The sequence below is a fragment of the Streptomyces sp. HSS9-12 genome (assembly GCF_054963655.1).
Map to the genome: position 1 here is coordinate 1 of NZ_JBUEGC010000025.1, position 57671 is coordinate 57671.

The following is a 57671-nucleotide window of genomic DNA, read 5'->3' on the forward strand; positions in this document are numbered from 1 at the left end:
TGACTAGTGCCGCGTCAGCCGGGGTTTGCCCGGTAGCGAGGTGACCTGGTGCGGTCAGCTGCAAGGCGCCGGATCGGCCTCGTAGTGTGGGCCTACTCGGTCGATCGGGCAATGCAGCAGATGGCCGTGCCAGGGCGGCGAGCGGGCCAAACCCTGGCTGACGCGGCACTAGAGAACCCGGGCCGGCCTCGGCGCTCGCCGGGGCCGGCCTATGGCCGGCCGCTCTCGGCCCGGCGCCTGGCGCGCCGGGCCTCCCGCGCGTACGGCAGATACCGCAGCCGCTCCGGCAGCAGGGGCACCACAACCCCTACGACCTGTCCGAAGCGCCGCAGCCGGCGCTCCTGCCGGTCGGTCCAGTCCAGCCCGATCGCCTCGCGCGCGTCCGGCGGTATCAGCCCGATGGTGAGGAAGCGCCTGAAGCGCGCCAGCGGAGGCAGCAGCAGCGGCCAGGCGGCCCGTATCAGAAGGCGCACCAGCCGCGGGCCCCGGTCGGGCGGCGGTATCGGCCGGTCGATGGCGACCAGCTCTCGCGCCACCACCGTCGCCTCCAACTCCTCGCGCAGCACGCGGCGGTAGTACGGCCAGAAGTCCTCGATCGTCTGCGGCATGTCGCGGTCGCGGATGCCCAGGATCCGGCCGAGCTGCAACAGCTCGGCGTACAACTGCTGCTCCTCCGCATCGGTGAACGGGCTGCCCAGACGGCGCTGGATGTGCCGGTACATCGGGAAGCTGGTCGCGTGTACCCAGGAGTAGGTGGCGGGGTCGAGCGCGTGGTAGCGGCGGCCGTGGGCGTCGGTGCCCTGGATGGTCCGGTGGAGTTTCCGCAGTCTGCGGCCCTCCTCGACGGCGGCCTCGCCGCCGTACACCCACAGCTGCACCGAGGCGAGCGAGCGCCGGCCCCGGCCCCACGGGTCCGTACGGAAGACCGAGTGCTGATCCACGCCCGCGCCCACGGCGGGGTGCGCGACCTGCATCACCATCGCCGAGGGCAGCCCGAGGACGCTCCGGACCTCCCCCGCGATCTCCCATAGGATTCCACCGCCGGGCAGCGGCTCCGGGACCGCGGACTCCCGGCGCGTACGGACGTCGTGCACGGTGGTCACGCTTCCATCATCGTTCCGTTTCCCCCCGACGGTCCCAGCGCTCTTCGCGACCTCACCCGCCGGCGGCCTGGGGACCTGGGACCGCTGGTTGGCGGGCCGGGGCGCGCTGCAGAGCACGTCGTCGGAGCGGCCTCTGCGCCATGCCCTCACAGGCCCAACTGCCCTGTAGATCGGGCGAGTTTATCCAGACGAACCCCGGGACACCTCGCTGTCTTTCCGCAATCATGGACGGGCGGAACCCACATCTGTGCTGACCTTCGACAACGGGGAGAACCGGTGGACAAGATCGCCGCAGCCATACGCCGCAATCGCAGGAGCCTGCTCCTCATCGCTCTCGGCTCCCTGTGCCTGCTGCTGCACGGTGTGGTCTTCGCCCAGCTCGACACCAGCATGCCCATGCCCGACTTCAAGGACCCGCTGAACTTCGACCTCAGCCACATGCAGGAGCAGACCGACACCTGGACCCGGATCATGGGGGTCTCGACCGTGCTGCCCATGCTCGGGCAGGCGCTCCTCATCGCCGGCTTGCTCGGCTGGGTGCTCCAGCAGTCCCATAGCGGCGACCGCGACTGAACGGGGCGGTGCGCCCGTGGATCTGTTCTTCGGCTGGCTCGGCGTCGTCCTCTCCGTGATCGGTATCGCCGTCGGCGCCCGCGTCGCGTTCGTCATCCACCGACGGGAGACGACCAAGCGCCTCGGCTACCGTGTGGTGACCCATACCCCCCTGGTTTCGCAAGGTGCCGGCTCGCTGGAACTGCTGACCATCCGCTACGACGATCGCCGCCTGGACGACCCCCGGCTCGTCGTTCTTCAGATCAGCAACCCGGGCAGTGCGGCCGTTCAGCCGGGGGACTTCCAGAACAACCTGCGGGTGTTCCTGGAGGGTGGTGCCCACGTCGTGTCCGTGGTGGGCGCCACGGTCGGGCCGGGGTCGGGCGCCAACCCGCCCTCCATCATCTTGGCAGAGGGCGGCGAGCTGGAGGTCTCTCCGCTACTGCTCAATCCCGGCGACTTCATCGAGCTGCAGGTACTGCTGGATGGCCCCTTCAGCGGGGTACGCGTCGTGGGACATCTGGCAGACGTCAGATCGATCGAGGATCTGAGCGGCCGCGAACTGCCCGACCGCGCCCGCATCGTCCTCTCTCCCTACGGGATCCTGTTGGGAGTGCTGCTGCTGGCCATTCTGGGCACCGCCATCTGGCTGATGACCTCCCTCTTCCCGGACCGGGAACGCAACCCTGCCCCACCGCGCCAGAAGTTCTCCGTAGCGCTGGGCGACACCATCGGGCAGGACACCCCCAAGAAGGGGGCGGGAACCATCGAGGAACCGGGGGCGATCGACAGCTACACCTTCTCCGCGAAGACGGCTCAGCGCATCTACATCCAGCGGCTGGACTGCGACAACTCCTACAGCGTGCAATTGCAGTTGTCGCGCCCCGGCGGCAAGCCAGTGCCCAACTTCGACGGATACTCGTTGAGCTGTAGCTCCGGCACCAATGCGGTGACTCTGCCAGAGACCGGTCAGTACACCTTGCGGATCGGCGGAGGGTCCGTCGGTGGCTCGCCCGGAACCTACGGTTTCAAGCTGTGGGCTTCGCCAATCGAGCGCCACGAAACCCCGATGCGAAGCCCGGTCAAGGGAAAGATCGAAGCACCGCGCAGCCAGGACTTGTACACCTTCCACGCGGACCGGGGAGAGGTGATCCGCTTCGACGTGGAAACCCAGAGCAGACTGGGCCTCAGGTGGAGCCTGCGCGGTCCGAAAGACTCGGTCGTCGATGACGAGATGCTCTTCGGGTCCACCATCGGCCCATTCAGGTTCGAGGCCGAAGGCGAGTACACCTTGACCATCTCCGGCGACCAAGACGACACCGGGTCCTATGTGCTGTCTCCGCATCGCAAACCGTCTGGCTGAGTGCGCATACCGCCTGGCCAAGTGCGCGCCCCTCCCGGCCCGGCGGCTACTGCCGTCCGGCAGCCGTCGGCCCCCGGCCCCGTGGTCCGTGGGCGGCTCGCGACGCAGAGGTCTTCCCTGCGCAGGCGCACGTAGTTGCGGCCGCTGAGCCGGCTCTGGGTGACTGCTCGCGGCGGCAACCAGCCGGGAGGCGGCCGTCGCGGCCCCCACCGCACCTTCCCCGGCGCGTACGCCCTCACGCAGTTGAACGCAAGGTTTCAACAGGACTGGTGAGACAGCAATACTGTTGCACCGGACCGATAAACAGGGAGAGAGCGAGGCCGGGGCCGATGGCACAGCAGACGACACCGGAGGCAGAGTCTTCCGCCCAGGAGGACATCAGTCTCACCGTCGACGAGCTGGCGGCGCGCGCGGGGGTCACGGTCCGTACGATCCGCTTCTACAGCACTCGCGGCCTCCTGCCCCCGCCCGCGATAGGCCCGCGCCGCGTCGGCCGGTACGGCCATGGGCACCTCTCCCGCCTCGCGCTGATCGAGGAGCTGCAGCACCAGGGCATGACGCTGGCCGCCATCGAGCGCTATGTGCAGCAACTGCCGCCGGACATGAGCCCGTACGACCTCGCCATTCACCGCGCGCTGGTCGCCTCCTGGGTGCCCGACGCCCCGGAGGAGGCGACCCGCGAGCAGCTTGAGCGGCGGATGGGGCGCGCACTGACGGACACCGACATCGACCGGCTCGCGGCGATGAGCGCCCTGGAACGGACCGACGACGACGGCGTCTTCCGGATCGACCCGGGCCAGCTGCACCTGGCGGTGCGGCTGCTGGACGTACCGCTGTCCCTGGAGTCGATTCTGGCGGCGCGCACGGCCGTCATAGAGCACGCCCGGTCCGCGGCGCGCGAGCTGAGCCGGCTCTTCCGCGCCGAGGTGTGGGTGCCGGAAGGCGAAGCGAAGCCGGACGCGGAGCGGGTGGCCCGGGTCAAGTCGCTGTCGGCGCATATGCAGCCGCTGGTTGTACAGGCGCTGGTGACGGCCTTTCAGCGGTCGATGAAGGAGGAGGTACGGGGCTTCTGGCGCGAGGAGGGCTGACGGCGGCGCCTGCCTCCACACCGTACGACGCGCAGTTCGCCTGGCCGCAGGGCGTCACACGGGGCGTCGCGCGCTGCCGCCGCTCGCACCTGACTCGCTCCGGAAGACGTTTTCCCCCGCGATGCGGCTGGCCTGAGGAGCTTGCTCGAGTCCGTGGGCCAGCGGGCGCGGCCGGATGACGGATCCGGCCGCGCCCTGGCAGTCCGTACTGAGGTCAGGCGTCAGTGAAGGTCTCGCCCTTCTCGGCCTTCTCCAGCAGCAGCGGCGGGGGCGTGAAGCGGTCGCCGTACGCCGCCTGCAGCTCGCGCGCGCGGGCCACGAAGCCGGGCAGACCGCCCTCGTAGCCATTGATGTACTGCAGCACACCGCCGGTCCAGCCGGGGAACCCGATGCCGAGGATGGAGCCGATGTTCGCGTCGGCGACGGAGGTCAGGACGCCCTCCTCCAGGCAGCGGACCGTGTCCAGAGCCTCGGAGAAGAGCATCCGCTCCTTCATGTCCTCGAACGGGATCGAGACATCCTTCTTCGTGAAGTGCTCCCGCAGGCCCGGCCACAGGCCTGCCCGCTTGCCGTCCACGTACTCGTAGAAGCCCGCGCCGCCGCTGCGCCCCGTACGTCCGAACTCGTCGATCATCCGGTCGATGACCGCGTCGGCCGGGTGGGCCTCCCAAGTACCACCGGCCTCCTCGACCGCGCGCCTGGACTCGTTGCGGATCTTGCGCGGCAGGGTGAGGGTCAGCTCGTCCATCAGGGACAGCACCTTGGCCGGGTAGCCGGCCTGGGCCGCCGCCTGCTCGACGGAGGCCGGGTCGGCGCCCTCCCCCACCATCGCCACACCCTCGTTGATGAAGTGCCCGATGACGCGGGAGGTGAAGAAGCCGCGGGAGTCGTTGACCACGATCGGGGTCTTCTTGATCTGCCGGACCAGGTCGAAGGCCCGCGCCAGCGCCTCGTCACCGGTCTTCTCGCCCTTGATGATCTCGACGAGCGGCATCTTGTCGACGGGTGAGAAGAAGTGCAGGCCGATGAAGTCCCGCGGCCGCTCAACTCCTTCTGCGAGGTGCGTGATGGGGAGCGTGGAGGTGTTGGAACACAGCAGCGCATCGGGCGCGACAATGCCCTCGATCTCCTTGAACACCTTGTGCTTGAGCGCCGGGTCCTCGAAGACCGCCTCGATGACGGCGTCGCAGCCCGCCAGGTCCTGCGGGTCGGCGGTCGGGGTGATACGGCCCAGCAGCTCATCCCGCTTGGCCTCGGTCGTACGGCCCTTGGCGATGGCCTTGTCCAGCAGCCCCGCCGAGTACCCCTTGCCCTTCTCCGCCGCCGCGAGCGAGACGTCCTTGAGTACGACGTCGATCCCCGCCTTGGCGCAGGAGTAGGCGATGCCGGCGCCCATCATGCCCGCGCCGAGCACGGCCACCTTGCGGACCTGGCGCGGCTCGATGCCCTCCGGCCGGCTTCGGCCCGCGTTGACGGCCTGGAGGTCGAAGAAGAACGCCTGGATCATATTCTTGGAGATCTGGCCGGTGACCAGCTCCACGAAGTACCGGGCCTCGATGATCTGCGCGCTCTCGAAGTCGACCTGGGAGCCCTCGACGGCCGCCGCGAGAATATTGCGCGGAGCCGGGTACGGGGCGCCCTGCAGCTGCTTCTTCAGATTCGCCGGGAAGGCGGGGAGGTTGGCGGCGAACTTGGGATGCGACGGAGTACCGCCGGGGATCTTGTAGCCCTTGACGTCCCAGGGCTGCTGCGACTCCGGGTGGGCGTCGATGAAGGCACGGGCCTTGCTCAGCATGTCCTCGGGCGTGTCCGCGACCTCGTGGACCAGGCCGGCCTCCAGCGCGCGCCGCGGGTTGTACTGGGTGCCCTGGAGCAGCACCTTCAGCAGCGCGTCGGCGACGCCGAGCAGCCGGACCGTACGGGTCACACCGCCGCCGGCCGGGAGGAGACCGAGGGTGACCTCCGGCAGGCCGATCTTCGAGCCGGGCGCGTCGAGTGCCACGCGGTGGTGGCAGGCGAGCGCGATCTCGTAACCACCGCCGAGAGCCGCCCCGTTGATGGCGGCGACGAGGGGCTTGCCGAGGGTCTCGATGCGGCGCAGGTCGCGCTTGATGCCGTTGCCGATCTCGAAGGCCTGCTGGGCCTGGTCGGGGGTGATGGCGATCAGGTCCCGCAGATCGCCGCCTGCGAAGAAGGTCTTCTTGGCGGAGGTGACGATGATGCCGCGGACGCTGTCCTTCTCGGCCTCCAGGCGGTCGGCGACAGCCTCCAGGGAGGCCTTGAAGGCCTGGTTCATGGTGTTGGCGGACTGGTTCGGATCGTCCAGGACGAGGGTGACGACGCCGGTCTCGTCCTGCTCCCAGCGGATGGTGGTGGGCTCGCTCATCAGGCTTTCTCCGTAAGGGGGGTGGGGCGGGACGGTCAGAGACGTTCGACGACGGTGGCGATGCCCATGCCGCCGCCCACGCACAGCGTGGCCAGGCCGTACCGCTGGTCGCGCCGCTCCAGCTCGTCGATGAGTGTGCCGAGGATCATCGCGCCGGTGGCGCCCAGCGGGTGGCCCATGGCGATCGCGCCACCGTTGACGTTCACCTTGTCCAGGCTCAGGCCCATCTCGCGGACGAAGCGCAGTACGACGGCCGCGAAGGCCTCGTTGATCTCGACGAGATCGATGTCGTCGATCGTCAGCCCCGCCTTGGCCAGCGCCTTGCGGGAGGCGGGTGCCGGGCCGGTGAGCATGATGGTCGGGTCGGCGCCGGAGACGGCGGCCGAGACGATCCGGGCGCGGGGGGTGAGCCCGTAGCGCTCGCCGGCCTCGCGGCTGCCGATGGCCACGAGGGCCGCGCCGTCCACGATGCCGGAGGAGTTGCCCGCGTGGTGGACGTGGTCGATGTGCTCCACCCAGTGGTACTTCTGCAGGGCCACGGCGTCGAACCCGCCTGCCTCGCCGATCATGGCGAAGGACGGCTTGAGCGCCGCCAGGCTCTCGACCGTCGTGCCGGGCCGGATGTGCTCGTCGTGGTCCAGGACGACCAGGCCGCTGCGGTCGGTTACGGGCACCACCGAGCGGTTGAAGCGGCCGTCCTTCCATGCCTCGGCGGCCCGCTCCTGCGACTGGGCGGCATACGCGTCCACATCCGTACGCGAGAAGCCCTCGACGGTGGCGATGAGGTCGGCGCCGATGCCCTGGGGAACGAAGCCGGTCTCGAAGCTGGTCATCGGGTCCATGGCCCAGGCGCCGCCGTCCGAGCCGATCGGGACCCGGGACATGGATTCGACGCCGCCCGCGAGGATCAGGTCCTCCCAGCCGGACCGTACCTTGGCGGCCGCCAGGTTGACGGCCTCCAGGCCGGAGGCACAGAACCGGTTCTCCTGGACGCCCGCCACCGTGTCCGGCAGTCCGGCCGCGATGGCCGCCACCTTGGCGATGTCGGAGCCCTGGTCGCCGAGCGGGCTGACGACGCCGAGCACGACGTCGTCGATGGCCGCCGGGTCCAGATCGGGGAAGCGGCGGCGGATTTCGTGGATGAGCCCGACGATCAGGTCGATGGGCTTGGTGCCGTGCAGCGCTCCATTGGCCTTGCCGCGCCCGCGCGGGGTGCGGATGGCGTCGTACACGTACGCTTCGGTGGTCAAGGTCTGCAGCCTTTCGAGCTTTTGCGGGTGAGGGCGGGTCAGGCGAGCAGGGAGCGGCCGATGATCTCTTTCATGATCTCGGTGGTGCCGCCGTAGATGGTCTGGATACGGCCATCGGTGAAGGCCTTGGCGACCGGGTACTCGGTCATATAGCCGTAGCCGCCGTGGAGTTGCAGACAGCGGTCGGCGGCGCGCTTTTGCAGCTCGGTCGCCCACCACTTGGCCATCGAGGCGTGTACGGCGTCGAGTTCACCGTTCGCGTGGTCGACTATGCAGCGGTCGAGGAAGGTACGGGTCACCGCGCATTCGGTGGCCATCTCGGCTATCTCGAAGCGGATGTGCTGGAGCTTGGACAGCGGCCGTCCGAAGGCCTCGCGCTCCTTGACGTACTGGGTGGTGATCTCCAGCAGATGCTCGGCCCCGGCGATCGCGGCGACCGCGATGCTCATGCGCTCCTGTACGAGGTTGGTCATGAGGTGGACGAACGCGCCATTCAGCTCACCGAGCAGGTTTTCCTTCGGGACCTTGACGTCGCGGAAGAACAGCTCGGCGGTGTCCTGGGCCTTCTGGCCGATCTTGTCGAGGTTGCGGCCGCGTTCGAAGCCGGCCATGCCGCGCTCGACGACGAGCAGGCTCAGCCCGTGCGCCCCGCCCTCGGGGGTCGTCTTCGCCACCACGATCACCAGGTCGGCCAGGATGCCGTTGGAGATGAAGGTCTTGGAGCCGTTGAGCTGCCAGTGGTCGCCCTGGTCGGTGGCGGTGGTGCGGATGCCCTGCAGATCCGATCCCGCGCCGGGCTCGGTCATGGCGATGGCGGTGACGGTCTCGCCCGTACAGAAGCCGGGCAGCCAGCGCCGCTTCTGCTCGTCGGTGGCCAGTCCTGTCAGATACGGGCCGATGATGTCGTTGTGCAGACCCAGCGCGAGGCCGGGGGTGCCGGCCCGGGTGAACTCCTCGGCGAGCACCGCGCTGTAGCGGAAATCGTCGTTCCCGCCGCCTCCGTACTCCTCCGGGACCGCGAAGCCGAGGAGCCCCTGGCGCCCGGCGGCCAGCCAGGCGTCGCGGGAGACGACGCCGTCCCGCTCCCACTGCTCGTAGTGCGGCAACACCTCCTTGGTGAGGAAGGTGCGGACCGTCTCGCGGAACGCGTCGTGGTCCTCGGTGAAGATCTGGCGCTTCATCTCAGTCGTTGCCTTCCTCGGCGAGGGCAGGGACGTCCCAGTCGCGGGCCACCTCGGCGGTGTCCGCACCGGGCCGGACGGGTGGCCGCCGCACGGCGCCTGGGGTGCGGGAGAAGCGCGGGGCGGGCGCGGGCTGGGTGATGCCGCCGTGGTCGGTGAAGGTGCCGCGGGCGGCGAGGTGCGGGTGGGCCGGGGCCTCGCGCAGGGACAGTACGGGGGCGACGCACGCGTCCGATTTCTCGAAGACCGCGGTCCACTCCTCGCGCGTACGGGTCCGGAAGCGGTCGGCGATGGCGGCGCGCAGCTCGCCCCAGCGGGCGGAGTCGGCGCGGTCCGGCACCTCGTCCTCGATGCCGAGCAGCTTGATGAATTCGTCGTAGAAGCGCTGCTCCAGCGCTCCGACCGCCATATGGCCGCCGTCGGCGGTCTCGTAGATGCCGTAGAAGGGGGTGCCGCCGTCGAGGAGGTTGGCTCCGCGCCGGTCCTGCCAGCCGCCGGCCGCCAGCATGCCGTGGATCATCGCGGTCAGGTGCGCGGTGCCGTCCACGATCGCGGCGTCTACCACCTGGCCTGAGCCGGTCGCGCGGGCGTGCTGCAGCGCGGCGAGGACGCCGATGACGAGGTAGAGGGAGCCGCCGGCGTAGTCGCCGAGGAGGTTCGCGGGGATGGCGGGCGGCTCGTCTGGGCGGCCGATCATGCCCAGCGCTCCGGTGATGGCGATATAGCCGATGTCGTGTCCGGCGCGGTCGGCCAGCGGGCCGTCCTGGCCCCAGCCGGTCATCCGGCCGTAGACGAGCTTGGGGTTACGGGCCAGGCACTCCTCCGGGCCCACGCCCAGCCGCTCCGCCACGCCGGGGCGGTAGCCCTCGATGAGCACGTCCGCGCGCTGCGCCAGGTCGAGCACCGCGGCGGGGCCCTGCGGGCTCTTGAGGTCCAGCAGCACCGAGCGCTTGTTGCGGTTGGTGATGTCGAAGTCGGGGTTGATGTTCAGCCCGTGGCCACCGGGGCGGTCGACCCGTACGACGTCGGCGCCGAGGTCGGCGAGCAGCATGGCGGCGAACGGACCGGGGCCGATACCGGCCAGCTCCACGACCCGCACCCCGGCCAGCGGACCGTTTCCTGACCCTGCCATCAAGCCCCCAAGGGTGTGACACCTTTGATGTAACATCAGTGATGCTAAGAACGTGTTTCACTCTGCACAAGCCCTGAGGCGCCAATGCGTGGTTTTCGCGCGTTAGTGCGCTTTCATCCCGTCCAGGGCGTGTGTCCCGCGGTCGCCGGTGAAGATCCCCAATGCGGCCGGGCGCGGCCGTCCGGTCGACGGGCGACCGCGGGTTCCTCAAGAGCCCATGATGCCCCCCACCCGCCGCGGTGCGGCGGGTGGCACGGCCGCCACTGCCTCGCGGCGGGTTCGGGCAGCCACAGCTGCGGACGCCGACCGACGCGCTACGTGATCGCTTCGCGCCGGGTATGTCCCCCACCCGCCCCGTTTGTGGAGCGACGGCTCCTACCATGAGCGGCAACTGCCTGACTGAACGCATGCTCCCGGTCAAACATCCCGAACAGCGGCAGCGGAACCACAACCGCTATGGACAGCCACCGGCCCTCCCCGGCGGCCCATCCACCGACCGCTGCTACACCCCCCGCCATGAACGGCAACTACCTGACCCAGCGCATGCTCTTGGTCAAATGTCCTGGGGGCTGACAGTGGGACTACAACGGCCTTGCACAGCCACCGGCCGGCCCCGGAGACCAAGCTCGCCGCCTGTAAGGTGCTGAGTCCAAAGTCGTTCGGCAATTTCCGTGCGGACGAGTGTGATCGGCACGAAGTCGAAGCCGTCGAGCACATAGCCGACCCACGCGGCGAACATCGACTTCCACTGGCGGCCGGACACCTCGCGGTACCAGCGCTCCTGGGCCGTGGTTATAGCAGGTCTCCCTCCTCGAGGAGTTGGCGTACGGACTTCACCGCCTCATCGCCCAGCGGGACCTGCGGGGCGGCGGTGGCCGGGCAGTCGATGACGCCGAGCAGGTGCAGGGCTGCCTTGAAGCCGCCGAGCGCCGAGGAGCTGCCACTCATGGCCGAGGCGTCGCCAGCCTCGGTGAGGGCGTAGAGGGCGGCGAGCCGGTCCTGTTCAGTGGCGGCCTCGGCCCAGCGGCCGGCGCGGGCGTGCTGGTAGAGGCGTACGTATCCGGCCGGGTCGACATTGCCCAGGCCGGGTACGACCCCGTGGGCGCCGGCGAGCAGCGCCCCGTCGACAGCGAGCTCGGAGCCGGTGAGCACGGAGAAGGTGTCCAGCAGACCGCGGCGGCGCAGCGCGACGAGGAGGCGGCGAAGAGCTCCGTCGTCACCGCTGCTGTCCTTGAGGCCGACGAGGGTGCCGTCCGCGGCGAGTTCGAGGACGGTCGCGGCGGGGAGCTTGACGTGCACGGCGGTCGGGATGTCATAGGCGAGCAGCGGCAGATCGACGGCGGCGCGGATGCGGCGGAAGTGGTCGGCGATCTCGAGGGGGTGGGTTCGGGTGTAGAAGGGGGCGGTGGTGACGAGGGCGTCCGCGCCGAGGCCCGCGGCGGCGCGGGCATGGTCGAGCACGCGCGCGGTCGTCATGTCGATGGCCCCCGCGAGCACCGGCACCCGTCCGTCGGCCGCGTCGACGACCGTACGCAGCGCGGTGCGCCGCTGGGCGTCGCTCAGGTACGCCGCCTCGCCGCTGGAGCCGAGCGCGAAGAGGCCGTCGACCCGGGCGCCGATGAGCCGGTCGACGAGCGAGCGCAGCGACCGGGTGTCGACGTCGCCGCCGGGGGTGAGCGGGGTGCACAGCGGGGGGACGACACCGGTGAGGGGGGTGGGGAGGGGCATTGCGGGGCTCCAACTGCTTTACGACAACCGTCAGGAAATGCGGGCTATTTGGACGTTGGACGTCCTATATGTCTGGGGCGACAGTGCCGGAGGCGGCACACGTCGTCAAGGTTGGGGGGCGGCGTGGCGGCGGGTTCCCCTTGGCGGGCCTGGCGGGTACGGCGCCGCGCCGTGGGGCGGCCGGGGGCCCGGGCCCTCCGGGGTGGGGGTCCTGGACTGGACTGCGCATTCTCGGGCCCTGGCGGCCCTGGGGGCACACCCAGCGAATAGCTGGGTGCCGCGTTACGTCCAGGACCCCCACTCGCCCCTGGCCTTCGGCATGGCGAACGCCAACGACACCCGGTCCCCTCACGTGCAATGACGGCTGCCGGTCGGCATGGTGACCGGCGCCGAAGATGCCGCTCTGGATCGGCCGCTGGCCGCACGGGCGGCCGTGTGGCGGCTCGCGGCCCCGGCTGTCGAGCTCGAGGGCTGCATCCGCGATCCGGCCACGCCCGGGAGCGTCTGGTTGACCCGCCGTCAGCGGGCTCTTACCGTTGGGTAACTTGACGGCTGGGATGGAACGGAGCGGCGGGCGTGCGGCGGACCTACGACATCGTGCTCTTCGGCTCGACAGGCTTCACCGGCGGGCTCACCGCCGCGTACCTGGCGCGGCACGCCCCGGCCGAGTGCCGCTGGGCGCTGGCCGGCCGCAGCACCGCCAAGTTGGAGCGGCTGCGCGAGCGGCTGACCGAGCTGAATCCCGACTGCGCCCGCCTGCCGCTGCTGCAGGCCGACGCGGGCGACGCGCAGACCCTGCGGAAGATCGCCGCCGATACCCGAGTGGTCGCCACCACCGTCGGCCCGTATACGGCCCACGGCGAACCGCTGGTCGCCGCCTGCGCCGCTGCGGGCACCGACTACGTGGATCTGTGCGGGGAGCCGGAGTTCATCGACCGGATGTATCTGCGCTATCACGCGCGGGCGTCCGAGACCGGGGCCCGTCTGATGCACGCGTGCGGCTTTGACTCCGTCCCGCACGACCTGGGTGTGTACTTCACCGTCGGCCTTCTGCCGGAGGGCGCGCCGCTGCGCGTGGACGGTTTTGTACGTTCCAACGGGACGTTCTCCGGCGGAACCTTCGCCTCCGCCCTCACCGCGATGTCCCGGCCGCTGAGCATGGCCCGCACTGCCAAGGCGCGGCGGCGCGCCGAGCCGCGCCCGGTGGCCGGGCGGCAGGTCCGGGCGCCGCTCGGCGCTGTCCATCACAGCCGGGACGTACGGGCCTGGGCGCTGCCGCTGCCGACCATCGACCCACAGATCGTCGCCCGCTCCGCGGCAGCGCTGGAGCGGTACGGCCCCGACTTCCGCTACCGGCACTACGCCGCCGTCAAGCGACTGCCCATCGCCGTTGGCGGGGTGACGGCCATCGGAGCGCTGTCCGTCGTGGCCCAAGTCCCCTGGGTGCGAAACCAGTTGTCCGCTCTGCGCAAGCCGGGCGAGGGCCCGGACGCGGACCGGCGCGCCCGCAGCTGGTTCACCGTGCGGTTCGTCGGCGAGGGCGGTGGCCGGAAGGTGGTCACCGAGGTCTCGGGCGGGGACCCGGGCTACGACGAGACGGCGAAGATGCTGGCCGAGTCCGCGCTGTGCCTCGCCTTCGACGAGCTCCCGCAGACGGCGGGGCAGGTCACCACGGCGGTCGCGATGGGCGACGCGCTGACCGCGCGCCTGACCCGCGCGGGTCTGGCCTTCAGCGTCGTCGAATCCCGCTGAGACAGCTGTCAGTCCTCAGGCCGGTGCTGTGGGCATCGACGAGGGCGCCGATGCGGGTGAGCACGGCATCGGCGGGCTTGTGGGTCGGCAACTGCTCCAGGCGATGTTGCCCACCCGAGCCACTGGGAGTGGATCCGCAGAGCCTATCCGGCAGGCATAGCGCCCGCCGGCCGTGCCGGCTGGAGAAGGTGAAGAAGTCCGGCTGACGCCGGTTCGTCCTCGGGGATTCGTTCAACTCATGTACGAGGTCGCCACTTTGAGAGCGCTCTCGGTTGACGTCGCCCGTTGGTCTGTACCAGAGTGGGGCGCCAACGACGGCGCGTCGCCGCTTCACAAGCGGGATTGGGGCGAGTTTGTGTGTCCCAGTAGCCGTCTGATTCTGGCTGCGCGCCACCGTCCGCCGGTCGCGTCGCATACTGCCTCCCCCCCCCACATCAGGAGGTTTCATTGGGTACCCGCAGGAAGCTCGTATCCCGCAGGAAGTTTCTCTTCACCGCCGGAGCAGTAGGAGCGGCAGCGGCTTCCGCTCCCTTGTGGTCCAACAACCTGGGAACGCGCGCGTCCGCCGCGCCCTCCACCTGCGAGCTGGCGTTGGAGTCCAAGGCATCGTCCGGCACGATGAAGGCCTATGTGACCGGCCGGGAGGTCGGCACGGACAAGTGGATGCTGCTGCGCGCGGACGGCGAGCCGTTCTACCCGGAGTCGCCGTCCAAACCGCAGACCCCGCTGCCCGTGGACTGCTCCATACCGCTGTCGAGCTCCCGGCCCACCGTCCTGACGCTGCCGCAGATGTACGGCGCCCGGATCTACTTCGTCCGTGACGACACGCTGGATTTCTTTGTCAATCCTGGGCCGGCGCTGACCGAACCCGCCTTCGCCACCAAAGAGGATCCGAACTTCAACAAGATCTGGTCCTTCTGTGAGTTCACCTTCAACTCGGAGCAGCTCTTCGCCAACATCAGCTACGTGGACCTGGTGACCGCTCTGCCGATCGGCCTCACCCTGGAAGGGGACGCCACGCACAGGGTGAAGGCGCTCCCGGACGGGGCGGTGGATGCCATCGCCAACGACCTGGCCGCCCAGGCCAAGAAGGACGGCCAGCCCTGGGACAAGCTGATCCTGCGCGGAGAGGGAGACAGGGTGTTGCGGGTGGTCTCCCCGCAGACCGTGATGGCGCCGTTCTTCGAGCAGCCGGACCAGATGCCCTTCGGCTCGGTCTTCGATCACTACATCGACCAGGTGTGGGAGAAGTACCGCGATGCCGACTTGAAGGTGGACCTCCAGGGCGGGCGCGGAGTGCTGACCGGTCGGGTGAAGGGCAACGCGCTCACCTTCGAGGGCGGGCACACCTTCGTCAAGCCCGTCTCCCGCGACATCTTCACCTGCAACCACGGGCCGTTCGCCAACAACCCCCAGGACTCCGACGACAAGAAGGGGCTGCTCGCCCGCTTGGCGGCCGCGTTCAACCGCAGCACGCTGCTGACCCACCCGGACCAGCCGAACGGCACCAAGACCGCGGACTACTACCAGGACCCCTCGACCAACCACTGGGCGAGGATCGTGCACGCCAACAGCCCCATCGGCTACGCATTCCCCTACGACGATGTGCGCCCCGACGGTGAGCCGGACGTCTCGGGCGCCGCCAACGACGGCAACCCGCGCCGCTTCACCGTCAGCGTCGGCTAAAGCCGGTTTGGCATGCCGCCAGCGCCGAGAGCCCGGGACCCATGAACAGGCCCTGGCGGCAGCCTTCCGCCCCGGCTACTCCGGCAGCAACCCGATCACCGGCTCGTACTCGCTGCCCGACGGGAAGGCGTTCGCGGACGACTTCCACACCTTCGCCGTCGAGTGGTCCCCGGACGCGATCGCCTGGTCCGTCGACGGCAAGGAGTACCAAGGAGATCGGCGGAGCCCCGCGCAGCGTCGGCCCAGCAGCCGGGAAGGGCTCAGCCGATGGGCTGCTGGCGGTAATTCTCCAGGCCCGGCGCCGTGCGGGTCATGGTGAACTCCGTGATGCGGTAAGCGCAGACCTCCTCCTGGACAAAGGGGTCGCTGGCGACGATGGCCTCCATCCGGTCGCGGTCGTCGCCGACCGCGAGGATCACACCGCCGTCGCGCGGCCTCTTGCGCCCCGAGGCGACGAACACCCCCGCCTCGAACTGCTCGTTCACCCACTCCAGGTGGGGTTCGAGCAGGGCGTCGACCTCGTCCATCGGCCCGGTGTAGGTGAGCTCCAGTACGAACATGATCAGAGCGTACGCGGCGGGGCCGGACGGTTCGCGCACCGGCCCCGACCGGCCGGTGCCTTCCCGGCGGTCAGCCGGTCACCGCCGCCGCGAGCGAGCGGCGGCACAGCGCGTCGGCGCGCCGCGTCGTCTCCGGCAGCCGGTAGCGCGGGGCCAGCCTCAGCGTATGGGCGCAGGCGTGGTCCAGTCCGATGCCGTGCCCCACGGACACGAACACCGGCTTGACCCCCTGCCGCGTACGCAGCGCCCGCCCCACGACCTCCCCGCCGTCCAGAAGCGGCGTCCAGGCACCCCGCCCCGGCCCCGGGCTCCTCGTACGCGAACGCGTAGGGCGTCTTCGCGACCCCGAAGGAGGGGATCCCGGTGAGCACTCCCAAGTGGCTGGCCAGGCCCAGGCGGCGCGGGTGCGCGATGCCGTAGCCGTCGCAGACCACCAGGTCCGGCGGGGCGCTCAGCTTCTCCAACGCGACCAGGACCGGCGGGAGTTCGCGGAAGGCCAGCAGCCCGGGTACGTACGGGAACGAGACGTGACCGACCGCGGTCGCCTCCTCGAGCACCTCGAGGGTCTGCGGGTCCAGGACGACGGCAGCCGCGGCGACCTGGCCGGACTCCTCGTCGTAGGCCACATCCACCCCGGCGATCCGCCCGCTGATGCCGGGGGCGGGGCCCTTGCTCACACGATCGACCAGGCCGCGCAGCCGCAGCTGCTCCGCGACCGCCTCGGCCTCCGTGCCGGGCCACTCCCCGCCTGTCCGTCCCATGGCAGCTGTCCTATCAGGTCGCGGGCGACTGTGTCGTTCAGGTCGCCCGCACCCACAGCGCCACAGTGACGACCATGCCGACCACCCACACCGCCGCCGCGAGGGCGGCCACCGCCAAGGCCGCCTTCATCGCACCGTCGACCGCCGTGCGGTGCGGACGGCCCTGCGGGTACTCGGTGCTCGCGATCTTGTTCATACCGGCATCCTGGCCAGCCCGCCCGCGCCCGCACATGAGTGCGGCTACTCATCCGTCTGCGCATGAGTACTGGTGCGTGGGGGTACCGCGCGTTCCTAGAGTGGGCCGAGACGGCGTGAGGAGGGCCGTTGCCCGGGTGCCGCCGTGACAGAGGTCACGCTCCTCCGGTGCACGGATCCGGCTTCCCCGTCGTCTCACCGGGTGAGCGACACAGGCGCAGCAGCAGTGGCACCACAGCGACACGGACCGCACCCACGACCGCGAGGAGGCAGGCGTTGTCCCCTGTCATAGACCAAGCCGCCCAGGCGAGCCTCATCACCTCCGGGGACCGGATCCAGGACATACCGGTGGTGCTGCGCTACCGGCGTGACGACCCGCTGGCCGTCCGCTTCTGCTTCCCGCCGCAGGTGTCGCTCGCCGGTGCGGATGTGTCCTGGGTGTTCGGGCGCGACCTGCTGGCGGCTGGGCTCAAGGCGCCGGCGGGCGACGGCGATGTGCACGTACGGCCGGCCGGCACGGACGCGACGGTGCTGGAGTTCCACGCCTGCGCCGGCACGGCCATGGTGCAGATGCTCTCTGCTGACCTGCGCGTCTTTCTGCGGCGGTCGTACGCCATGGTGCCCCGGGGCCTGGAACATACGCACCTCGACCTGGACCGCGTACTGGCGGCGCTGCAGCGTGAGGCCTGAGCGAATCTGCCGTTCGACCACGGGTGACGAGCCGCCAGCGCCGCCCGGAAGCGCTCGCCGCTCGACAGTGTGCCGAGCGGCTGGTTGGCGCGTGCGCCTCCGATCTTCAGCGGGCGGTCCGTACCTCCGCGCGCTGCTGAGCCTGGCGGGCCGCTGCCTCCGTGCGGCCTGCCGCGCCAGGCCGCGCGGAGGTGGCGTGGTGCGATCGTGAAGGGTTTGCGGAAATCGCCGTCCGGGAGGCGGTGACGCTGGGATTCCGCCAGGTCGGCGGGGGTCGGCACTAGAGGATTTGCCTCGGTGAACGTCAGGATGGGGCATCACACAGATTTGCCGCTGTCCGGACATCCGAGAGGGAGCCACCGTGCCCAGCAAGAAGGCGTTGATCCGCCGACCGAGCCCGCGCCTGGCGGAGGGCCTCGTCACTCATATCGAGCGGTCACCGGTCGACCCGGCGCTGGCGCTGGACCAGTGGGTGGGCTACGTCCACGCACTGCAGCACCACGGCTGGGAACCGTTCGAGGTGGAGCCCGCCGAGAACTGCCCGGACAGCGTCTTCATCGAGGACACGGTGGTCCTCTTCCGGAACGTGGCACTGATCACCCGACCGGGGGCGGACTCCCGCAAGCCGGAGACGGGGGCGGTGGAGGAGGCCGTGGCCCAGCTCGGGTGCTCGATCAACTGGGTATGGGAGCCCGGAACGCTGGACGGCGGGGACGTCCTCAAGGTCGGCGACACCATCTACGTGGGGCGGGGCGGGCGGACGAACGCGGCGGGGGTGCAGCAGCTGCGCCATGCCTTCGAGCCACTGGGAGCCCGGGTGATAGCCGTCCCCGTCAGCAGAGTGCTGCATCTGAAGTCGGCGGTGACCGCACTCCCGGACGGCACGGTGATCGGCTACCCGCCGAGCGTCGATGACCCGTCGATCTTTCCGCACTTCCTTCCGGTGCCGGAGGAGCCGGGGTCGCATGTGGTGCTGCTGGGCGGCGGGAAGCTGCTGATGGCGGCGAGCGCACCGAAGAGTGCGGAGCTGTTCGCGGGGCTGGGATATGAGCCGGTAATGGTCGATATCAGCGAGTTCGAGAAGTTGGAGGGCTGCGTCACTTGTCTGTCGGTGCGGCTGCGCGAGCTGTATGCATAGCAGGGCGAAGCGGGACGATACCCCCGCCGCCCTTGGCCTCAGCCTTACCGGGGCTTAACCTACGGATTCGTAACCTACGCAGCCGTAGGTGTTTCGCACGTCCCCAGGAGCCGCTTCGTGACCATCGCCCCCAACCCCCTTGTCGGTTCGGACGAGTGGACTGACGCGCGCCTGCTCTACGCGCTGGAGGAGGTCGTCGAGACCGAACTCAACCGCCATCTGAAGGTCGCCAAGGAATGGATGCCGCACGAGTACGTGCCGTGGAGCGACGGCCGGAACTTCGACGGCCCGCTGGGCGGTGAGCCGTGGGCTCCGGAGCAGTCCAAGGTCAGTGACATCGGCCGCACAGCGCTGGTGGTCAATCTGCTCACCGAGGACAACCTCCCCAGCTACCACCACGAGATCGCCACTCTCTTCGGCCGCGACGGCGCGTGGGGCACCTGGGTGCACCGCTGGACGGCGGAGGAGGGCCGGCACGGCATCGTCATGCGCGACTACCTGCTGACCAGCCGCGCCGTCGATCCCGTACAGCTGGAACGATTCCGCATGGCCCACATGTCGGAAGGCTTCGAGTCCGACAACCGGCACAGCATGCTGCACTCGGTCGCGTACGTGGCCTTCCAGGAGCTCGCGACCCGTATCTCGCACCGCAACACCGGCCACCACTCCGGGGACCCGGTGTGCGACCGGATGCTGGCCCGGATCGCGACCGACGAGAACCTGCACATGATCTTCTACCGGAACCTGCTGGCGAAGTCCTTCGAGCTCGCCCCCGACCTGACCATGGCCGCGGTGCGCGATGTCGTGGTGAACTTCCGGATGCCCGGGCACGGCATGCCCGGCTTCGAGCGGGCGGCGGCGCAGATGGCGATCGGCGGGATCTACAACCTGCGCATCCACCATGACGATGTGCTGCAGCCGGTGCTGCGCTACCTGAAGGTGATGGAGATCTCCGGGCTCGGCCCGGAGGGGCTCAAGGCGCAGGAGGAGCTCGGCCTGTTCCTGGGCGGGCTCGATGAGCAGGCCACGAAGTTCGAGGACCGGCGCGCGGCCCTGCTGGCGCGGCGGGCAGCCCGCGCCTCCTGACCACGGCGGACACCCTTGCTGTACGGCCCCGTACGATACGGCAGGCGCGGCGGCCAGGTGCGATGCCACCGGGCCTGCCGTACTGTACGGCCCCGTACGATACGGCAGGCGCGGCGGCCAGGTGCGATGCCACCGGGCCTGCCGTACGAGAGCGCCCCCCGCCGCGCTACCGCAGGTGCTTGCGCTCGTTCTCCGAGAGTCCGCCCCAGATGCCGAACCGCTCGTCGTTGGCAAGCGCGTATTCCAGGCACTCCGCGCGCCCCTCACAGGCCAGGCAGATCCGCTTGGCCTCGGGGGCCGAGTCGCCGGTGGCGGGAAAGAACAACTCGGGGCCGATCTGTGCGCAGAGCGCGCGCTCCCGCCAGCCGGAGTCGCGCTCCGCGGGAATCGGCTCCTGGTCGGTGCAATCGATCAACATATCGCTCACTCTCGCCCCCATCGATCAACAGGTCGTCAACGACCGATCAACGTCATCGCCGGAAGTGACCGGTTCCCGTACAGCGGCCCGCTAAGCATGCGCTTTGTGGTTAGCCCATGGCCGGTTGGGCAACTCGGCGAAATGACGCCATGGCGTTTCAGCGACTGGTGATGTCTCTCGGCCGCTGAGAAGCCCTGGTGTGCCGGCTTCGTTCGAGTCCGAGGTCTGCCATGACCCGCGATGCTGCTGCGCGACTGGCCGGCCATACTGCCGTGTTCTCGGTGGTCATGGCGGTGGCGCTGCTCTTCATTCCTCCCATAGCTCCCCCGAGACACAAGGCCGCGGTCATGGCCTCCAAACCCAGGGCTCCGATCCAGGCCACGACTCCGGTCCGGATCAATGGCCGCCTCCACGTCTGCGGCACCCACCTGTGCAACGAGTCCGGGAAGCCCATACAGCTGCGGGGCATGAGCAGCGACGGCACTCAGCGGCGCGCCCATTGCCTGAGCAACGCTACGTTCAATGCGCTTGCCCGCGACTGGAATTCGAGCGTCGTGCGCATTTCGACGTATGTGAACGAAGGCGGGTATGTGACCAACCCGCCGAGGTTCACCGCCCTGACGAACCGATTGATCGACATGGCGAGCGCCCACGGCATGTACGTCATCGTGGACTGGCACATCAACGAAGAGGGGGACCCGAACCTCGATATCGGCAAGGCAATGACGTATTTCAAGCAGATTGCCGCCCGGAACAAGCACAAGACGAATGTGATCTATGAGATCGCCAACGAGCCCAGCAGGGTGACCTGGCCGAGAATCAAGACCTACGCGGACAAGATAATTCCGGTGATCCGCGCCATCGATCCCCGCAGCGTCATCCTGGTCGGCACCCGCTCCTGGTCCACGCTCGGGGTGACCGACGGCGGCAGTGAGCAGGAGGTCGTCAAGAACCCCGTACGCGCCTCCAACATCATGTACACGTTCCACTTCTATGCCCAGACGCACCGGGACAACTACCTCAACGCCCTGCGCCGCGCCTCCTCCCGACTTCCCATTTTCGTCACGGAGTGGGGAGCCCAGTCGTGGATGGGATACGGCAACGACTTCATCATGTCGCAGAAATTCGTCGACCTGATGGCCCGAAAGAAGATCAGCTGGACCTACTGGAGCATCTCCGACGATGAGCGCGACGGCTCGATCTTCAAGCAAGGGGCCTGTTACGGTGCGAAGTTCACCGGCAACAGCGTGCTCAAGCCCGCTGGGGTCTGGATCCGGGAGCGCGTCAGGCGCGCAGGGTGAACCTCCGGGCGTGGAGGAGCGCCCCCGGCGTTCGGCCACGTGAACCGCCCTCGCCGGAAGCGCCGGCGAGGGCGGTTTCGCAACTGCCGTATCAGGCGGACGGTGAGCCGGGCGCGTCACACATTCGGGACGTGCAGCTTCGCCCAGCTGGTGCGGCCTGGTATGCCGTCGGCAGCCTTGCCGTGAAAGCCGAGCTTGCGCTGCCACGCGGCATACGACGTGCGGTCCGCCTCGGTCCACTCCGGCCCCGGACCCACCTTGTAGCGGCCGCAGCCCTCGGCGACCAGGCGCTTGCCCATGGCGGTGATGATGGGGCTGTGGCGCCCGGGCTGGAAGAACCTCGCACCCGGGAAGGGTTCGTACGACGGCTCCTTCGGCTTGCTCGGCTCCTCCGGCTTATGAGGCTTCTCGGGCTTGGGCGGCTTCTCCGGTCTGTCCGGTGCGGGCTTGCCGGGATGGGCCGGGCCGTCCTGTTTGCCATGCAGCCGCTCCGCGATGCGCTTGCGCATCCCGGCCATGGAGAAGCCCTTGGGGTCGATCTTGCCGGGCTGCCACTCCAGGTGCCCTATCACCGAGCGTGCCGACCAGCCGTGCGCACGGCAGATCGCGGCCGACGCCTTCTCGATCGCCTCCAGCTGCTCCGGCGGCCACTCGTCATCGCCCGTGCCGCGGTTGATGCACTCGAAGCCGTAGAAGTGGCGGTTGCCATCCCGGTTCGCCTCGTTGTCCGGCGGCAGCGCCCTCTCATTGATCACGGCGCGCAGAACTTCGTCGTCGCCGAGCCCGGCGTGGTTCGCCCGGCCGTTGCCGACCAGATACACCGTGCCGTCCTTGGCGATGACGCCGTGGCAGAGCGGGCCGGGCAGATCGGAGCGGCCGTTGTAGCAGAGGTTCACCATCGCCTGGGTGCCGGAGCCGCCGGTGTGGTGGACCATCACGCCGTGCATCGGGCCCCACGGGCCATGACCGGCCCGGTTGTGGGTGCGCCAGCCGCGGTGCTCGACGACCTTGAGTCCCTCCGCGCGCAGGGCCTTGACCAGCCGGTCGGCCGACAGAGGCCGGGCCATCAGTGCTCCCCCTGCTTGTCCGGCTCGTCCCTGTCGCGGTCGAAGAAGTCCAGGACCGTGTCCAGGACTCCTTCGCGGGAGTCGGGTCGGGCCGTCGGCTGGTGCTCGGCCCCGCCCGGGGAGCCGGCCCCCGGCCAGGACTCCTGGGGCGGCGCGGTGCCCTTGGTCTGCTCGCCGTCCAGCGCGAACAGCCACCGGGAGATGTCGTCCAGCCGCCGCTCAAGGCGCTCGGTACGCTCCGCCGACCGCTGTGCCCACGTCACCGCGGCCGTGATCAGCTCCTGGGGGGAGCGGGGCCGGCCGTCCTCGCCGGTCACGCCGGGCAGTTCGGAGGAGATGAGCTGCTTGATCACGGCGTCGGCGATCTGTTCCGGTGTCGGCATGTTGTCCTCCGTGCGATTGAGGGCGGCGAGCACGCGCGGAACCACGTCCTCCCGCCACTGCTCGATGCGTCGTGGCCCCGGGCAGCTCTTGGCCACCGTGGCCCAGGACCCCGGCGCGCCGAACAGCGCATGGTGGCCAAGTCCCGGGTCGGCCGCGGAGCGGCAGATCCGGCGTCCGATCGTGCGGTGACGGCGCATCAGCCACACCTGCAGCCGCACCAGCGCATCCATCTGGCTCCCGGTCCACGGCTCGGACGGGCGGCCCTCCGTCTCGACGGAGAGCGCGCCCGTACCGTCCGGCCGCCGGTCGGCCCGGTGCGCGGCGGCCGCCCGTACGCCGGTGTCCCGCCACTGCACGATCTCCCCGTCCCGGCCGATCCCGAAGTGGCCCTGCCCCGCCCGGCCGGTCAGCGCTCCGTCCAGGGTGTGGCTGATGATCTGGGTCGGCCGGATACGGTCCTTGGTCCCCGCCGTACGTCCGCGCGCAGCCGGCCTCGGGCCCGACCGTGAGCCCGGTACCAGCCTGACCGTCGCGAAGGGGCAGAGCGCCACCTCAGCCCTCCTGTGCGGCCCGGCGGACCGGGGAGGACAGCGCCGGGAAGACGTTCCGCAGGTCCTCGACGGTGCCTTCGCTGGGCACCCAGGCGAGCGGGGCGTAGTGGTACGCGATGCCGAGCGGCGCCCGCAGCAGGGGCTCGGCGGCGGCGCTGCGCGGCCACTCGACGGTGCCGGTGACCGTACGGGCCGGGATCAGCCAGTGGTCGCCGTGCCGGTAGTCGCCGCCGGGCGCGAACCACACCTGGACGCCGTCCTCCAGGTCGATCCAGCCGCCCTCCTTGATGGTCAGCGCGCCACCGGCCGGCTTCGGCGTACCGCGTCCGCCGGTGGCCCGGTGGTCCCAGCGCCGCAGGAAGGGGTGGCGCTCGGCGATCCGGCCGACGCCCGGCACCGGCTCGTCGGACAGCCGCACCCGCCGCCCCGGCAGGTCGATCTCCTCGACCCGCAGCAGCGGGGCGGGCTCACCGCGGCTGGTGTACGCGGAGTCCACGGCCTCAACCCAGTCGCCGACGTCCAGGGCCAGCTTGTCATCGCCGCCGAGGGAGACCAGTTCGGCCCAGGTGCCGTCGAACCCCGCGACCGGGAAGACCACCGAGCCGTTCTCCCGGGACCACTTGAAGGTGGCGCCCTCGCGGGCCGTTCCGCCGACGTGGATCTCCACGCGGTAGAGCTGGTTCTCCTGGCCCCGGTAGCGGGCTTCGGGGTGGACCAGGCAGGGGTCGTCGTCCGCGTGGGCAGGGCGCTCGCCGCGGGCGGCCAACTGCCCGGCGGGCGCGGTCCTGTGGGCGGCCCACCGGCCGAACGCCTCCACCGCGTCATCCGCGCTGCTGTCGTCGGAGATGCCCAGGTCACCGGCCGTCACCGTCTCCAGCTGCCAGACCACCTTGGCGCGGGCGGCGGTGTCGGGCAGTGCGGCGCCCAGGGCGACCTCGCGGATCTCGGGGTCCTCGGCGGCGGTGACCGTACGCTCCCACACCTTCAGGGCGACGACATACGGGAATTCGTCCGGCAACCGGTCCTCGGCGCGCTCGGGGTCGAGGTAGGCGTCGGGCTGCTCCCAGTAGGTCCACCGCGTCCCGTCGGCTGGAGCCGTAGTCGCGGCCGCGGCCTCGGACTTGGGCCCATCGTGACCGTGGTCGTGGTCGTGTCCATGGCCGTGGCCGTCGTCCTGGCGCTCCGCGGGCACACCGGAGGCGGGACGGGTGGCGTCGAGGAGAATGCCGTCCACGTAGTAGCGGCCGCCGCCGATGGTGAGGTCGTCCAGCTCTCGGTTGCCCGGCACGTATTCGATCTTGAAGCCGGCAGCGGCGGCGGGCCCGCCGTGCTGCCCGATGAGGTCGGCGGCGATCGTGCGCGCCTGATGCAGCTGAATGGCCGCCTGCTCGTTGGCGTCGGCGTCGAGCTGGACCCGGCCCTGCTGAGCGAGGACCGCGGAGTACCGCTTGCCGGGACGGAAGGTGTTACGGGAGAAGTCCCCGTACATGGTTCCCCCTAGGGAGTGCGTGAGGTTGGACGTATCGGCCGGTTCACGCGCCCGCGGCGCGTGTGAGTCCCGCCCACCCGGCCCACGACGGGCGGGTGCCCGGGGAGAGCCGGGCGCGAAGCGCCCGGCGATGGGGCGGACCGGCCCCCGGGGCCGGTGGTGCTGCGGTGCTTACGTGACATGAAAGATCCCGGCGTCGGTGCCGGCCGGTGTGTACTCCTCGATACGGGCGCGCAGGTTGTCCTCGCGCTGCGGCTCGAACAGCTCGTGGAACGCGCCGAGTTCGGAGCCGTCCTCCGCACCCCGCGCGATCTGAGGCGCACAGCCCGCCGCCAGCCGGCCGTATGCAGGCGTTCCGTACCGCACGCTGGTGAACCGCGGCCGCACCCTCAGCGCCTCGACGTCCTTCATCCCCGGCTCGGCGGCGGCCCGCACCAGGTCCGGCTGGCAGTGGTAGCGGCGCGGGGTCCGCGAGCCGTGCGGTACGTAGCTGAACCGCATGCAGCCGATGCCGCGCCGCGCCACATGCATCCGTCCGTCGAAAATGCTGTTCTCCGCGATCTGCACGGCGTGGGTGTGCACTTCGCCGATCACGGTGGTGCGGTAGGCGTGCAGGACGGCGTGGGCGTGCCGGCAGTCGGGCGCGGACAGCGCCTCTCTGTCCGGCCCGGTGGCGTCCAGAATGCTGTCGGCGATGTGGACCGGCAGCGGGTCGGTGTTCACCTCGTCGCCGATGACCAGGATCGTGCCGAGGATGCTCCGCTCGATCTGTACACACACCGAGGTGCAGTCCAGCACCAGGCTGGGCTCCTCGGGGGAGTGCGGCTCGCAGTGCGGCTCCAGCGACCAGCCGGGCACCAGCGTGCAGTGCCGGATCACGACCGAACCGACCGGCCCGCTGACCTGCACCCCGCGTCCGGAGATCAGCAGTCCGTCCAGCACGATGCGGGACTCCTCGCACATCTCGCCGTCCGGAGCCGGGTTGCCGCGGATGTTGAGGGCGTCGGGGCGGTTGCTGTACCAGTCGAGCAGCCGGATGACCGGCCGCGTGCCCTCGGCGGCGCGCAGCTGCAGCCGGTCGCCGGGGCCGAGTTCGAAGTCCAGCTGTTCCTGGTAGGCGCCGCTGTGGGTGATCTCGATGATCCCCTCCCCCGGCGCCCTTCCCGCGGCCTTGTCCTCGCGCCACTGCTCGTACGCGTCGGTGATCTTCTCGAACCGGGCGCCGGGTCCGACCTTGTAGATGGCCGCGTCCCGCGGTGTGGTCCGCTCGCGCGGGTACTCGCCGCCGCCCATGTCATCGCTGAACGCGTAGTGGTAGCTGACCCACACGCCGCGCTTGGGGGCCGAGCGGGACCCGAAGGCGATCCGGCCGAGCACCGGGTCGACCACGACCTGCCCGCGCCCCGGCCGGTAGGTCCAGTCCGTCAGGTCCGCCACCACGATGTCGCTCGGCGGGATGGGCTCGAACTCGCCGTCCCGCCAGATCGCCAGGCTCTTGCCGGGGCCGTAGTAGTCCGCGAGCCGGTCGGCGAGACGGCGGCGCGAGATGTACGCCGGGACGTTGTCTATCGTCGCGATATGCGTCGCCGCGGGCTCCGGCTCCGGCTTGGTCACCAGCGGGGTGTCGTTGCCGAGCACCGAGAAGGTGAACAGGTTCCGGGCGCGGTCGATGCAGTACGCGGGGGCCCGCGTCAGCGAGTACGGCTTCAGCCGCCACACGAACAGGCCGACGCCCGCGGGTGTGAGGCCGCCCTGCCGGCGCCGGGACGCGGCGCGCCGTACGTCCACGGTGTGCGCCTGTTCATCGAACGGCCCGCCCAGCAGGTCGAGGCCGGCCCCGTCCCGTACGTCGGCGAGCCGCCCGCGCGACAGCCGGGTCGTGTTCGAGCCGAAGGGCGCGCCGGTGTCGATAGGGAGCGCGCGCGGAGGGCCCGAGGAACGAGGGCCCGAGCACGGCCGACCGTCGACGCCGGGTCCAAGCGCCCGGAGGCGAGCGAGAGGACGAGCGAGAGAAGATGCCTCCTGACCGGTGCTGAGGAGCCGAACGGGCTGCTGGCCGGCGAGCAGCCGGGAGAACTCCACGGCCCGCGCGGGCCATTCGGCCACCGACTCCGACAGCTCCTCGAGCAGGGCGAGCGTGCCCTTGCGGCGGCGGTTGGCGACGGTGTCGGCCACGTCCCGTCGCGGGGCCAGCCGGCGGGCGAGCCGCCGCCGGGACTCGGCCCGTCCGCCGTCCCCCGGCTCCGGCGTCAGGCCGGTGGCGAGCACATCCTCGTAGCCCGGCAGGATCCGGTAGCCGATCAGGTCGCCGATGTACGGCACGACCCAGTCGTCGCAGGTCTCGATGAACCAGTCCGCGTAATTCTGCTCGATGCCGGAGCGCACCAGGTCGACCTGCTCGCTGATGACGCCGAGCAGCGCGCGCAGGGGCTCGCCGGCCTCGGCGTCCCGCATCCGGTGCCACTGCGGCAGCAGCTCCGCGAGGCCGTCAGGATCCCTGGTCATGCTGCGCCCCTTTCGTTCTCCCCCAGCGCTGTCGCCTGGGAGGTGCCCCCATCTCCGCTCGCTGGGCCCCTCCTGCCCGACGGCGGGCAAGGAGGGAGCAGAGGTGCGGGCATCGTGGTCGTCTGCTGCCGAGTGGTGGTGCGATCCACAGGTGCGGCGCGGTGGGGGTCCCCCCGGACGAAGTCTGGGGGAGCCTTCCTTGGAAGGGTGGTGGTAGGTGACGGGCGGGCGCTCACCGGACGACCTCCTGGAGAATCAGCGTGTCCGGCAGGTCCGGATTCAGGACTGCGAATTGCGCGGGCCGGATTCCGCGGAAGACGACCACCGATCGGCCCGCGGGCAGCGGACGGGTGTCGGTGATGTCGGGGTTGAGGCGCAGCAGTTCGGCGATGGAGATGCCGTGCCGGGCGGCCACCTCGGTGAGGGTTTCGCCGTCCGGCCGCTCGATGCGGTAGCGGTGCTCGGCGAACCGCGCGAGCCGCGCCTCCACGACTGGCTGCGGCCTGCTGAGCCGCTCGGCGAGGTGCTCCAGCCCGGCCGGGGTGAGGTCGCCGGGGATGCCGGAGAAGGCGTCGACGTCGACGTAGTCCACGCCCGGCACGGACTGGGCGGCGGCCAGCACCTCGGAGAGGTAGGCGGGTTGGCCCAGTTCCCGGCCCGGGTAGCCGAGCCGGGCCAGCAGCGCGCGCCGCACGGCCGGTTCGACCAGGTCCCAGGAGTAGTCGGGCAGCACCTTGATCCGGGCGACGACGACCAGCAGCACCAGCTCCCGCAGGGCGACTTCGACCGCGAGCCCGGCGTCGCCGTACTCCGTCAGCGCCGAGTGCAGGGTGCGTACGACGTCGGAGTCCTGGGTGAGCGGGATGTCGTCCACCCCGGCCACGGTGACGTGCACGGTCTCGCGCACGCCGTCGTAGAGCTTCCGCGCGCCGGCCCGGCCGATGCCGGCCCTCGCGCGGGCGAAGTCCTCGTAGTCGGGCACCGAGACCAGCCGGTCCAACGCCGTGACCGAGAGGGGGATGTTGCGGCGGGCCAGTCCCGGCCCGTCCGGGTCGGTGCCGCCGGTCGCCGGCAGCGGATTGGTGACCGCCGAGACCCCCAGCGGCCGCGAGACGGCCTGGGTGATGCGGCCCGCCCCGACGTTGGCGTCCTTGCCGATGCCGACCCGGTAGCGGGCCCGTACGTTCTCCTGGCCGGTGGGCAGCCTGGCGCCGTGTACGCCGTCGCCGAAGGTGACGGTGACCCGGCCGTCGGCGGTGGCGCCGGTGACGTAGACCGGCTCCGTGGGCCCACGGCCGGCGAGGCTGTCGACCTCGTGCCAGAGCACGCCGTCGACCCGGACCTCCAGGGTGCTCTGAGCGCCCTTGGGGTTGTCGGCGGCCAGCCAGGTGAGCGGCCCCTGCCACAGTGCGAAGCTCTGGTGGGCCTTGCTCGCGTCACCGCTGCCGATCGCCTCGTCCCGCGTGGCACCCTGCGTGGCCCGTACGACATTGCCCAGCACCCGGACGGTGTCGCGGCGGTAGCGGTAGGCCAGGTCGGTGGCGAGGGTGAGGGTGGTGTGGACGGCGTCGCCGGGCAGCTTCGGGTCAACGGTCTGCTCGACGCCCGCGATCATGGCGAGCTCGGTGCCGCGCACCCCGGTGGTCCCTGGGATGTCGGTGCGCTCGCCGGTGACGACGAGCCGGCGGCCGGGCACCAACCCCTCGTGCAGGTCGGCGAGTTCCAGCTCGTTGCCGTGTACGTCCTCGGTCAGCGGCTCGTCGGCGAGGCGCAGGCTCTCGCCGCGGGCGTAGACGCTGGTGTCCCGGATGTGGGAGAGCAGGGTGTCCTCGTTGTCCAGCCAGGGGTCCTCGAGGGTGAGCTCGGTGACCTTGCCGGTGATGCCGAAGTCGGCGCGGGAGAGCACCCGTACGCCCGTGATCCGGGTGATGACGAGCGCCAGCTCGGGGTCGCCGGGCACCTGGCCCGCCACGCCCTTGCGGGGCCGGTGGACCGCGGCCCACTGGCCGGGGGCGAGCCCGTCGTACACGGCGTCGAGTGCGAGCACATTGCGGGAGGTCTGCTGCAGCCGGGAGGAGAACGCGGCCTCCACGGAGGTGGCGTGGCCCTCGTCGGTGCGGCGGACCGTCACCTTCATGCCGTCGAGTTCGGTCTCGTGCTCGTCGCCGGGCCCGAGGTCGATCGGTTCGGTGCCCTCCCCCAGGCTGACGCGGATCCTGCCGTCCTGGCCGGGATAGGAGGCGACGACCGTACGGCGGGGCAGCTCGGGCAGGAACCGGACGGTGACGCCCGGCTCCTCCTGGCCGTTCGGGTCCGGTTCACGGGTCCGCAGGTCGATCCGGCCGGGGCCGAAGTCGAAGACGGGACCGTCGTACGGCAGCGGGAGGCTCTTTTGTACTGAGCCGCCGCCCTCGACGTAAGAGAAGTCCGCCTGGTGGGGCGCCGTCTGCGCACCGGTGTATCCGATGCGCACACTGAGCAGCTTGCTGCCGGTGAGCGGCCAGTCGTCGTGCCGTACGACCTTGCCCGACGCGTCGTACGCCGGCTTGAGCGGGGCGGTCGCGCCGAACGGCGTGGCGGTGACCCGCATCGCCTGCACCTCGCGCAGCGCGAGCGGGGCGGTGAAGTCTGCCCGCCGCCAGGCGGTGTAGAGGCCGTCCCTCAGCCGGGGGTCGAGCGCGGTCAGCAGGCGGGCGCCCTGGTCGGCACCCGGCGCGTAGATCCGCTGGGGGTCGCGCGGGAGGTGGCGCGCGCCGGCGGGCGGCCGGGCCGGGGCGGTCCGCAGCGCGGCGAGCAGTGAGCCGAGGCCGCGTACCGCGGGCTGGAAGACGTCGCTGGTGCAGTCGCCGTCCTCGCTGTCACCGCTCGCCGGCAGGCGGGCGAGGCCCAGCCCCTCGTACAGGCTCGGGCTCTGCCGCCCGGGCTTCGGAGTCTGCTTGTCGTCGTCCTCCGGCTGCGGGGGTTCCAGCTCCCGGGCCGCTTCCTGCAGTTCGACGAGCTTGGCGTCCAGGTCCTCGAACCAGTCGGCCACCTCGGCGTGGCCCTGCGCCAACTCCGCGGCCTCACGCAGGCGTTCGACGGTCTCGGCCAGCCGGTGGGCGAACTTCGTCGCGGTGTCGAGCAGATCGAGGTCGGCGCGGAGAGGGGCGAGCACCTGCGCGTCGAAGCCGGCGATGACCGGGCTGCCCTGAGGCCGCGGATTCGGACTGTCCCTGCCCTCTGTTATCCACTTCTGCAGCTCCTCCAGCAGCGCCTCGAGCGACGGCAGGGTGGCGCCGGGGAGCCCGACCACCGTGGTGTCGGAGTCGCGGTCGATGGTCACGTGCGCCGCGGGCAACAGCAGCCGCTGTGCGCGGTCGGCGCTCTTCTCCGCACTGAAGACGAACAGCAGCTGGTCGCCGGGCTTGAGGTTGTTCCCGGTCCCCGCCACATGTATCTCGCGACGCTGCCGCAGCCGCCGCGCGGTGAGCTGGTACGGACGGCGCCGCCGTACGGCCGGCTCGTTCCACGACCAGCGGGCCGCCAGGTCCTCGTCCGTCTCGAACGACTGCGGCTCCTGGCCGGGCCGCGCCGGGACGCTGGTGGCGCGCGCCCCGCGCGGGATCGTCACCGTCAGCTCCTCGTCAGAGCGGGTGTCCCGGTCCAGGGAGTACGCCAGGAAGGTGTCGGCCGCGACACCCGGGCGGGGCCGGTGGCCCACCAGCCGGCCCAGCAGTTCGAGGGAGCGCTCCTCGGTCGCGGTGCGCAGATAGCCCTCGCTCGCGATCCGCTCGGTGTGGAAGGTGAGCAGATCGCCCAGCACCGCCCAGGCGTCCAGCAGGGCGATCGCCGGGTCGTCGGTCGTACGGACCGTCAGATTCCGCAGTGCCGGGTAGGCGGGGCCTGACAGCCGGGCGAGCATGGCGGCCCGGAAGTCGCCGTACCGGCCCACCCGGTAGTCCAGGGCGGTCCGCCCCGGCGGGTTGAAGACTTCCCTGTGCTTGAGTGCGTCGGTGCCGCCGCAGCCGCAGCCGCAACTCCGGCCGGTCATCGGCCACCTCCGATTACGAGCGTGAGCAGGCCGTTTTCCGGCCAGTCGGGGTCGTTGTCGCATTGGGCGATCTCCAGCGGGCCAAGGCGCAGCAGGCCCGCCGCCAGCTCCCCGTCGTGCTGCCGGAACAACCTCCGCAGCCGGGTCACCCGGGCGCTCAGCACCCCGGGCACCGCGGCCGCGGCGGCGACCAGGCGGCTGATCCGGACGGGCTCGCCGAAGCTGAGCGCGTCGGGGTGGAAGAAGCCGAGCCGGCCGTCGGGCAGCCTGCGGCTGCCGAGCACCCGGCGCACCTCGGCCAGGACGTGGCCGCGCTGACAGCCGGGGGCGGCGCACACCTCCACCGTGATGTCGAGCGGGACGAGGAGCGCCGGCCGTACGACGAGGTCGTGCCCGATGCGCCGGTACCGCTCGAGGCTGTGCGCCACCGCGTCCAGCAGCGCATGGTCGGGCGCGCCGGTGCCGAGGGCGTCGATGGCGACGTGCATCTCCTGGACGCTGCCGGTCCAGCGCTGTTCGGCGGTGGCGCGCTGCACGCCGGGGACGGCGGCCGCGAGTTCGGCGTAGTCCTGCGGGGTGACGGCACGCAACTTGGTGTGCTGGAGGGCCTGCGGCGCCAACTGCCGTACCTCTTCGAGGGCTTCCGGCTGGGTGCCGCCGACCGCGGGCAGCGGATTGCGGACCCGGGTGACAGCGGCGTACGGCGCGGGCTCACCGCAGTCGGCTGCGGGGCGGCACACGACCAGGTGGCCGATGGCCTCCGGGCCCAGGTTGCCCGCGGTGCCGTTGCCCACCCGGTAGGCCACTTCGAGCGTCGAGGCGGGATCGGGCGCCGCACCGTGCCGGCCGTCACCGAAGCGCAGCGCGAGCCTGCCGTCGGTCCGGGCCTCACCGACCAGGTGCCGGTCGCGGGGCCCGCTGCTGAGCAGGTCCCGGCGCGGCGTCCACACCTTCTCGCCGGCGGAGGTCCGTACCGAGGCCCGTACGGCCGGCAGGGCGGCGCGCGGGTCGGACGCCAGGGCGGCGGACGCCGGGCCCGCGAGCACCGGGTCGTCGGGTTCCAGCCCGGCGCCGTACGGATCGCCCCAGCTCTGGGTGATCTCCCAGGCGATGAAGCGGTCCAGCACCCCGCCGGCGCGGGCGCGGGCGGTGAGCACCTGAAGGCGCTTCAGCTTGGGCGTGAGCAGGGCCTCGCGGCGCGCGAGCAGTTCCCGCAAGCCCTGGGCGGGCCGGTGCCGGATGTCGACGTCCTGCAGGGCGCGGTCGCCGAACAGGATGCTCAACTCGGCGATTTCGTCCTCGCTGAGCCCGGCACAGTCCACGGCCGAGCGCCACAGCTCCTCCAGCCGCTCCCGGACGCGGCCGGGGATGGCGGCCAGCAGCGCGGCCTGCCTCGCGGAGACCTGCTGCGGGTCCGGGTAGGGCGCCGCTTGCGTGACGGGTGCGTAGCGCAGTACGGGCCTCAGCGGCCGGGGCACCTGCGGATAGGTGACCTGGGCGAGCAGCGTCTGAAGGGTGTCGGCCTGCTCGTCGGCCGCTGCCGGCCGGACGCGCTCCTCGTCGGTGGTGCCGGGAGCGAGATGGATATCCAGCCCGGCCCGGCTCACCGCCTCCTCCCCGAGCACGGCCCGCAGGTCGCGCACCTGGGCGACGGTGAGCCTGCGGCCGGAGCCTGTCTGCTCCAGCAGGTTGCGCAGGAGCTGCGCGGAGGGGCTGTCCTCGCCGCGGTCGCCGCAGCCGAACTCGGGCGGCTCGCACGGCGCGACGGTGACCGGCTCCGGCGGTACGGGAAAGCGCTCCGGCGCGCCCCCGCAGAAGGTGAGCGAGCGGCCGTGGTCGGCGGGCACGGCATTGCCGCGGGCGACGGTGACGTCGGCTACCGTCCCCCAGCTACCGCTGGGAGGTGCCCCCATGCAGTCGAGGCCGCCGGGGATGGACAGGCACGCCGGGAAGGTGAGGGCGTCCGCGGCGGCCCAGGTCACCTCGAGGACGGGCTGGTCGTACAGCTCGTCCACGAGCGGGGTGACGGAGGTCAGACGGACGGCCTGCCGGTGTGCGGGATCGGCGTCGGCGGGGGCGCCGGAGCGGGTCCCGAGGACTTCCTCGATGACGAGGAGGTCACCGGGCGTCAGGTTCAGCAGCCGCTGCCGGGGCTCGTCTTCCTCGCAGTCGTCCACCCAGGCGTCGCGCAGCGTGGCACGGGTGGCGCCCTTGGGCAGGGTGCACTCCTCGTCGCCCCAGGTCCACAAGCTGATGGTGTTGTGCTCGGGCCGCAGGAAGAGGTCCCCGGCGCCGAGCGGTTCGAAGACCTCGAGCGAGGCGCCCGCGGGCAGCCGGTCCAGGTCCTCGTCGCTGATGACCGCGCCGAGGTCCGGCCGCTCCTGCGGACCGAGCCGGCTGACGTCGACGGCGGCGAAGCGGTACTGGCCCTGTTCCAGGATGAGGTACTCGTCGGTGGTCAGGGTGATGAACGTACGGGCGTTGCAGCCGTCGTGCATCGCGTAGTCGATGAGCCGGACGTGGCGCCGTACGGACTCCCGCAGCCGGGCGGTGTCCAGGTACGCCTCGGTGGCCACCGCGTCCTGCTGGTAGCTCAGCTGGTCGGCGGTGTAGGCGAGCAACTCGGCCAGCGTCACGCCGAGGTCGGGGACGTGCCGCTCCACCCAGTGGGGCGAGGTGAGGCTCATCCGGTCCAGGACCAGGCTGCGCAGGCTGTCGTAGTCGCGGGCGGCGTAGTCGATGACGGGTGCCGGGAGGACCTCCGGCGGGCACCCCTCGTCGTCGTGGCAGTCGAAGGCGGTCGGGCAGGGCTGTCCGAAGGCGAACTCGGCGGTGGCGTAGCGCGGATCGAACCCCGGGCAGGGGGTCGTGCCCGGGCGCCCGTACGCATCGCTGCGGACGACGGACAGCCGGTAGATGGACGTGTCCCCCGTCCGGTCGACCGTGATGTGCATCCGGTCGTCGAGCTCCGGGTCCTCCTCGGCCTCGACGGTCACCTCGAGGGCGCGTATGCCGGTGATGCGGCGGCCGCCGTCGATCCGGATGTTCTCCGGCCCGACATCGCGCGGCGCCTTGCCGAGGAAGGTGACGGTGAGGGTACGGCCGTCGTCGGCGACCTCCACCCCGTCGACCCCGTTGAGGCTGGCCGCGCGGACATCGGCCCTGCGCCGCTCGGTGCGGCATTCCGTGCTCATGCCCCCGCCCTTTCACTCGCCCCGCCGCGCCAGCGGCTGATGTCCCTGTCGCCCGTGCGGCCCAGAGGCGCGAGCATCGTGCCCGTCTGCGGCCCGGCGGCCGCACGCGCGTCGCTCATCGGATTCCCCTGCCTTCGAACACTTCGCTGCGGCGCTCTCCGGTGCGGCGTACGACGTACGCCAGGTGGACCCGCACCACGTTCTCCTCGCTGACGACGTCGAGGGATTCGACATCGATCACATCCCCCAGCCAGCGCTGGAGCGCTGCCTGCACCGAAAGTTCCAGCGTGGCGGCCAGCTCCGGGCTGTTCGGCGCGAACACCAGGTCCAGCAACCCGCACCCGAAGTCCGGCCGCATCACGCGCTCGCCGGGGCTGGTGAACAGCAGCTGCTCGATCATGTCCCGCACGTGGTCGTCGTACGGGGCCCGCGCGGTACGTCCCTGGCCGTCGATCCGGTACGGGAACGCGATGTCGATCCGTGCCGGACGCGGGTCGTGCTCCGTGAGCTCCACCATCCGCTCCGTGCTGTCTGTGGCTGTCATTGCCCCACCGCCCGCTGCTGGATGACGGACACCGTGGACGATCCCTGCGGCGCCTGCTCGGAGTTGTGGCAGATCCCGGTCGAGGACCGCAGCAGCGCGGGCGCACCGTTGATACGGATACGGGCGGAGACGCCCGCGGCCCAGCGCACGGTGGTGCACGGCTGTGGCGTGCCGCCGACGTTGTAGGTGCACCCCGTGACGGTGTAGAGGTCGGCCGTACTGGCGACCGGCCGGCCCTCCACCAGGACCCGCGACTGGGCGGGCAGGGCGGTGGCCTGCGCCCCGTGCGGGCATGTCACGGTCGCACCGACGTGCAACAGGTTTCCGGACAAGAAGCGACCCTCCCCCTCAGGTCACGCTGAAAGCGTCATTGTTGATCTTCACGGTGTCGCCGACGAGCGAAATCACCGCGCCCCGGCCGTTGTTGATGTGCACCCCCGTCTTGTCGACCTTGATGTACGCGCCGGACGGGTGGTGCAGGGTGATGCCCTCGTTCTCGCCGTCCTCGTCGCAGAGCAGCACCAGGCGTTCGCCGGGGCTCTGGACGACCACGTTGCTGTTGCCGGGTGTCTGCGTGGCCGCGGCGGCCGGCACCTCCTGAGCCGTGCCGTACCAGGCCCCGGACCAGATCGGGTAGCTGAGGTCCCCCTGCTCGAACTCGACCCACACGCCGGCGCCCTTGGGCGGGATGACGTACTGGCCCATCTTGGGTCCGGCCATCGGGAAGCACGGCATCGCCCACGAGGACGGCGTGTCCCCCAGCGCGTCGGGGACCTGGGCACGGATCCGGCCGATGCCCATGGGATCGCGGTTGTCGACCACGGTGCCCCGGAACTTGCCGAGGTAGCGGCCCTTGTCAGCGGTCATGCGGTGGCTCCAGCAGTTGCGTTCACGGTCGCGGTCAGGGGACGACGGTCGAGTGGAGAGCGATCAGTCCCTCGCGGGCCAGGGTGAAGTTCTGGGTGAAGGAGCCCCGCCCGAGGTCGTGGGTGACGCTCTTGACGTAGTAGAGGCCGTCGTAGGTGATCCCGGCCCCGCGCACCCCGACGAGCTCCCGGGGCCGCAGCACATACCCGTACCGTGCGACGTCCAGCTGCCCCGAGCCGGAGACCGCGTCGGCCGACTCCATGGCCTTGGCCAGCACCTCGGCCCGGGACTCCGGGCCTTCCTTCTTCGCCGTACCGCCGAGGACCTTCTTCTTCAGTGCGGGCGCGGGTTTGCGGGCCAGTGGCGGCCGGAAGGTGCTCACCTCGGGTACGTCCAGCACTTCGGAGACGCGGGTGGCCTGGAACTGCACCCGGGCTTCCGGCTGTTCACGGGCGGTGCCGTCGAAGGCGAAGGTCATCTGGTCGACGTTGGTGAGCGCGTCCATGTTGACGTTGAGCGCGTGCTGCGGCTTGCCGAGGCGGACTTCGGGGCCCCAGTACGCGCGGCTGCGCCCGGGGGCCGGCCCGGGGTCGAGGTAGAAGACAAAGCCGTTCGCCTTCGCCAGCTCGGTGACGTAGGAGAGGTCGGTGCCGCTCTGGAAGTCGATGCGCTTTTCCGGCATCGGGGTCTGGGGCACCAGCTCCGGGATCACCAGCGGGCTGATCCCGTACTCCGCGTACCGGTCGATGATCTGGTGCACGCGCTGGGCGGGGCCGAGCCCGGGATACGGGACACCGGCGCGCTCGACCAGGTCCATCAGTACCGTCAAGTCCTCGCCGGTGACGGTGAGGGTCGACTGGCCGGGCTGGTTGCTGACCCCGGCCTCCTGCCGGATGATCACGCCGTCCATGAGGACGGTGGGGGTGCCCTGGACGGTGACGGTGAGGATCACACGCGTCTCGGGGTCGAAGTACCCGTCGCGGAGCAGCTGGGTGTTGATCAGCCCGTTCTTGGCCAGGTCGAACGCCAGCTGGAACCCGCTCCGTTCCCCGGCGGTCATGGTGACCTGCACGGACAGCAGCGCGTCGGTCACCTCTTGGGGGACGGGGCGCGCCAGCTTCCGCCCCATGAGCAGGGTGAGATGGACGGGCCCGCGCCCGATGCGCGTGTCAGCCATGCGGTCCCCCAGGGAAACCGCCCAGGGCGGGAACCTCGATCCGGGTGCCGGGTTCGCTGGTCAGCTCCTGCGGATCGAGTACGGCATTGGCGTCCGCTATCTGCCACCACTGCTCGGGGCTGCCGAGGTATCGCCGGCCGAGCAGATCGGGGCGCTCGCCGTTGCTGACGGTGTGCACGATGTGCTCGCCGGTGTCCGCGGGCCGGGGCAGCAGGCGGCGCCTGGTGTAGCGGATTTCTGTGCCGTCGGGTGCGGTGTGCACGGCGACGCCGACATCGTGATAGCGGCTGGAGCGCGGGTAGTTCGACGCGGCGGGTATCGCGTCCAGCGCGCTGGGGGTCGGCTCCTGCAGGGGGTTCATGGCTGTCAGATCCCTCCCAGCCTCATGTTGCTTCCGGCCAGCCCGAGCGCTCCGGGCCGCCCGCCCACGGCGGCTCCGGCGAGCCGCTCCTTCTGCGCGAGGTGCGCGAGGTAGAGCTCGGAGCCGTAGTGGCCGGTCGGCAGATCGCTGACGGACAGGACGCGGAACGTGATGTTCAGTGAGGCCCGAATCGGGTTGAGGTTGACGTCGAACGCCTCTTCGTTGATGGAGAACTCGGTGAGGCGCACGGGCATGACCCGCTTGCTCCCCCAGGTGAAGAGGGTGAGCGGGGCCTCGATGGGCGTGATCTCGAGCGTCCCGCGGGCGGCCAGCGCCTCGGCCGCGCGCAGCTGACGGGTCGTGGGATGCACGAGCATCTCCAGCGTCGCCAGCTGGGGGTGGATGCCGTCGGGCGCCGCGATCTCGAGCTGATCGGTTGCGTCGATGTCCGCGGTGAACTTCCACGTCTCCGCGGCCGGCCCCTTCAGCCGCAGCGCCTCGGTGCGGTCCCCGGCGCCGTCCGCTCCCGCAGCCTGGGGGGCGAGCGTGCGCTCGAGGGTGTCGGGGTTGAACTGCAGCACGATGACGCGCTGGGGGGTGCCGCGCTCGGGGTCGACGATGACGAGGCCGGAGCGGATGGGTTTGGGTATGTCGGCGTAGCGGGTCACGGGCCGTCCCGCCCTTCGGTGAAGTGATCAAGGATGATCTGGGCTTCTCGGCGCAGAGAGTCGTCCGGGTCTCGCCGGGAGATCTCCGTGAGCATTTCCTGGAACTCCTCCCACCTGGAATAGGAAGTTGCCCAAATGCCCGAGCTGCGAATGCTGGGATCACTGCTCTGCATGGCCTTCTTAATGCGTTTGAAGAACTTCTTGTCGAAGTCCCTCGGCGCCCCCATGCCCGCCCGCAGCACTGCGCGGGACACTTCCTCCGGCTCTTTTGCCTTGTCTACGGCAGAGAGCAGCTCCTTGAGCGTCCACGGATGCAAGTTCTGCTCGATCGATTTTTCGATGCGCTGCACATCCTCAGCAGGCTTGCCGGTGACCGCGAGAACGGAACACTGCGAACGGCTGTCTACTGCATACTGCAGGACAATCGCAGGCGTTACTCGCCACATGACATTACGAGTGATGCCGAGACGAATATCCGACGACTCGTCCCTCAGTAATTCCAGATTGCCACCCGCAGCGAACTGCATGACCTCTTCCTCGCTGCCCCAGCCCTTGAGGACCAGGCGGCGAGACGTGTACGACGCAAGACGCTCTGACATCGCGCCGCTCCTTACCTGTTTCCTTGGTCGAGGCCATAGACCTTGAATAGCCACTCGTGGTCACCGAAGAGCTCGTCGATGCCCTCCAAAAGGTCCTCGACAGCCCGCTTCTTATGCTGTTCGTTGGTAACGACACCCTCGGCCAGGAGTAGGTCAACGATCGTGTCACGCATTTTCTGAAGTTCACCCGCGGACGTACCACCCTTTTTCTTCTGGGCGTTGATTTCTGCTGAGGTGATCTCGCTCTTCTGCACGTCGTATACCTTGCGCCCTCGTGCATCACGCTGGGGTTGACCGTCCTCACCGACCACGACCTGGGGCCTCCTGGCCTGCCATGCTCGATTCAGCATCTCGCTGTCGTTGGCCCGCGCAAACCTCTTCTGCGCAGTTGCCAGCTCGTTCCATACTTGCTCGGGAGAAACCTGTTGCCCCTTCTCGCTACGGGAATTTCCTTTGAGTGCTTCCGTCAGCTTCTTGAGGCGCCTGCCAGTGCTTGTCAGAAACCCGCGAATCGGCGCCGTCAGGCGATTCGCCCCGGTCTGTGTCAGAACGCCTCTCCGAAGCATATCGTCCGGCGAACGCTTGCCCTGCTCGACGAGACGCAACTCAGCGGGTCCGACGGCAAGCATGAGCGGTACGCGCAGTCCCTCGGCCAATGACCTGACGAGCGCTACCTGAGCCGGCAGCTGGCGGCCGTTACCGAACTTACTGATGTCGTCCTCGTTCTTGAGAATCTGCAGCCCGTGAGTACCGAGAGTGTTCCCCAGCCTCTGGTTTTCAGCTTCTTGGGCCATCGCAGCGTAGGGGCCGATACCGGTGGTCAGATCGACTTCGTCCGGGTGTGGTGCGACATTGATTTCACCGGAGAGATCGGAGTTCGGCCCCTTTGTGCGGGAGAAGTGAAGGGACTGATTCTCCCCGACAGTGTAGTTCGTTACGGTTCCCTTCTCGCTGCTCTTGAAACCCTTGTCGCCCTTCATTTGCTGGTAGGTGGCCAGCAAATTGTTTCCGCCTTGCGCCTTTGCCAGAGCCTGCTGGATGTAGGCCATGACACGCTGTTCCAGATCCTCTTCACGCAGTTCGCGCGCGTTGTCCACCGCGGGGAGTCGGGGATTCAGCGCGGCTTCGACGCTGAAGGATGTTCCGCTGCCACGTGAAAGCTGGGTGAGCCGATACCAGACCCGCATCGCGGCCAGAGTGGCGCGGAAGGCCCCGTCCCTGGTCCCACGGTTGAGGAGCGAGGTCAGCCGAGGCTTGATCCGGGCGATGATCTTGCGGAGCCGGGCCTCCTTGGACTCCTTGGAGTTCTCCTTCCTGCGGCGGTCGTCGCGCTGCTGCTTCCGCTGGTCCTTGCGGAGCTTCCGGCGGTCGCGCAGCCAGTCGCGCTTGCGTTTGAACGCGTCGCGCAGCCGCTTCGCGCTCCGGGACAGCGCCTTGCCGACCTTGCTGTTGCGCAGCTTCTTGCCCAGCGCACGGCCGGCGTTGCGGACCTTCCGCAAGGCAGACTTGACCGACTTCTTGGCCTTCTTCAGGGCGCGGCCGAGCGGCGACTTCGGCTTGCGCGGCTTCGTGCGCTTGGGAGCCTCGGTCTCCTTCTTCTTCGGCTTCTCAGGCGTCCTGTCAGAGGTCTTGTTCCGCTTGGCGTCCGGAGTCCTGTCACCACCCGGCTTCCGGGTGTCCGGATGCTCCTGCCTACGCCCCGGCGCCGCTTTCCGCCGCTCCTCGCGGTCCCTGTCCCGCTCGTGCCGCAGGTCCTTCTCGCGGTCCGGCCTGCGGCTCGACGGGCGGTCGTTGCGGTGGTCCGGGCCCCGGCCCGTCGGGCGGCGCGCGCCTGGGTTGCGGTCGGTCGGGGCCGAGCGGCGGCCAGGGACCCGCGGTCCCTTCTGGACCGACGGCCCCTCGGGCCTGCGCAGCGCCTGCGCGGCCTTCCGCACCGCGCCCCGCGCCCGGTTGACCGCCCCGCCGGCTGCCTTCCGCGCGCCTTTGCCCGTCTTCTTCAGGCCCTTGGCGATCTTCTGGGCCATGGCCTTCAGCCGGTTGCCGACTCCCTTCGCCGCGCCCTTCATGCGCTGCAGCAGGAAGTTGGTGATGAAGTCCAGCAGCGCGACGACACCAGCCGCGACCGCCTCCGCGAAGAGGCACGCGGCCGGGCCGGCCTTCACCGCCTTCAGGTAGGCCCAGAACTTCCCGAAGGCCGCGATGATCTTGCTGATGGTGTCCCAGGCCGCCATCAGGCCCTGGATGATCGTCAGGATCGCGCCCGCTGCCGGCACCAGCATCGAGACGACCTTCTCGATCACAATCGAGGCGATCATCATCGGCAGGGAGGCCACGAGCGCATCCCACGCCATCTTCCCGATCTGCTTGATCGAGATACAGCCCTTCACCAGGACGTTGATGATGGTCTTGCCGAGGCCGAGGATCCCCTCGACCTTCTCGTCGAACCACCGCTTGACGCCCGTCTTGATGGCGCCCCACAAGTGGTCCTGGATGCCGGCCTTGGCCGAGCTGCCCAGCTTGCTCAGCCAGCCGCCCGGGTCCGGGGCGATGTCCGCGACCAGGGCCGCGAACTTGCCCAGCGCGGCGATGGCCTGCTGCGCGAACTTGATCGCGCCGACGATCGCCTTCCGGTAGATCTCGATGGCGCCCTTGATCCCGGCTTCCAGGACGTCAAGCAGCTTGTTGAGTCCGGCCGCCAGAAGGTCGAGGAGCTTGTTGACGGCTTGCTTGAGCTTGTCGGCCCACTCGTTGACCTTGGCGATCGCCTTGTCACGCAGTTCCTCGATCTTCTTGCGGAACTTGTCGCGCAGCTCCGGGAAGGCTGCCAGCAGTACGTCGCCGATCGCGATGAGCGCGGTCGCGACCGCCTTGATCATCTGGATGGCGAAGTCGCGTACGAGGTCGATCGCCTCGTTGACGAACTTCTTGAAGCCCTCGATCAGACCGTTGATGGCCTTGCGTGCCTGATCGAAGATCCAGGTGACGGCGCTGATGAGCGCGTCGAAGAAGTCACCGACCTTGTCGGCGACCCAGCCGAGGAAGCCCCCGCCCTCGTCCTTCTTCTCCTCCTTCTTGTTCTCGGCGTCCTTCTCGGCCTTCTCCCGCTCCTTGACGATCTGATCGTTGTCCTTGTCCTTCCTGTCCTTGACCTCCTTGTCCTTGTCCTCGCGCTTTTTGGTGATGTCCTGGTTCTTGTCGCGGTGCTCCTTCTCGGAGTCCTTGTCCGCGTCCTCGAGCTTCTTGTCCTGCTCCTCGCGCCAGCTCTGGCGCTCCGCCTTGGCCTGCTCGGCGGCCTGGCCGCGTTCGCCCGTCTGTGCCTCGGCGTTCTTCGCAACCTCCCGGTCGATCTCCTGCTGCTTTTCCCGCTTCTGCTGCTGCTCGTTCTGCTGTTGTTCCTTCTCCTTGGTGGCGATCTCGCCGCGGGCGTCGCCCGCGGCGGCCTTCACCTCCGAGCCGCGCTCCTGCTTGGCGACGACCGCAACGCCCTGGTCGGCGCGCGGCCCGGCTGACGCGGCCTGGCCGCCACCGCCACCACCGCCGCCCTGGACATCGCCCCGCAGCTGCTCCTGTGGGACATCCGGGAAGATCTGGTCCTCGCCCATGGGCTTGGCCGCGTCCTGGCGGCCCGTGTCCTGGATCTGGGACTGCTTTTCCTTGAGCTTCTCGGCCTGCTTGTCCGTACGCTTCGGGTCGCTCTCGCCCTCGAGCTTGATGGGCGGCGCGGGGCCGACCGTCTTGTACAGCTCCGGGTCGGTCGTGGGTACCTGATCGGCCGCGGCTTCGATGTTCTTGGCACTCTCGGCGCTGACCTTGCCATCCGTGCCGTTCGCCACGTGCGGCTTCGCGACCTCCTCGGACGGCTTCCTGCCGTCCGCCTTGTCGCCGCCCTTGGCCTGCTGCTTCTCGCCCTGCCCCGCTGGCTGGACCTCCTCGACCTTTCCCGTCACCGGGTCGGCCGGGGGTGCGGCCTCCGGAGGAGCGGACTGGGTCTGCGGTGCGCCGGACGGGCGTTCGCGGGTGGGCGGGTTCGCGGCGAGTTCCTGCCGCTCCTCGTTCGTCTTCTGCTCAGCGGCCGCGTCCACGCCGGGGAGTGCGGCCTGCGCCTGATCCGGGGGCAGCTGACTGACCGTGTCCAGCGCCGCCTTCGGATCCTGCCCTGATACGTCCGGCGGCTCCGGCTGCTTCTCCTGCTTCTCCTGGCCGCCGCCACCGCCGCCGCAGCCGCTCTTGCCTTCGCCGTCCTGCTCGCCCGTCGTGGGCTGCGGGGCTCCCGCGCAAGCTCCGCCGTCCTTCTCCAGCGATGCCTCGGGCTGGGTCTTCGTGCCCTCCGGGGCGGCCAGGTTCCCCGGGGTCTCGGCCTGCTCGGCGGCCGGGCTGACCGCCGTCCGCATCGACTTGGGGGCGGCACCGGGGCCTGCGGCGGTCGTCGGTCCGGCGGGCCTTTCCGTATCGCCGACAGGACCGGCGGGCGCGGCACCCGCGCCCTGCGGATTGGGGGCCTGGGCCCCTGGCCCGCCCTCGGCGGCCGTGCCCTTGGCCGGCTCTGCGGCACGCCGTACCGCAGGGGAGGGTTTACGGTCCGCGGTCGGCGTCGGCTCGGTCCGGGCACCGGCAGGCCTACGGGCGGCAGTGAGGGCGGTCGCAGAGGATACGGGGCCTGCGGAGGCCGTCGAGGCGGCGCCGGCCGGCCTGCCGACCGCAGCAGCGGCAGCCGCGCCACCGGACTTGGCGTCCCGGCGCTCCTCCTGCTCCTTCCGCTCCCTGTGGTCCTTCTCCTCGGCCGCCGCGTCCTTGGCCTCCGGCTTCTCCTCCTCGCCCTTGCCGTCCTCGTCCTTCTCTTCCTGGTCGTCCTTGTCCCTGGACGCGGCCTTGGCGCCGTCCTCTTCCGCGTCCTGCTGCTCGCCGGGGTCCTTGTTCTCCTCGGCTTCGGGCTCCGCGGCCTCGCGCTCGGTGGTCTCCGGGTCGGGGCCGACCTCCTGGTCCGTGGCCTTCTCGGGCTGCAAGTCCCTGTCGCCGCGGTCCCCGGCGTCGGCGGCCGGGCCACCCTCGGGCTGCGGGGCTTCGCCCTCGACCGGGCCCCGTTCGGCGCCGGGCGCCTTGGCCTCGGACTCCGGCTCCTCCTCGGCCTCCGCGTCGTCCTCTTCCTCCTCGCGCGCCTGCTCGACCTGCTCGGCCTTGGTGGGCGGCGGCGTGGCGGAGAAGCTCGGCGCCTCCGGGGCGGAGGCGGAGCCACTGGAGTCAAAGGAGATCTGGTCGGCGGTCGGTACGGACGACACATCCAGGTCGGCGTCCGGGATGAAGTCCTCGGGCTTCAGCTCGATATCGCCCTTGCCGCCGCCCGACTTCTTGTCGTCGGCCGCGCCGCCTTCGATGTCCCTGTCGGACCCGGCCTCCAGCCCGATCGGCTGCTCTTCCTCGCGCGGGTCGCCTTCGTCCTCGTCCTTCTCGTTGAGGCCGTGCTGACTGAGCGAACTGTCCCGGCCTTCCGCCTGCTCGTCGACCTTGTCCGGACGCACCTTGCCCGGCTGGCCGTTGGCCTTGGGGTCGGGCTCTTCCCGCTTGGAGCCCTTGGCGGGTCCCTGCTCGTCCTCCCTGCGCTTGCGCTTGTCGGAGCCGGGGTCGTCGGACTCCTTCTCCTTCTGGCTCTTCTCCTTGTCCTGCTCTTTCTGCCGCTTTTCGTCCTCGGCCTGCTGCTGTTCCTTCTCCTGATCGGCCTGCTTGGCCTCCTCCTGTTCCTTCTCCTGCTGCTCTTTCTTGGCCTGCCCGGCGTCCTTGGCCTTGTCGGCGTCCTCGGCCCGCTCGTCCTGCTGCTGCTTCTCCCCGGCCGCTGCCTTCTTCTCGGCCTGCGTGTCCCGCTGTTGCTGCTGCGCCCGCTGAGCCTGGCCCTGCTGCGTGCCCGGGCCGGCGCCCCGCGCGGGCGCCGGCCCACCCACGCCCGGACTCTGCTCGGCGCCGCCCGCGCTGTCGCCGCGCTCACGCTGCTCCTCGCGGGCGTCCCTGTCCGTGGATTCCTTCTGCTTCTCGCCGTCCTCGGCCGCCGTCTGCCGGCGCTCGTCCTCGGCCTCGTCCTGCTCGACGGTGTCGGCGAGCGGCGGCAGCGCCACCATGGGCTGCAGCCCGGGAATGCCGGCCTCGGCCTCCTCGACCATCTCCAGCAGCCGCTCGTGATCCGGCGTGGGAAGCCGCCTCTCCAGCCGGCCCAGAACCGAATCCTGCACATCCGGCGAGAACCGGGCCAGTTGGAGCCGCACCCGGCCCGAGGCATCGGTCGGGTCGCCGCGCAGCGAGCGCAGAATGTTGTTCGAGAGCCGGTCGACGAGCGTCGCCGGGTCGAGCTTCTCCGTACGGGCTCGGTTCGCGTCCACCGTCGCGTAACGGAGCCATCCGGGCGTGGCCTGGCCCTGCTTCACCTCCGCCGCGGGCTCGGCCTCTTCCCGTACGAGATCCTGCGCGGCGGACTCCGCCTCGCGTTCGATCGCCTGCTGGGGCAGGCTGACCGCACCCAGGTCGCGGCCCGCTCGCAACGCGCCCAGGCCGTCCGGGTTCTGGACGGTGTGCAGCAGCTCATGGGCGAGCAGCCGGTTCCCCTCGGCCGTGCCCGGGCGGTACATCCCCTCGCGGAAGAAGATGTCCTGACCGACCGCGAGCGCGTCGGCGCCCATCATCTCCGTGAGCGCGCTCGCGTCCCGGTCCGTGTGCAGCCGCACCCGGCTGAAGTCGTGGCCGAGCCGCTCCTCCAGCTCGCGCCGCACGCTCAGATCCAGCGGCTGCCCCGCGCCGCTGACGATCTCCTTCGGCTCGGGCGTACGGACTGTGGCCGCGCGCTCCTTGCGCTTGCGCCGCTTCGACGCCTCCGCCGAGCGGGAGTCCTGGGCCGCGGCCTGGTTCGCGCTCATCGCCGCCTCCGTCCCGAAGCCGGCGACGGGGGCTCACCACGTCCGGACAGCCCGGCATGCACCGCGCGCGCCAGAGCCTCGCCGAGGCGTCCCGGCGAGGTGCCGGCGGGCAGCGGCGGCAGCCCGGACAGCGCCTCCAGCGCCCGGTCGGCGCCGTCCGCCGCCAGCGGTACGCCGCGCTCCCGTACCAGCCGGGCCAGCTCCGCCTGGAAGGCGGCCGAGACCCGCTCCGGATCGACCCGGTCGAATCCCGCCAGGGCCAGCTCGCCGATCTCCACCCGTATGGTGCGATGGGGGTACGCCCCCTGGCTGCGCCGGGGGGACCCCCACCCAGCGGTAGCTGGGGGAAGAGCCTCGTTCAGACCCATCCGTGGACCTCCGAGGGCGTCAAGGAGCGTTCCAGCTTCAGGTACTCGGTACGGGCCGCGGCGAGCATGTGCCTCATCTGCAGCTGCTCGCCCTCCTCCGCCGCGAGGAAGGCACCGGACAGCGCGATATTGCGGATGGAGCCGCCGGCCACGGTCAGCTGGGCCAGCCGTTCCGGGTCGATGTCCTTCATCGGCGCCTGCGCGGGCAGCACCCGCCGCCAGATCTCGGCGCGCTCCGGCACCCCGGGGAAGGGAAAGTCGACGACGAAGCGGATACGCCGCATAAAGGCCGGGTCGAGGGCCTTCTTCATGTTCGTGGTGAGGATGGCCAGGCCCCGGTACGCCTCCATCCGCATCAGCAGATAGCTGACCTCGAGGTTGGCGTACCGGTCGTGGCTGTCCTTGACCTCACTGCGCTTGCCGAAGAGGGCATCAGCCTCGTCGAACAGCAACAGGGCGCCGCCGCGTTCGGCGGCGTCGAAGACCTTGCGCAGGTTCTTCTCGGTCTCGCCGATGTACTTGCTGACGACCTGTGAGAGATCGATGATGAACAGGTCCAGGCCCAGTTCCCTGGCCATTACTTCGGCGGCGAGCGTCTTGCCCGTCCCGGAGCCGCCCGCGAAGAGGGCGGTCACACCAAGGCCCTTGCGCAGGACCTGCTCGAAGCCCCACTCCTGGTAGACCGTCCCCCGCTGCCGTACGTGCGCGACGATCTCGCGCAGGATCCGCAACTGCCGTCCGGGTAGCACCAGATCGCTCCAGCCCGCACCGGGTTCGATACGGCGGCCGAGTTCGTCCAGACCGATCCGGGCCTCTGTCAGGCCCGCCCGCCACGCAAGCTCGGCGGCGTCCAGCCCTCCCCCGGCCTCCGGCCGGGAGGTGCCCCCATCCTCGAGCAGGTCCCGGCGTACGGTCGCGGCGGCCGACCGGATGACGTGCGGCGGCAGCGAGAACTGCGCGACCAGCTCACGCAGATGCTCCTCCGCCACCTCCGGTACGTCCGCGAACGCCTCGGCCCACAGCCCCAGCTGTTCGTCAGAGTCGAGCGAGGGGACGGTGACGCGCTCCCCACGGGCCTGGCCGGTCGGCCGCGGGTCCTGGCTGGAGACAACAAGCGGAACGGCGGCGGTCACGATGAACGCCTCGGTGGCAGCGGCCTGTTCCCGGTCCAGCTCGCCGACCTCAAGGAGAAGGGCCGCGGGCAGCAGGATGGCCTCGCGCTGCCAGAGCCGGGCGAGGCGGTCGCGCTCGGCGGGGTCGGTGGGCAGGTCGTCGGCGGCCATCGCGTACAGGCCGAGGCCCGAGCGCCGGGCGGCCGCCGCGGCGATGTCGGCACGGGTGCGCTGGTCGCCGCCGACGAGCTCGGCGCGGAGCGGGGCGTCTGCCCCGGAGCCGGCCCAGCCTGCGGCGACGCGGCCGGCGGCGAGGTCGTAGGAGGCGGGGAGGCTGTCGGGCACGGGACTGCGGCGCAGTAGGCCGTGCAGGCGGCTGTCGAGGTACGGCGAGCCGACCAGGAAGTGGAGTATGCGCTCGTCGATACGGAGCCGGGAGGTGGTCAGCCGCATCTCATCGTCGAGTTCGACGAGCCGCCAGCGGCGCAGCGGTGCGACGGGCGTCAGCGCGCTCCAGTGCGGGTCGCCGAGGGCAGCGAGCGCGAGGGCGAAGGTGGGGTGGGTGCGGGAGGGGTCGCCGCTGGCGGCGGCGCAGCGGCTGGCGGTGGTCGGGTCCAGCTCCGCGGCCGCGGTCAGCAGCAGGATCTCGCGCTCGAAGGAGCTCAGGCCGAAACAGGCGCCGAGCGCGTCCAGGGTGGTGGGGCCGGCGGGCAGTTCGGCGGTTGCTCCGGATCGGTCAGAGTGCGCGGGAAGTTGAGAGCCCTCGGTACGGACCTGCGCACGCACGTCGACACCGGCGCCGGTACGGGCGCGGGCACCGGCGTCGTCACCCGAGCCGGTACGACCCTCGGCGCGGGAGTCGGCGGCCGTACCGGGCACCCCGTTGCCGCTGCGCCCGGCGTGCGCGTCGAGGCGCGCCAGGACAGCCCGTACCGCTGCCGCCAGCGCCTGGCCGTCCGCCGCCGCTCGCCCGCCCGGTGTGCCCATGTCCTTGCCTCCCCCCGAATTCCGCACCCTGTCTCAGCTCTTCTCGCTCGCCCCGCCGTCCGACGCCTCGGCTGAGCCGGTCCGGCCACCGCGTTGCGCCGTCCCGGAGGCCTTGCGCCGACGGGCGGGGGTCGCGGCGGTCTTCTTCGCGGCCGCGCCCTCCCCGGACGTCGAGAGCCCGGTCTCTTCCGCCTCGCGCATGCCGGTGGCCGATCTCCGCTGCCTGCCCGGCTTTTCGGCCGCCGTGCCGGAAGCCCGGCGTGCGCCCTTACCGCCCGCGTCCTCCTCGGCGGCGACAGGGGTAGTTGTCTTCGCCGCAGGCCTCGAGCCGCCGGATCCGTTGCCGCCCGCCCCTGCCGTCGGCGCCGTCGGCACGGCGGCCGCCACCGAGGGCAGCACGTCCACGTGCACCCGCTCCACCGGCTTCCCCTCCACCGGCGTTGCCCGGCCCTCCACCAGGACCAATGACGCCTGGTAGCAGACCGACACCACATACGGCGTCTGGTTGAGCATCCCCCACAGCTTGGAGGTCTCGTCAACGTCCATCTGCGTCGGTGTGAAGCGCACCTTCTGCGGTGAGAGCGCCAGATCCGAACCCGCCAGGTACGGGAACTGCGCCGCCTCCTCGATCAACTCCCGGGACAGAATCGGCGTCTCGTGCAGCGTCCGCACCACACAGCCGAGCAACCGCTGCCCGACGAGCTCGGTCTCATCGCCGTAGGCGCTGATCAAGTAGTGCAGGTCGAGTGCGGCGGTCGGGCGCTTGATCAGCGTGCCGTCCGAGGCCCGGGTCGGCAGGTCGTTGCCGCGCAGGGACGCGTTCGGGGTGACCTGGTACAGGAAGACCGTGATGGTCGGCTCGGTGGGCGGCTCGGTATGCGGCTTGCGGGTCTCGACGGACACCGCCATATCGATCTCGGGCCGCAGGCCGTTCACCAGCTGCAGCGCCAGCGCCTGGGTGACCGTCGCGATGGCGAGGGCGTTGCTCATGAGCGCGTCTCCTCTCGCGACAGAAATGCGTCCAGGGCGAGGGCGGGGGCGCGCCGGCCCGGCTGCCGGGCGGGCGCTGTGGCACTACGGGAGTCCCGGGGAGCCGCCGCGCTGACTTCGAGCCGTCCGATCTGCACATGGACGACGCGCTCCGCGGGCTGCTGCCGCCGTCCGATGCCGGACTTGGCGGCGTTGCGGGCCGCGGCGGCGTCGACGGCGCGCGGACGAACCGCCGCGGCGAAGGCGGGGGCAACTCCGGTACGGGCAGGGCGGACAACGGCCGCGGCCGGCCGGGGAGTCGCGGCTACGGGCGGCGAGTCGGACGGGCGCTCCGAACGCCCAGCGCTGCTGTCTGACAGACCGTCACGCGGCTCAGGCGTCACCTGCGCGGCGGCCCGCAGCAGCGGGGCCGCCGGCCGCGGGCCGATGGGGGCGGGTGCGGGCCGGGCCGGCTCGTCCCGCGGGACCGTCGGCTGAGCGGGGGCTCGTACGACGGTGTGGCGGTCGGTTACGACCTCCCGCTCATGCCGTACCACCGCCCGTACGGCCGCGCTCGGCCGGCCCGGCTGCGGCGCTGGCTCGTCCAGGAGCGGGGGCTCGGCCCGCACGGCCTCGATCCGCTCAAAGGGGCCGGGCAGGCGCGGGCGTACCCGTACCGTGCCGTCGGCGGACGGCGCGCCGGTCTCCGGCACGCTCCGCGCCAGCAGGCGGTCGAAGAAGTCAGGCATCTGCGCACAGCTCCAGGTAGTAGCGGCGCCGCAGCGGGCTGAGCGCCAGAATCTCCGGCTCGCTCCAGCCGTATGCGGTGGCCAGCAGGTGGACGTCGAGAAGGGTCGTGCGGGCCCAGGCGTCCAGCTCGGCCCACAGATAGGGGGCGATGTCCAGTTCGGCCTTGGTCTGCTGCCCGCACTCGGGGCAGGCGACGTTCAGCATCACATCGGCGTACGGGTCCGCTTCGGCCGCGGCCTCGGCGATCCGCTGTTGCAGCTCGGCGGGGAACTCATCGACGGCGGCCTCACCGAGATCGCCGTCAGTCCCCGCCTCGTCGCCGTCGCGCCGGGCGCGGAGTACGGACCGGGCGAGGAGTTCCCTCCTGGCCCGGTCCGCTCCCAGCCCCTCGACGGCGACGAGGTCACCGGTGGTCGGCAGCCGGAACTCGACGTACCAGCCGTCCGCTTCGACCGTCAGCGGCCCTTCCGAGAGCCGCTTCGCGCCGGTCACAGCCGCGGCGTCGAAGTCGAATTCCATCTCCTCGCCACACGCGCCGCACTCGACCTGCACGTTCATCCGGTCCCCGAAGAGGATCCGCCGCAGGCCGAACAGGTCCGCATCACGCTCGCCGACGGGCCTGGTCAGCAGCTCGTCGGTGCCCTCCCGCGGCCGGGCCACGGCGTGCAGCAGCAGTGCACGGGTCGTGTTCCCGGCTGTGAGCCCCGCCTCCCAGGTGGCGAGGAGATCCCCCGGCCGTATGGCGTGGGGGAGTTCGGCGGCCCCGTTGTGCTTCACGCGTGTGCCTCGGTTCGATGCTCAGATCTCAGGACTCATGTCTCGGATCTCGGACTTCGGATCTGGATCTCGGATCTGGATCTCGGATCTGGATCTCGGATTCGGATGTCAGGCCGCGCGTCTCAGGCCGGGTGCGTGAAGCTCGGCTCTTCGGGTTCGGGAACCTCGTAGTCCCGCTCCCAGCCTTCGCACTCGAGCTTGAGGCTCTGGATGGCCACCGCGTTGGCGTTGGCGTCCAGCTCGCCGAGGATCTGGTACTCGCTCGGCCAGGCCCGGTAGAGCTTGTGCGCCACCGCGACCTGCCCGGCTTCGTTGAGGACCTGTATCACCAGGTCCTTGCGGAAGTCGCGCAGCGAGACCTCGGAGCCGCGGCCGGCGCCGACCTGCCACACCTTGTTGGCCCAGCGGTCGAACTCCGGGTCGTGGGTGACGCCCCGCTCCAGAGTGACCGCCTCGAACTCGGTGCGGCCCGGCGACTTGTGCGGCGAGCTGGGGTCGCCGCCGTTGCGGTGCTTGACCACTTCGGTGGTGCGCTTGAGCGGGCTGACCTTGCTGATGCCCGCGACGATCCGCCCGTCCCAGACGACCAGGAACTTGAAGTTCTTGTACGGGTCGAAACGCTGCGCGTTAACGGTGAACTCAGCCATCAGAATCCTAAATCTCGAACTGGCCGGCCATCTGCTCGATCTTGACGATCACGAATTCCGCGGGCTTCACCGGCGCGAACCCGACCACGACGTTGACCACGCCGCGGTTGATGTCGTCCTGCGTGGTGGTGTCCTTGTCGCACTTGACGAAGTACGCCTCGCGCGCGTTGGTCCCCTGGAAGGCGCCCTGCCGGAACAGCGTGTGCAGGAACGACCCGATGTTGAGCCGCAGTTGCGACCACAGCCGCTCGTCATTGGGCTCGAACACCGCCCACTTGGTGCCCCGGTACAGACTCTCCTCGATCATCAACGCGAGGCGGCGGACCGGTACGTACTTCCACTGCGAGCTCAGGGCGTCGGCGCCGTCCAGGGTGCGGGCACCCCAGACCACCGGACCCACGACCGGGAACGTCCGCAGGGAGTTGACGCCCAGCGGGTTGAGCAGGCCGTTCTCCCGGTCGGTCATGGGTACGGTCAGGGCCCGTACGCCCGCCAGCCGGGTCTCGGTGCCGGCCGGCGCCTTCCACACGCCCCGTTCGGTGTCCGTACGGGCCATGACGCCGGCGACCGCACCGGAGGGCGGGAAGCTGCGCAGCCGCCCGGTGAGCGGGTCGGTCAGCTCCAGGTGCGGGAAGTAGAGCGCGGCGTAGCTGCTGCGCACCGTGTCGAAGGCGGACAGCCCGGCGCGGGCGGCATTGATGCCGGTCCACGACTGCGGTGCGTCGACGAGCAGGAACATCCGCTTGTCGCGGCAGAGCGCCTCGGCCGAGGAGATGACGGTGAGCTGGTCATCGATGTTGTCGTACGCGCAGACCTCGGGCAGGGCGAGGATGTTGACGTCCTCGACCTGGCGCAGGGCCTGGATGCCGCTCTTGCGGGCCTCGCTGCCGATGAGGTCGATCGGGCCGGGTGTGCCGCCGTCCTCGCCGCCTTCGAGGACGAAGACGGGCGGGTTGACGGAGGCCTCCAGGCCCAGGTTGTTGGCGGCTTCGCCGAGAAAGCGGACGGTGTCGTGCGGGTCGCTGGAGCCGGCCACGACCTGCAGGCGCCGGCCGAAGGCGGTGACCTGGGTGCCGGCGAAGGCCCGCTTGGCGGGAGCGTCGGGCAGGGCCCGCAGCTTGCGCTCCAGGAGGAGGGCGAGCTGGACGACGGTGGTCGGCGCGTCGCCGTCGGTGTCGGGCTCGTGGACCGTGAACGACCGCTCCACCTCGCCGATCTTGACCGTGAGCTCCTGGGTCAGGTCGGGGAGCGTGGCGCCGAACGGCTTGGACACCGTGCCGACCGGGTCGGGCCGGTCCTCGGCGAGGGCCTTGACCTGGGTCACGGAAGACGCGGGGTTGACGGCGGTCTCGACGAAACGGGGGTGGCCCTCCCGCATCGACAGGCCACTGTAGGTCTCGCGTACGCCACCGGCGGTGTCGAAGACGCTCAGGTTGAAGGTCTCGTCGGGGTCCTGGGTGTCGTAGTCGACGGTGACCCGCAGTCCGGCGCCCCAGGCTCCGGGCTCCTTGGCGGTCACCTCCAGTACGGGCGTCTCGTTACGGCTCTCCGTGGACGCCAGCGTCACGGCGGCCGACGTGCCGGTGCCCGCCGCCGCCACACGGACGACGACTGCGACGGAGCCCCCGTTCTGGAAGAACTGGTAGACGCCGTAGCTGACCGGGCTCTGTGCGGCGAGGCCGCCGAACCGGCGCTCGAAGTCCGCGAAGCTCGTCACCGTGACCGGCTGGTTCACCGGGCCCCGCCGGGTGTGCCCGACGAATGCCGTCACCGAAGTGGCGACCCCGGCCACGGTGCGAACGGTGCTGGAGAGCTCTTCGATGTAGACGCCGGGATGGGCCGGTGTTATCGCCATTCCTCCTCCATTCCATCAAGGCGCACCAGGAGGTATGGAGGGGGGCATGTGTTTCCACACATCGGTCCCATGCATGGCGCGTTGCCACCAGTTCCCCCGTCACAGTCCCTCGCGGCTCCGATACCGCGAGAGGCTCAAGCCAGAAACTTGAGACGCCTGGTGTCTCAGTGCAAGGTCGAGGCTGTCCGAGGCGGGCTGGGGGTGTCAACGCGATTCCGAAGTGTGGAGTTCCCGTAATTTCGTTGAATTCAGCGCTAGTTGACATGCCGACTCACCCCCCTCAGTGCCGCGAACAGCTGTCCATCAGGTCATTCCTCCGATGGACGGGGCACGTCCGGACAGCTGGTCACCAGCGCCGGACGCCCCCACAGAGAGCTATGCACCGACACGCCGACACGTAACCTCCACAAAGGGGAACGTGCCCTCATATGGGTGACCTGGGCATATCCAGCCACCTGGCCGAACATCGCCATACCCTCGCTTTCACGCCAGTACGGATCGGCTTTCAGACATGATCGAGCGACGAAATCAAGCGGGTTCGCGGCGGCCGGTGGCGTCAGCTGTTCTGCTGTAACGGCACTGTTGTAGCCGGAGAGGAGCCATGGGGGTGGGTGAGCTGTATCCGCCGATCGGGCCATACGAGACGGGGATGCTCGATGTCGGTGACGGCAATCTCGTGTACTGGGAGCTCTGCGGCAATCCGGAAGGCAAGCCCGCCGTCGTCGTTCACGGGGGCCCAGGATCAGGGTGCACCCCCGGCATGCGCCGGTACTTCGACCCGGATTGGTACCGCGTGATCCTGTTCGACCAGCGCGGCTGTGGCCGTAGCACTCCGCACGCCAGCGACCCCGCAGCGGACATGCGGCACAACACCACCAGGCATCTCATCGCCGACATGGAGCGGCTGCGGCAGCACTTGGGCATCGACCGCTGGCTGGCGTACGGCGGCTCATGGGGCTCCACGCTCATCCTCGCCTACGCCCAACAGCATCCTCACCGGGTGTCGGAAATCGTCATCTCCAGTGTCACCACCACTCGGCGTTCCGAGATCGACTGGCTGTACCGGGGTGCCGGCCGGTTCTTCCCCGAGCAGTGGGAACGTTTCCTCGCCGGCGTCCCGGGCACACCCCGCGACGGCGACATCGTCGGGGCCTACGCACGCCTGGTGGAACAACCCGATGCCGCCGTACGGGAGAAGGCCACGGCCGACTGGTGTGCCTGGGAGGACGCGGTCCTGTCCGGCGAGACGAAGGGCACCTCCCGCCCCTACGGCGACCGGCCCCCGTCCGCCCAACTCGCGCTGGTGCGCATCTGCTCCCACTACTTCTCCCACGGCGCGTGGCTGGAAGAGGGCGCGCTGCTGCGCAACGCCGACCGTCTGGCCGGCATCCCGGCTGTCCTGGTCCACGGCCGACTCGACCTGGCCGGGCCCCTCGACACAGCGTGGGAACTCGCCCGCACCTGGCCCGGCGCAGAGCTCATCGTCGTTGAAGACGCGGGCCATCTGGGCAGCGCCGCGACGCGTGCCCATGTGCTTGGGGCCCTCGACCGGTTCGCAGCCACCGATGAGGTGCCAAAAGAGCCGGTGGCATGTACAGGGCCGGCTGTACTCGTCTGCTGCGGTGACCACGGGGCCGACGCAGAGCCACTGCCTACCGACCTCAGCACGGACGGAGGCGATGAAAACCGACCCTAGGGCCGCGTCAGCCAGGGTTTGCCCGGTAGCGAGGTGACCTGGTGCGGTCAGCTGCAAGGCGCCCGATCGGCCTCGTAGTGGGCCTACTCGGTCGATCGGGCAACGCAGCAGATGGCCGTGCCAGGGCGGCGAGCCGGGCAAACCCTGGCTGACGCGGCGCTAGTTGCGACCGCTGGAGATCCGGGTCGGGAGGAACTCCGACCCGGATCTCACCAGAGGTCTTGCGCGCCTGCTTCGGCGTGGCTACTCGATGGTCGCCAGCGGGGCGGGGCCCGCGTCCGCTACGTCGCGCTTGTGCAGGAGCTTCGCCCCGTCCTCGCCGCTCAGCACCACGCTACGCACCGGGAAGGGGAAATCAATTCCCTCCTCGTAGTATCGCTGGTGCAGACGCTTGGTGAACTCGTGCTTGACCAGGTACTGGTCGCTGAACTCAGCGGCCCGGAGAACCACCGTGAAGTTCACGCCGGACTCGCCGAACGTATGGAAACGGACGGCGGGTTCGTGGTCGGGGACGCCGCCCGCGACCTCGGCCATCACCTTCTCGGCGACCTCGGTGGTCACCCGCTCGACGTGCTCGAGGTCGTTGGCGTACCCGACCCCCACCTGGACCAGCACCGACATCTGCTCTTCAGGCTGGTGGTAGTTGGTCGTGATCGTGCCGGCCAGCTCGGCGTTCGGAATGATCACGAGGTTGTTCGGCAGCTGGCGCACCACGGTGTTGCGCCAGTTGATGTCGACGACATAGCCCTCCTCGCCGCTGCTGAGCCGGATGTAGTCGCCGGGCTGCACCGTCCTCGACGCGAGGATGTGCACGCCCGCGAACAGGTTGGCCAGCGTGTCCTGCAGGGCCAGAGCCACGGCCAGACCGCCCACGCCCAGGGCGGTGAGCAGCGGAGCGATCGAGATGCCCAGGGTCTGCAGAAGGACCAGAACGCCTATCGCCAGCACCGCGATGCGCGTGATGTTGACGAAGATGGTCGCGGATCCGGCCACACCGGACCGGGACAGTGCGAGGGATTTCACCAGATCGGCGACCACGCGGGCCACCGTGAAGGTGGCGGCCAGGATGAGCACCGAGACCAGTACCTGGTTGACGGTGTGGTGCACCTTCGTGGTCAGCGGCAGCGCCGCGGCCGCCCCCGCCAGACCGGCGACCAGCGCCGCCCAGGGCGCCAGCATCCGCAACGCGTCGACGAGCGTGTCATCCCCGCTCCACCGCGTCCTGCGGGCCCGCTCGCCGAGCCACCGCAGCGCCATGCGCAACAGCAGCCCTGCCGCCACACCGGCGGCCACTGCGATGCCGGAAACGATCAAGTGGTGCAGTGTGACCTCCTGATTCACCGGCGACCTCCTGACTCGCGGGATAGCGCGCCGAACCCGCCCGTCCGGTGCGAGCGGCGGCCCGGCGCCTCCGGCCTCATGACGGCGGCGTTCGCCGACGGGAGCTGGACGTGCTGTGTCGTCACGTTGTCACCTGTTCGTTCGGGGAATCTGCAATCACGTCAGCGCACGTACGTGCGACTGCCGTGTTTAGCATCCTGCCGTATGGGGAACGCCGGTGGCCCCCCACCCCGACTCAGCGCACTCGCGCGCCTACTTGTCGCAGCCCCACAGCTCGGGCGCCCATAACTCCCGTACGTCCGGCCCCGCAGGCGGTCAGTCATGGGGGCGTCGGCTCCTCCAAGTTCAGGCTCCAGTCCTGGCCGACGAGGTCGACGCCGTAACTGTGGTGCGGCTTTTCGGCGACGAGTTCGAAGCCCGCGCGCGTGTAGATCTTGCGGGCGGCGGTGAGGACGTCGTTGGTCCAGAGCACCAGTTGGCGGTATCCCGCCTCGCGGGCGAAGCGTATGCAGGTACCGACGAGCTTGTCCCCGATCCCGTACCCGCGCGCCGCCGGGTCCACAAGGAGCAGCCGCAGCCGGGAGGTGTCGGGTTCCGCATCACGTACGCACATCACGGAACCGACCGGCCTGCCGTCCAGCTCGGCGATCCACACCCGCTCGCGCAGCGGGTCGTGGGCCTGGGCGTAGTCGGCGACGATACGGGCCACCAGGGCCTCGAAGTCGGCGTTCCAGCCGAACTCGCCCGCATACAGCGCGCCGTGGGCCTGCACGATCCAGCCCAGCTCCCCCGGCTCCGGCTCCCGCAGCCGCACGCCAGACCGGGTGGGCGGCGTGACGAGTGTGGAACGCACGGTCCGCAGGGCCTCGGTCAGATTCCGGATCTGGGCGCCGTTGCAGTGGCCGAGCAGATCGGCGATGGCGTCCCTCGACCGGGCGTCCAGTTCGGCGGCCGCGGCTCCGCCGGCCTCGGTGAGCTGGACCTGCTGGTGACGCGCATCACCGCTGTACCGCTCCCGGGTGACCAGCCCCTGCTCCTCGAAGCGGCCGAGCATCCGGCTCAGGTGCGCCGCCGCGAGCCCCAGATCCTCGCGCAGCCGCTGGACGTGCGTGAGGCCGCGGCGCGCAAGCTCGTACAGCACTCGGGCTTCGGTGAGGGAGTACGGGGTGCGCAGCCGTTCCGGATAGTCCAGCGCGCCGATGAGCCGGGTGTACACGCGATTGAACTCACGAACCTCGGCCACGGCGGCATCCCGGTCACTCCCTGAGCCGACCATGGGGCACCCCTTCACGAATTACTTGACTCAATACTTGCTCTTGGTCAAGCATTTTGGGAAGGGGGTCAGACTGGGCTGCTGCGTTGACTCTCCTTCCATGCACGCGTCGTTGATCGGCCAAGTACGACCTGGCTCGCGGCTGTCGCGGGAGTACGGCAGGCCCTCTACCATCGCCCTCCGGGCGCGGCTTC

42 protein-coding genes and 3 pseudogenes are annotated in these 57671 nt (G+C 70.3%); 11 read left to right on the top strand and 34 right to left on the bottom strand.

Annotation, left to right across the window (positions count from 1 at the left end):
- Positions 1-209: 209 nt before the first annotated feature.
- A complete protein-coding gene (locus ACY34J_RS15385; protein WP_462727040.1) occupies positions 210-1103 on the bottom strand; it encodes an oxygenase MpaB family protein in 894 nt (297 codons plus the stop codon).
- A gap of 276 nt (positions 1104-1379) precedes the next feature.
- On the opposite strand from ACY34J_RS15385, the gene ACY34J_RS15390 reads away from it, so the two are divergent.
- The 3 genes from ACY34J_RS15390 to ACY34J_RS15400 all read left to right on the top strand — a co-directional run bounded on the left by ACY34J_RS15390 (position 1380) and on the right by ACY34J_RS15400 (position 4106).
- Positions 1380-1676, top strand: a complete 297-nt coding sequence (locus ACY34J_RS15390; protein ID WP_462727041.1) for a hypothetical protein — start codon at positions 1380-1382, stop codon at positions 1674-1676.
- A 16-nt stretch (positions 1677-1692) separates the two neighbouring features.
- Positions 1693-3018 (top strand): PPC domain-containing protein, encoded by a 1326-nt coding sequence (locus ACY34J_RS15395; protein ID WP_462727042.1) that lies wholly within the window; start codon positions 1693-1695, stop codon positions 3016-3018.
- A 329-nt stretch (positions 3019-3347) separates the two neighbouring features.
- A complete protein-coding gene (locus ACY34J_RS15400; RefSeq protein WP_462727043.1) occupies positions 3348-4106 on the top strand; it encodes a MerR family transcriptional regulator in 759 nt (252 codons plus the stop codon).
- 214 nt (positions 4107-4320) lie between these two features.
- Here ACY34J_RS15400 and ACY34J_RS15405 read toward each other — a convergent pair whose 3' ends face one another.
- The 6 genes and pseudogenes from ACY34J_RS15405 to ACY34J_RS15430 form a co-directional block, all read right to left on the bottom strand.
- Positions 4321-6492: a 3-hydroxyacyl-CoA dehydrogenase NAD-binding domain-containing protein gene (locus ACY34J_RS15405; RefSeq protein WP_462727044.1), complete on the bottom strand. Its 2172-nt coding sequence runs from the start codon at positions 6490-6492 to the stop codon at positions 4321-4323.
- Between the two features lie 35 nt (positions 6493-6527).
- On the bottom strand, positions 6528-7742 hold the full coding sequence (locus tag ACY34J_RS15410; RefSeq protein WP_462727045.1) for an acetyl-CoA C-acetyltransferase: 1215 nt from the start codon (positions 7740-7742) through the stop codon (positions 6528-6530).
- Between the two features lie 38 nt (positions 7743-7780).
- Positions 7781-8923 carry an acyl-CoA dehydrogenase family protein gene (locus ACY34J_RS15415; protein ID WP_462727046.1) on the bottom strand — a complete coding sequence of 381 codons (1143 nt, stop codon included), beginning with the start codon at positions 8921-8923 and terminating at the stop codon, positions 7781-7783.
- A 1-nt stretch (position 8924) separates the two neighbouring features.
- Positions 8925-10055 (bottom strand): CaiB/BaiF CoA transferase family protein, encoded by a 1131-nt coding sequence (locus ACY34J_RS15420; RefSeq protein WP_462727047.1) that lies wholly within the window; start codon positions 10053-10055, stop codon positions 8925-8927.
- A gap of 582 nt (positions 10056-10637) precedes the next feature.
- Positions 10638-10794 (bottom strand): annotated as a pseudogene (locus ACY34J_RS15425) (MFS transporter); the annotation flags it as partial.
- Between the two features lie 53 nt (positions 10795-10847).
- Positions 10848-11783, bottom strand: coding sequence for a dihydrodipicolinate synthase family protein (locus ACY34J_RS15430; RefSeq protein WP_462727048.1), 936 nt, complete (start codon positions 11781-11783; stop codon positions 10848-10850).
- Between the two features lie 576 nt (positions 11784-12359).
- Here ACY34J_RS15430 and ACY34J_RS15435 point away from each other — a divergent pair.
- The 3 genes and pseudogenes from ACY34J_RS15435 to ACY34J_RS15445 all read left to right on the top strand — a co-directional run.
- Complete coding sequence (locus ACY34J_RS15435) at positions 12360-13535, top strand: saccharopine dehydrogenase family protein (protein WP_462727049.1); 1176 nt, start codon at positions 12360-12362, stop codon at positions 13533-13535.
- Positions 13536-13982: 447 nt separating this feature from the next.
- Positions 13983-15221 (top strand): glycoside hydrolase family 64 protein, encoded by a 1239-nt coding sequence (locus ACY34J_RS15440; RefSeq protein ID WP_462727050.1) that lies wholly within the window; start codon positions 13983-13985, stop codon positions 15219-15221.
- A 28-nt stretch (positions 15222-15249) separates the two neighbouring features.
- Positions 15250-15453, top strand: a pseudogene (locus ACY34J_RS15445) (family 16 glycosylhydrolase); the annotation flags it as partial.
- Between the two features lie 28 nt (positions 15454-15481).
- Here the strand turns inward: ACY34J_RS15445 and ACY34J_RS15450 are convergent.
- The 3 genes and pseudogenes from ACY34J_RS15450 to mmpA form a co-directional block, all read right to left on the bottom strand.
- Complete coding sequence (locus tag ACY34J_RS15450; RefSeq protein WP_462727051.1) at positions 15482-15781, bottom strand: YciI family protein; 300 nt, start codon at positions 15779-15781, stop codon at positions 15482-15484.
- Positions 15782-15851: 70 nt separating this feature from the next.
- Positions 15852-16542, bottom strand: a pseudogene (locus ACY34J_RS15455) (endonuclease V).
- Positions 16543-16579: 37 nt separating this feature from the next.
- Entirely contained in the window at positions 16580-16738 is a 159-nt protein-coding gene (gene mmpA, locus ACY34J_RS15460; RefSeq protein WP_462727052.1) for a morphogenic membrane protein MmpA, read from the bottom strand.
- A 275-nt stretch (positions 16739-17013) separates the two neighbouring features.
- Here mmpA and ACY34J_RS15465 point away from each other — a divergent pair, with 275 nt between their 5' ends.
- From ACY34J_RS15465 to ACY34J_RS15475, 3 genes are all read left to right on the top strand, one after another.
- Positions 17014-17427, top strand: a complete 414-nt coding sequence (locus ACY34J_RS15465; RefSeq protein WP_462727053.1) for an SsgA family sporulation/cell division regulator — start codon at positions 17014-17016, stop codon at positions 17425-17427.
- Positions 17428-17788: 361 nt separating this feature from the next.
- Complete coding sequence (gene ddaH, locus ACY34J_RS15470; protein WP_462727054.1) at positions 17789-18565, top strand: dimethylargininase; 777 nt, start codon at positions 17789-17791, stop codon at positions 18563-18565.
- 117 nt (positions 18566-18682) lie between these two features.
- Positions 18683-19651, top strand: a complete 969-nt coding sequence (locus ACY34J_RS15475; protein WP_462727055.1) for an acyl-ACP desaturase — start codon at positions 18683-18685, stop codon at positions 19649-19651.
- A 166-nt stretch (positions 19652-19817) separates the two neighbouring features.
- On the opposite strand, the gene ACY34J_RS15480 is transcribed toward ACY34J_RS15475, so the two are convergent.
- Positions 19818-20069, bottom strand: coding sequence for a WhiB family transcriptional regulator (locus tag ACY34J_RS15480; protein ID WP_462727111.1), 252 nt, complete (start codon positions 20067-20069; stop codon positions 19818-19820).
- A gap of 230 nt (positions 20070-20299) precedes the next feature.
- Between ACY34J_RS15480 and ACY34J_RS15485 the strand changes: the two genes are divergently transcribed.
- Entirely contained in the window at positions 20300-21370 is a 1071-nt protein-coding gene (locus ACY34J_RS15485) for a glycoside hydrolase family 5 protein (RefSeq protein ID WP_462727056.1), read from the top strand.
- Between the two features lie 116 nt (positions 21371-21486).
- Here ACY34J_RS15485 and ACY34J_RS15490 read toward each other — a convergent pair whose 3' ends face one another.
- The 21 genes from ACY34J_RS15490 to ACY34J_RS15590 all read right to left on the bottom strand — a co-directional run bounded on the left by ACY34J_RS15490 (position 21487) and on the right by ACY34J_RS15590 (position 53167).
- Entirely contained in the window at positions 21487-22437 is a 951-nt protein-coding gene (locus ACY34J_RS15490) for a peptidoglycan-binding protein (protein ID WP_462727057.1), read from the bottom strand.
- Positions 22437-23372, bottom strand: a complete 936-nt coding sequence (locus ACY34J_RS15495; RefSeq protein ID WP_462727058.1) for a peptidoglycan recognition protein family protein — start codon at positions 23370-23372, stop codon at positions 22437-22439. Before ACY34J_RS15495 ends, ACY34J_RS15490 begins: the two co-directional genes overlap by 1 nt.
- A 1-nt stretch (position 23373) precedes the next feature.
- Complete coding sequence (locus tag ACY34J_RS15500) at positions 23374-24861, bottom strand: DUF6519 domain-containing protein (RefSeq protein WP_462727059.1); 1488 nt, start codon at positions 24859-24861, stop codon at positions 23374-23376.
- 171 nt (positions 24862-25032) lie between these two features.
- Positions 25033-27366, bottom strand: a complete 2334-nt coding sequence (locus tag ACY34J_RS15505) for a hypothetical protein (RefSeq protein ID WP_462727060.1) — start codon at positions 27364-27366, stop codon at positions 25033-25035.
- Between the two features lie 232 nt (positions 27367-27598).
- Complete coding sequence (locus tag ACY34J_RS15510) at positions 27599-31396, bottom strand: putative baseplate assembly protein (protein WP_462727061.1); 3798 nt, start codon at positions 31394-31396, stop codon at positions 27599-27601.
- Entirely contained in the window at positions 31393-34590 is a 3198-nt protein-coding gene (locus tag ACY34J_RS15515) for a putative baseplate assembly protein (protein WP_462727062.1), read from the bottom strand. The genes ACY34J_RS15510 and ACY34J_RS15515 overlap by 4 nt, the downstream gene beginning before the upstream one ends.
- Before the next feature lie 115 nt (positions 34591-34705).
- Positions 34706-35107 carry a GPW/gp25 family protein gene (locus ACY34J_RS15520; protein ID WP_462727112.1) on the bottom strand — a complete coding sequence of 134 codons (402 nt, stop codon included), beginning with the start codon at positions 35105-35107 and terminating at the stop codon, positions 34706-34708.
- A gap of 23 nt (positions 35108-35130) precedes the next feature.
- Positions 35131-35433, bottom strand: coding sequence for a hypothetical protein (locus ACY34J_RS15525; RefSeq protein ID WP_462727063.1), 303 nt, complete (start codon positions 35431-35433; stop codon positions 35131-35133).
- A gap of 49 nt (positions 35434-35482) precedes the next feature.
- Positions 35483-36001, bottom strand: a complete 519-nt coding sequence (locus ACY34J_RS15530) for a phage baseplate assembly protein V (RefSeq protein ID WP_462727064.1) — start codon at positions 35999-36001, stop codon at positions 35483-35485.
- Between the two features lie 34 nt (positions 36002-36035).
- The gene (locus ACY34J_RS15535) at positions 36036-37178 is read right to left on the bottom strand and encodes a hypothetical protein (protein WP_462727065.1); all 1143 of its coding nucleotides are present in this window, start codon (positions 37176-37178) and stop codon (positions 36036-36038) included.
- Positions 37171-37539 (bottom strand): hypothetical protein, encoded by a 369-nt coding sequence (locus tag ACY34J_RS15540; protein WP_462727066.1) that lies wholly within the window; start codon positions 37537-37539, stop codon positions 37171-37173. The genes ACY34J_RS15535 and ACY34J_RS15540 overlap by 8 nt, the downstream gene beginning before the upstream one ends.
- Positions 37540-37544: 5 nt before the next feature.
- A complete protein-coding gene (locus ACY34J_RS15545) occupies positions 37545-38207 on the bottom strand; it encodes a CIS tube protein (protein ID WP_462727067.1) in 663 nt (220 codons plus the stop codon).
- Positions 38204-38806 (bottom strand): hypothetical protein, encoded by a 603-nt coding sequence (locus ACY34J_RS15550; RefSeq protein ID WP_462727068.1) that lies wholly within the window; start codon positions 38804-38806, stop codon positions 38204-38206. Before ACY34J_RS15550 ends, ACY34J_RS15545 begins: the two co-directional genes overlap by 4 nt.
- A gap of 11 nt (positions 38807-38817) precedes the next feature.
- Entirely contained in the window at positions 38818-45702 is a 6885-nt protein-coding gene (locus ACY34J_RS15555) for an eCIS core domain-containing protein (RefSeq protein ID WP_462727069.1), read from the bottom strand.
- Positions 45699-45980, bottom strand: a complete 282-nt coding sequence (locus ACY34J_RS15560) for a hypothetical protein (RefSeq protein ID WP_462727070.1) — start codon at positions 45978-45980, stop codon at positions 45699-45701. The genes ACY34J_RS15555 and ACY34J_RS15560 overlap by 4 nt, the downstream gene beginning before the upstream one ends.
- A gap of 80 nt (positions 45981-46060) precedes the next feature.
- On the bottom strand, positions 46061-48169 hold the full coding sequence (locus ACY34J_RS15565) for an ATP-binding protein (RefSeq protein ID WP_462727071.1): 2109 nt from the start codon (positions 48167-48169) through the stop codon (positions 46061-46063).
- Positions 48170-48202: 33 nt separating this feature from the next.
- Positions 48203-49159 (bottom strand): Pvc16 family protein, encoded by a 957-nt coding sequence (locus ACY34J_RS15570; RefSeq protein ID WP_462727072.1) that lies wholly within the window; start codon positions 49157-49159, stop codon positions 48203-48205.
- The gene (locus ACY34J_RS15575) at positions 49156-49887 is read right to left on the bottom strand and encodes a hypothetical protein (RefSeq protein WP_462727073.1); all 732 of its coding nucleotides are present in this window, start codon (positions 49885-49887) and stop codon (positions 49156-49158) included. The genes ACY34J_RS15570 and ACY34J_RS15575 overlap by 4 nt, the downstream gene beginning before the upstream one ends.
- The gene (locus ACY34J_RS15580) at positions 49880-50665 is read right to left on the bottom strand and encodes a T4 family baseplate hub assembly chaperone (protein ID WP_462727074.1); all 786 of its coding nucleotides are present in this window, start codon (positions 50663-50665) and stop codon (positions 49880-49882) included. Before ACY34J_RS15580 ends, ACY34J_RS15575 begins: the two co-directional genes overlap by 8 nt.
- Before the next feature lie 122 nt (positions 50666-50787).
- A complete protein-coding gene (locus tag ACY34J_RS15585; RefSeq protein WP_462727075.1) occupies positions 50788-51312 on the bottom strand; it encodes a phage tail protein in 525 nt (174 codons plus the stop codon).
- A gap of 7 nt (positions 51313-51319) precedes the next feature.
- On the bottom strand, positions 51320-53167 hold the full coding sequence (locus ACY34J_RS15590; RefSeq protein WP_462727076.1) for a phage tail sheath C-terminal domain-containing protein: 1848 nt from the start codon (positions 53165-53167) through the stop codon (positions 51320-51322).
- Between the two features lie 601 nt (positions 53168-53768).
- On the opposite strand from ACY34J_RS15590, the gene pip reads away from it, so the two are divergent.
- The gene (gene pip / locus ACY34J_RS15595) at positions 53769-54863 is read left to right on the top strand and encodes a prolyl aminopeptidase (RefSeq protein WP_462727077.1); all 1095 of its coding nucleotides are present in this window, start codon (positions 53769-53771) and stop codon (positions 54861-54863) included.
- A 243-nt stretch (positions 54864-55106) separates the two neighbouring features.
- Here pip and ACY34J_RS15600 read toward each other — a convergent pair whose 3' ends face one another.
- Both ACY34J_RS15600 and ACY34J_RS15605 read right to left on the bottom strand, forming a co-directional pair.
- Positions 55107-56204 carry a mechanosensitive ion channel family protein gene (locus tag ACY34J_RS15600; protein ID WP_462727078.1) on the bottom strand — a complete coding sequence of 366 codons (1098 nt, stop codon included), beginning with the start codon at positions 56202-56204 and terminating at the stop codon, positions 55107-55109.
- Between the two features lie 319 nt (positions 56205-56523).
- Positions 56524-57480, bottom strand: coding sequence for a bifunctional helix-turn-helix transcriptional regulator/GNAT family N-acetyltransferase (locus ACY34J_RS15605; protein ID WP_462727079.1), 957 nt, complete (start codon positions 57478-57480; stop codon positions 56524-56526).
- Positions 57481-57671 lie beyond the last annotated feature (191 nt).

Excerpts from the sequence above, each read along its gene's own strand:
- ACY34J_RS15400 (WP_462727043.1), top strand. The coding sequence starts at position 3,348 with ATGGCACAGCAGACGACACCGGAGGCAGAGTCTTCCGCCCAGGAGGAC.
- ACY34J_RS15405 (WP_462727044.1), bottom strand. The coding sequence starts at position 6,492 with ATGAGCGAGCCCACCACCATCCGCTGGGAGCAGGACGAGACCGGCGTC.
- ACY34J_RS15415 (WP_462727046.1), bottom strand. The coding sequence starts at position 8,923 with ATGAAGCGCCAGATCTTCACCGAGGACCACGACGCGTTCCGCGAGACG.
- ACY34J_RS15420 (WP_462727047.1), bottom strand. The coding sequence starts at position 10,055 with ATGGCAGGGTCAGGAAACGGTCCGCTGGCCGGGGTGCGGGTCGTGGAG.
- ACY34J_RS15430 (WP_462727048.1), bottom strand. The coding sequence starts at position 11,783 with ATGCCCCTCCCCACCCCCCTCACCGGTGTCGTCCCCCCGCTGTGCACC.
- ACY34J_RS15450 (WP_462727051.1), bottom strand. The coding sequence starts at position 15,781 with ATGTTCGTACTGGAGCTCACCTACACCGGGCCGATGGACGAGGTCGAC.
- mmpA (WP_462727052.1), bottom strand. The coding sequence starts at position 16,738 with ATGAACAAGATCGCGAGCACCGAGTACCCGCAGGGCCGTCCGCACCGC.
- ACY34J_RS15480 (WP_462727111.1), bottom strand. The coding sequence starts at position 20,069 with ATGTTGATCGATTGCACCGACCAGGAGCCGATTCCCGCGGAGCGCGAC.
- ACY34J_RS15485 (WP_462727056.1), top strand. The coding sequence starts at position 20,300 with ATGACCCGCGATGCTGCTGCGCGACTGGCCGGCCATACTGCCGTGTTC.
- ACY34J_RS15490 (WP_462727057.1), bottom strand. The coding sequence starts at position 22,437 with ATGGCCCGGCCTCTGTCGGCCGACCGGCTGGTCAAGGCCCTGCGCGCG.
- ACY34J_RS15500 (WP_462727059.1), bottom strand. The coding sequence starts at position 24,861 with ATGTACGGGGACTTCTCCCGTAACACCTTCCGTCCCGGCAAGCGGTAC.
- ACY34J_RS15505 (WP_462727060.1), bottom strand. The coding sequence starts at position 27,366 with ATGACCAGGGATCCTGACGGCCTCGCGGAGCTGCTGCCGCAGTGGCAC.
- ACY34J_RS15510 (WP_462727061.1), bottom strand. The coding sequence starts at position 31,396 with ATGACCGGCCGGAGTTGCGGCTGCGGCTGCGGCGGCACCGACGCACTC.
- ACY34J_RS15515 (WP_462727062.1), bottom strand. The coding sequence starts at position 34,590 with ATGAGCACGGAATGCCGCACCGAGCGGCGCAGGGCCGATGTCCGCGCG.
- ACY34J_RS15520 (WP_462727112.1), bottom strand. The coding sequence starts at position 35,107 with ATGGTGGAGCTCACGGAGCACGACCCGCGTCCGGCACGGATCGACATC.
- ACY34J_RS15530 (WP_462727064.1), bottom strand. The coding sequence starts at position 36,001 with ATGACCGCTGACAAGGGCCGCTACCTCGGCAAGTTCCGGGGCACCGTG.
- ACY34J_RS15535 (WP_462727065.1), bottom strand. The coding sequence starts at position 37,178 with ATGGCTGACACGCGCATCGGGCGCGGGCCCGTCCATCTCACCCTGCTC.
- ACY34J_RS15540 (WP_462727066.1), bottom strand. The coding sequence starts at position 37,539 with ATGAACCCCCTGCAGGAGCCGACCCCCAGCGCGCTGGACGCGATACCC.
- ACY34J_RS15550 (WP_462727068.1), bottom strand. The coding sequence starts at position 38,806 with ATGTCAGAGCGTCTTGCGTCGTACACGTCTCGCCGCCTGGTCCTCAAG.
- ACY34J_RS15555 (WP_462727069.1), bottom strand. The coding sequence starts at position 45,702 with ATGAGCGCGAACCAGGCCGCGGCCCAGGACTCCCGCTCGGCGGAGGCG.
- ACY34J_RS15565 (WP_462727071.1), bottom strand. The coding sequence starts at position 48,169 with ATGGGCACACCGGGCGGGCGAGCGGCGGCGGACGGCCAGGCGCTGGCG.
- ACY34J_RS15570 (WP_462727072.1), bottom strand. The coding sequence starts at position 49,159 with ATGAGCAACGCCCTCGCCATCGCGACGGTCACCCAGGCGCTGGCGCTG.
- ACY34J_RS15575 (WP_462727073.1), bottom strand. The coding sequence starts at position 49,887 with ATGCCTGACTTCTTCGACCGCCTGCTGGCGCGGAGCGTGCCGGAGACC.
- ACY34J_RS15585 (WP_462727075.1), bottom strand. The coding sequence starts at position 51,312 with ATGGCTGAGTTCACCGTTAACGCGCAGCGTTTCGACCCGTACAAGAAC.
- ACY34J_RS15590 (WP_462727076.1), bottom strand. The coding sequence starts at position 53,167 with ATGGCGATAACACCGGCCCATCCCGGCGTCTACATCGAAGAGCTCTCC.
- pip (WP_462727077.1), top strand. The coding sequence starts at position 53,769 with ATGGGGGTGGGTGAGCTGTATCCGCCGATCGGGCCATACGAGACGGGG.
- ACY34J_RS15605 (WP_462727079.1), bottom strand. The coding sequence starts at position 57,480 with ATGGTCGGCTCAGGGAGTGACCGGGATGCCGCCGTGGCCGAGGTTCGT.